At 65.5% G+C, this 57671-nt stretch carries 43 protein-coding genes (1 of these 43 running past the window's edge); 13 read left to right on the forward strand and 30 right to left on the reverse strand.

Going from position 1 to position 57671, the window contains the following annotated elements; all coding sequences use genetic code 11:
- Nucleotides 1–249: 249 nt before the first annotated feature.
- The 4 genes from AB0O44_RS00005 (at nucleotide 250) to AB0O44_RS00020 (ending at nucleotide 4729) form a co-directional block, all read left to right on the forward strand.
- On the forward strand, nucleotides 250–1296 hold the full coding sequence (locus tag AB0O44_RS00005; protein WP_364134607.1) for a glycosyltransferase family 1 protein: 1047 nt from the start codon (nucleotides 250–252) through the stop codon (nucleotides 1294–1296).
- A gap of 71 nt (nucleotides 1297–1367) precedes the next feature.
- Complete coding sequence (locus AB0O44_RS00010; RefSeq protein ID WP_290255659.1) at nucleotides 1368–2351, forward strand: GDP-mannose 4,6-dehydratase; 984 nt, start codon at nucleotides 1368–1370, stop codon at nucleotides 2349–2351.
- Nucleotides 2348–3373 (forward strand): GDP-mannose 4,6-dehydratase, encoded by a 1026-nt coding sequence (locus AB0O44_RS00015; protein ID WP_290255660.1) that lies wholly within the window; start codon nucleotides 2348–2350, stop codon nucleotides 3371–3373. Before AB0O44_RS00010 ends, AB0O44_RS00015 begins: the two co-directional genes overlap by 4 nt.
- 54 nt (nucleotides 3374–3427) lie before the next feature.
- On the forward strand, nucleotides 3428–4729 hold the full coding sequence (locus tag AB0O44_RS00020; RefSeq protein WP_364132821.1) for a hypothetical protein: 1302 nt from the start codon (nucleotides 3428–3430) through the stop codon (nucleotides 4727–4729).
- A gap of 195 nt (nucleotides 4730–4924) precedes the next feature.
- Here the strand turns inward: AB0O44_RS00020 and AB0O44_RS00025 are convergent, their stop codons facing one another.
- Complete coding sequence (locus tag AB0O44_RS00025) at nucleotides 4925–6160, reverse strand: glycosyltransferase family 4 protein (RefSeq protein WP_364132824.1); 1236 nt, start codon at nucleotides 6158–6160, stop codon at nucleotides 4925–4927.
- A 2-nt stretch (nucleotides 6161–6162) separates the two neighbouring features.
- Nucleotides 6163–7188, reverse strand: coding sequence for a polysaccharide biosynthesis protein (locus tag AB0O44_RS00030; RefSeq protein ID WP_290255663.1), 1026 nt, complete (start codon nucleotides 7186–7188; stop codon nucleotides 6163–6165).
- 153 nt (nucleotides 7189–7341) lie between these two features.
- Here AB0O44_RS00030 and AB0O44_RS00035 point away from each other — a divergent pair, with 153 nt between their 5' ends.
- The 3 genes from AB0O44_RS00035 to AB0O44_RS00045 all read left to right on the forward strand — a co-directional run bounded on the left by AB0O44_RS00035 (nucleotide 7342) and on the right by AB0O44_RS00045 (nucleotide 10670).
- Nucleotides 7342–8082 (forward strand): glycosyltransferase family 2 protein, encoded by a 741-nt coding sequence (locus AB0O44_RS00035; RefSeq protein WP_364132826.1) that lies wholly within the window; start codon nucleotides 7342–7344, stop codon nucleotides 8080–8082.
- Nucleotides 8082–8501: a DUF2304 family protein gene (locus AB0O44_RS00040; RefSeq protein ID WP_290255665.1), complete on the forward strand. Its 420-nt coding sequence runs from the start codon at nucleotides 8082–8084 to the stop codon at nucleotides 8499–8501. The genes AB0O44_RS00035 and AB0O44_RS00040 overlap by 1 nt, the downstream gene beginning before the upstream one ends.
- 261 nt (nucleotides 8502–8762) lie before the next feature.
- Nucleotides 8763–10670, forward strand: coding sequence for a hypothetical protein (locus AB0O44_RS00045; protein WP_364132829.1), 1908 nt, complete (start codon nucleotides 8763–8765; stop codon nucleotides 10668–10670).
- Nucleotides 10671–10847: 177 nt separating this feature from the next.
- On the opposite strand, the gene wecB is transcribed toward AB0O44_RS00045, so the two are convergent.
- From wecB to glf, 7 genes are all read right to left on the reverse strand, one after another.
- Nucleotides 10848–12005, reverse strand: coding sequence for a UDP-N-acetylglucosamine 2-epimerase (non-hydrolyzing) (wecB, locus tag AB0O44_RS00050; protein WP_290255667.1), 1158 nt, complete (start codon nucleotides 12003–12005; stop codon nucleotides 10848–10850).
- Nucleotides 12002–13093: an NAD-dependent epimerase/dehydratase family protein gene (locus AB0O44_RS00055; RefSeq protein ID WP_364132831.1), complete on the reverse strand. Its 1092-nt coding sequence runs from the start codon at nucleotides 13091–13093 to the stop codon at nucleotides 12002–12004. The genes wecB and AB0O44_RS00055 overlap by 4 nt, the downstream gene beginning before the upstream one ends.
- 26 nt (nucleotides 13094–13119) lie before the next feature.
- On the reverse strand, nucleotides 13120–15102 hold the full coding sequence (locus AB0O44_RS00060; protein WP_364132834.1) for a DUF6541 family protein: 1983 nt from the start codon (nucleotides 15100–15102) through the stop codon (nucleotides 13120–13122).
- A 255-nt stretch (nucleotides 15103–15357) separates the two neighbouring features.
- Nucleotides 15358–16083, reverse strand: coding sequence for an ABC transporter ATP-binding protein (locus tag AB0O44_RS00065; RefSeq protein ID WP_364132836.1), 726 nt, complete (start codon nucleotides 16081–16083; stop codon nucleotides 15358–15360).
- Nucleotides 16084–16965 carry an ABC transporter permease gene (locus AB0O44_RS00070; RefSeq protein WP_290255670.1) on the reverse strand — a complete coding sequence of 294 codons (882 nt, stop codon included), beginning with the start codon at nucleotides 16963–16965 and terminating at the stop codon, nucleotides 16084–16086.
- The gene (locus tag AB0O44_RS00075) at nucleotides 16962–18983 is read right to left on the reverse strand and encodes a glycosyltransferase (RefSeq protein WP_364132840.1); all 2022 of its coding nucleotides are present in this window, start codon (nucleotides 18981–18983) and stop codon (nucleotides 16962–16964) included. Before AB0O44_RS00075 ends, AB0O44_RS00070 begins: the two co-directional genes overlap by 4 nt.
- Complete coding sequence (gene glf / locus AB0O44_RS00080) at nucleotides 18980–20167, reverse strand: UDP-galactopyranose mutase (RefSeq protein ID WP_290255672.1); 1188 nt, start codon at nucleotides 20165–20167, stop codon at nucleotides 18980–18982. The genes AB0O44_RS00075 and glf overlap by 4 nt, the downstream gene beginning before the upstream one ends.
- Nucleotides 20168–20378: 211 nt before the next feature.
- Here glf and AB0O44_RS00085 point away from each other — a divergent pair, with 211 nt between their 5' ends.
- On the forward strand, nucleotides 20379–24650 hold the full coding sequence (locus tag AB0O44_RS00085) for an FtsK/SpoIIIE domain-containing protein (RefSeq protein ID WP_364132843.1): 4272 nt from the start codon (nucleotides 20379–20381) through the stop codon (nucleotides 24648–24650).
- 55 nt (nucleotides 24651–24705) lie between these two features.
- Here the strand turns inward: AB0O44_RS00085 and AB0O44_RS00090 are convergent, their stop codons facing one another.
- Complete coding sequence (locus AB0O44_RS00090) at nucleotides 24706–25086, reverse strand: hypothetical protein (RefSeq protein ID WP_290256457.1); 381 nt, start codon at nucleotides 25084–25086, stop codon at nucleotides 24706–24708.
- Between the two features lie 341 nt (nucleotides 25087–25427).
- On the opposite strand from AB0O44_RS00090, the gene AB0O44_RS00095 reads away from it, so the two are divergent.
- The gene (locus AB0O44_RS00095; protein WP_003804966.1) at nucleotides 25428–25676 is read left to right on the forward strand and encodes a WhiB family transcriptional regulator; all 249 of its coding nucleotides are present in this window, start codon (nucleotides 25428–25430) and stop codon (nucleotides 25674–25676) included.
- 88 nt (nucleotides 25677–25764) lie between these two features.
- Here the strand turns inward: AB0O44_RS00095 and AB0O44_RS00100 are convergent, their stop codons facing one another.
- The 4 genes from AB0O44_RS00100 to AB0O44_RS00115 are packed head-to-tail and all read right to left on the reverse strand — an operon-like array spanning nucleotide 25765 to nucleotide 34150.
- Entirely contained in the window at nucleotides 25765–27234 is a 1470-nt protein-coding gene (locus AB0O44_RS00100; RefSeq protein ID WP_290255677.1) for a PAS domain-containing sensor histidine kinase, read from the reverse strand.
- 36 nt (nucleotides 27235–27270) lie between these two features.
- Entirely contained in the window at nucleotides 27271–32136 is a 4866-nt protein-coding gene (locus AB0O44_RS00105; RefSeq protein ID WP_364132847.1) for an NAD-glutamate dehydrogenase, read from the reverse strand.
- Nucleotides 32137–32195: 59 nt separating this feature from the next.
- On the reverse strand, nucleotides 32196–33512 hold the full coding sequence (locus AB0O44_RS00110; RefSeq protein ID WP_364132850.1) for a chromosome partitioning protein: 1317 nt from the start codon (nucleotides 33510–33512) through the stop codon (nucleotides 32196–32198).
- Nucleotides 33509–34150, reverse strand: a complete 642-nt coding sequence (locus AB0O44_RS00115) for a hypothetical protein (RefSeq protein WP_364132852.1) — start codon at nucleotides 34148–34150, stop codon at nucleotides 33509–33511. The genes AB0O44_RS00110 and AB0O44_RS00115 overlap by 4 nt, the downstream gene beginning before the upstream one ends.
- A gap of 148 nt (nucleotides 34151–34298) precedes the next feature.
- Here AB0O44_RS00115 and AB0O44_RS00120 point away from each other — a divergent pair, with 148 nt between their 5' ends.
- A complete protein-coding gene (locus AB0O44_RS00120) occupies nucleotides 34299–34514 on the forward strand; it encodes a helix-turn-helix domain-containing protein (RefSeq protein ID WP_290255681.1) in 216 nt (71 codons plus the stop codon).
- 10 nt (nucleotides 34515–34524) lie between these two features.
- On the opposite strand, the gene AB0O44_RS00125 is transcribed toward AB0O44_RS00120, so the two are convergent.
- Nucleotides 34525–35088: a hypothetical protein gene (locus tag AB0O44_RS00125; protein WP_364132855.1), complete on the reverse strand. Its 564-nt coding sequence runs from the start codon at nucleotides 35086–35088 to the stop codon at nucleotides 34525–34527.
- Between the two features lie 212 nt (nucleotides 35089–35300).
- Here AB0O44_RS00125 and AB0O44_RS00130 point away from each other — a divergent pair, with 212 nt between their 5' ends.
- A complete protein-coding gene (locus AB0O44_RS00130; protein WP_364132858.1) occupies nucleotides 35301–36113 on the forward strand; it encodes a LysM domain-containing protein in 813 nt (270 codons plus the stop codon).
- Nucleotides 36110–36529 carry an Rv3235 family protein gene (locus tag AB0O44_RS00135; RefSeq protein ID WP_364132860.1) on the forward strand — a complete coding sequence of 140 codons (420 nt, stop codon included), beginning with the start codon at nucleotides 36110–36112 and terminating at the stop codon, nucleotides 36527–36529. Before AB0O44_RS00130 ends, AB0O44_RS00135 begins: the two co-directional genes overlap by 4 nt.
- 89 nt (nucleotides 36530–36618) lie before the next feature.
- Here the strand turns inward: AB0O44_RS00135 and secA are convergent, their stop codons facing one another.
- The 7 genes from secA to mtrA form a co-directional block, all read right to left on the reverse strand.
- Complete coding sequence (gene secA, locus AB0O44_RS00140; RefSeq protein ID WP_364132863.1) at nucleotides 36619–39357, reverse strand: preprotein translocase subunit SecA; 2739 nt, start codon at nucleotides 39355–39357, stop codon at nucleotides 36619–36621.
- A gap of 84 nt (nucleotides 39358–39441) precedes the next feature.
- On the reverse strand, nucleotides 39442–40761 hold the full coding sequence (locus AB0O44_RS00145) for a crosslink repair DNA glycosylase YcaQ family protein (protein WP_364132865.1): 1320 nt from the start codon (nucleotides 40759–40761) through the stop codon (nucleotides 39442–39444).
- A gap of 27 nt (nucleotides 40762–40788) precedes the next feature.
- Nucleotides 40789–41508: a ribosome-associated translation inhibitor RaiA gene (gene raiA / locus AB0O44_RS00150; protein ID WP_290255687.1), complete on the reverse strand. Its 720-nt coding sequence runs from the start codon at nucleotides 41506–41508 to the stop codon at nucleotides 40789–40791.
- 129 nt (nucleotides 41509–41637) lie between these two features.
- The gene (locus AB0O44_RS00155; protein WP_364132869.1) at nucleotides 41638–42645 is read right to left on the reverse strand and encodes a phosphoribosyltransferase family protein; all 1008 of its coding nucleotides are present in this window, start codon (nucleotides 42643–42645) and stop codon (nucleotides 41638–41640) included.
- Between the two features lie 83 nt (nucleotides 42646–42728).
- Complete coding sequence (locus tag AB0O44_RS00160; protein WP_364132872.1) at nucleotides 42729–44471, reverse strand: LpqB family beta-propeller domain-containing protein; 1743 nt, start codon at nucleotides 44469–44471, stop codon at nucleotides 42729–42731.
- On the reverse strand, nucleotides 44468–46336 hold the full coding sequence (gene mtrB / locus AB0O44_RS00165) for an MtrAB system histidine kinase MtrB (RefSeq protein ID WP_364134610.1): 1869 nt from the start codon (nucleotides 46334–46336) through the stop codon (nucleotides 44468–44470). Before mtrB ends, AB0O44_RS00160 begins: the two co-directional genes overlap by 4 nt.
- 172 nt (nucleotides 46337–46508) lie before the next feature.
- On the reverse strand, nucleotides 46509–47183 hold the full coding sequence (mtrA, locus tag AB0O44_RS00170; RefSeq protein ID WP_290255690.1) for an MtrAB system response regulator MtrA: 675 nt from the start codon (nucleotides 47181–47183) through the stop codon (nucleotides 46509–46511).
- A 130-nt stretch (nucleotides 47184–47313) separates the two neighbouring features.
- On the opposite strand from mtrA, the gene AB0O44_RS00175 reads away from it, so the two are divergent.
- On the forward strand, nucleotides 47314–48024 hold the full coding sequence (locus AB0O44_RS00175; protein ID WP_364132876.1) for a DUF4166 domain-containing protein: 711 nt from the start codon (nucleotides 47314–47316) through the stop codon (nucleotides 48022–48024).
- An 18-nt stretch (nucleotides 48025–48042) separates the two neighbouring features.
- Here AB0O44_RS00175 and AB0O44_RS00180 read toward each other — a convergent pair whose 3' ends face one another.
- From AB0O44_RS00180 to AB0O44_RS00215, 8 genes are all read right to left on the reverse strand, one after another.
- The gene (locus tag AB0O44_RS00180) at nucleotides 48043–49083 is read right to left on the reverse strand and encodes a hypothetical protein (protein WP_364132879.1); all 1041 of its coding nucleotides are present in this window, start codon (nucleotides 49081–49083) and stop codon (nucleotides 48043–48045) included.
- On the reverse strand, nucleotides 49080–49493 hold the full coding sequence (locus AB0O44_RS00185) for a chorismate mutase (RefSeq protein ID WP_364132882.1): 414 nt from the start codon (nucleotides 49491–49493) through the stop codon (nucleotides 49080–49082). The genes AB0O44_RS00180 and AB0O44_RS00185 overlap by 4 nt, the downstream gene beginning before the upstream one ends.
- Before the next feature lie 110 nt (nucleotides 49494–49603).
- Nucleotides 49604–51316, reverse strand: coding sequence for an ABC transporter ATP-binding protein (locus tag AB0O44_RS00190; protein WP_364132885.1), 1713 nt, complete (start codon nucleotides 51314–51316; stop codon nucleotides 49604–49606).
- A complete protein-coding gene (locus AB0O44_RS00195; protein ID WP_364132888.1) occupies nucleotides 51313–52353 on the reverse strand; it encodes an ABC transporter permease in 1041 nt (346 codons plus the stop codon). The genes AB0O44_RS00190 and AB0O44_RS00195 overlap by 4 nt, the downstream gene beginning before the upstream one ends.
- Nucleotide 52354: 1 nt before the next feature.
- Nucleotides 52355–53446 (reverse strand): ABC transporter permease, encoded by a 1092-nt coding sequence (locus tag AB0O44_RS00200; RefSeq protein ID WP_290255696.1) that lies wholly within the window; start codon nucleotides 53444–53446, stop codon nucleotides 52355–52357.
- A 131-nt stretch (nucleotides 53447–53577) separates the two neighbouring features.
- On the reverse strand, nucleotides 53578–55212 hold the full coding sequence (locus AB0O44_RS00205) for an ABC transporter substrate-binding protein (protein ID WP_290255697.1): 1635 nt from the start codon (nucleotides 55210–55212) through the stop codon (nucleotides 53578–53580).
- A 215-nt stretch (nucleotides 55213–55427) separates the two neighbouring features.
- Nucleotides 55428–56552 carry a tRNA 2-thiouridine(34) synthase MnmA gene (gene mnmA, locus AB0O44_RS00210; RefSeq protein ID WP_364132892.1) on the reverse strand — a complete coding sequence of 375 codons (1125 nt, stop codon included), beginning with the start codon at nucleotides 56550–56552 and terminating at the stop codon, nucleotides 55428–55430.
- A 143-nt stretch (nucleotides 56553–56695) separates the two neighbouring features.
- Nucleotides 56696–57671: the 3' portion of a cysteine desulfurase family protein gene (locus AB0O44_RS00215; protein WP_364132895.1), read on the reverse strand. The gene runs 251 nt beyond the window's last position; only the last 976 of its 1227 coding nucleotides appear in the window; its start codon lies off the right edge, out of view; its stop codon occupies nucleotides 56696–56698.

The raw sequence follows: 57671 nt of genomic DNA on the forward strand, positions 1-57671 counted from the left end.
GCCGCATCGACTCGTCCCCCACCACCGGCACCAAAACCACCCTCACCCGATGACCCACCCACAACACAAATTCACGCCCCATCGCCGGCCCCAGCAAGTGCCGCTCCCAACGAACGTGCACTGCGGCGGGCCTCATACACCGCAGGCTAAGCTTGACTGATGCGCGAAGATCAAATGACCGACGGGCCCACTCCCACTAACCGACCTCTCCGAGTCGCAATCGCGATGTTGACGTTGGTCCCCGGGGCGATGGGTGGTGGCGAAACTTACGCTCGCGGGTTGCTCCGCGGGCTGGCCAGCACCAAGGGAGTCGCCGCGACGACCTTCGTTAGCGGAGTAGGGAAGGGTTTCTCCGGTGAGATACCCGAAGTGGTGTGCCCGGAAGTTTCGGGCGGGCCGTCGTCCACGGAGAGGATCAAGACACTCCTCCAGGGCTTCCTACATCGCAAAGGACTCGTGGCGAGAATGGAAGGCAACGACGTTTTCCACGTTCCTTTCGCCGTCAATCTTCCCTCTCCGCCGCGGTCCATGGCGACTGTGCAGTCTCTTTGCGACGTCCAGCACCGTGACCTTCCGCACCTCTTCAGCCGCGTGGAGCGGATCTACCGGAGTTTCTTCTATGAGCGCGCGGCGCGAAAGGCCGACGCCGTCGTGACCATCAGCGATTTCGCCAAACGCACGATCGTCGAACACCTGGGAATTGCACCCGAGAAGGTCTTCACCGCACACTTGGCCGTCGACTCGGAACAGTTCACCCCCAATATCGGCGAAAGAGAAAATTTCATCTTTTATCCGGCCCGGGGGTGGGCGCATAAGAACCACACGGTGCTCTTTGAAGCAATGAGACTCTTGATGACGGAGCGGCCGGAGCTCACGCTCGTGCTGACGGGAGGGGGCTTGGAAGGCCTCACCAATGTTCCCGCGAACGTCGACGTCAAGGGTCTGGTTCCGTTTCAGGAGCTTCTTGAGCTCTACCGAAAGGCTAAATGCCTCGTTTTTCCGAGCCTCTACGAAGGGTTCGGCCTTCCTCCTTTGGAAGCCATGGCATCCGGTTGCCCGGTGGCCTCATCCACTGCGGGTTCACTCCCGGAAGTGTGTGGCGACGCGGCCGTGATGTTCGATCCTCACTCGCCCCGGGCCATCGCCGACGCAATCGTCGAAGCCATTGGGCGGACCTCCGAGCTTCAAGCCAAGGGGTTTGAGCAAGTTCGGAGGTTTACGTGGGAAAAATGCGCCGAAGCTCACGAAGCGGCCTATCGCTACGCTGTGCAGCAGCGCGCTCTCACAAAGGTTTAACTCAACAGGTCTCCGGTGGTCACCCTATATAGTGGCTGTGCGTGACTCTTCGACTTAAAGGAAATTCCCCCATGCCTCGTGCGCTCATTACCGGCATCACCGGTCAGGACGGTCTCTATCTTGCGGAGCTCCTGCTCTCCAAGGGATACGAAGTTTTCGGCCTCATCCGGGGACAGAACAACCCGAAATACGAGCTCGTTAGCAAGACTGTTCCCGGCGTGAAGCTCCTGACCGGGGACCTCACCGACGTCTCCTCGCTGGTCCGCGTCCTAGGCATCGCCCAGCCCGACGAAATCTACAACCTGGGCGCCATTTCCTTCGTAGCGTACTCGTGGGAAAACGCGTCCATGACGTCGGACGTCACTGGAAAGGGCGTCCTGAACATTCTCGAGGCCACCCGCTTGTACGCTGGTGACGATGTGAGCAAGGTCCGGTTCTATCAGGCCTCCTCTTCGGAGATGTTCGGCAAGGTCCAGCAAGTTCCGCAGAAGGAGGAGACCCTCCTTTGGCCGCGCTCCCCTTACGGCGTTGCGAAGGTCTTCGGTCACTACATGACGATCAACTACCGCGAGTCCTACGGAATGCACGCATCCAGTGGCATCCTGTTCAACCACGAGTCTCCCCGGCGCGGCCCTGAGTTCGTTACCCGCAAAGTGTCCCAGGCTGTTGCGCGCATCAAACTCGGCCTGCAGGATGAGATCGTCCTGGGGAACTTGGATGCCAAGCGGGACTGGGGCTTCGCGGGCGACTATGTCGAGGCTATGTGGCTGATGCTGCAGCAGCCGGAAGCAGATGACTACGTCATCTCTACGGGCGAAACCCACTCCATTGAAGAGCTCCTCGAGGCCGCATTCGCTGCAGCGGGGCTGGAAGACTGGCGTCGTTACGTCCGCCAAGACCCCAGGTTCATGCGCCCTGCCGAAGTTGACCTGCTCATTGGCGATGCAACGAAAGCACAGCGCGTTCTGGGTTGGAAGCCAAAGGTTTCCTTCAATGAGCTGGTAACCATGATGGTCGAGAGCGACCTTGTGGAACAGCGGTTGCTCGCCAAATGACGCTGGAGTCATCCCGTGGCGGGTCCGGCCACCCCCAGAGAGCACTGGTGACTGGGATCTCGGGCCAGGACGGGTCCTACTTGGCCGAGCAGCTGGTCGAAGCCGGCTGGGACGTCCACGGGATGGTTCGAGCCGAGGATGCCAACCCTCGGCAGCACGAGGCCGGCGGCGTGACGCTCCACGAAGGAGATCTTTCGGACCCGTTACGCCTCGCCGAGCTAATTGGCGGCCTTGCCCCGGACACTATTTTCAACCTTGGTGGAATCAGTTCCGTGGCCGCGTCATGGGAACGACCCTATGAGACAGTTGTCAGCACCGGCGCCGCTGCAGTGGCAATGCTCGAAGCTGCTTGGCAACTTCAACAGCGCACGGGGCGCGAGATCAGGTTCCTTCAGGCATCGAGTGCCGAGATTTTCGGTCAAGCCAAAGAAGTGCCCCAAAATGAGGGCACCCCCCTGAGGCCGATCACGCCCTATGGTGCGGCCAAGGCGCTGGCCCATCATGCCGTGGGCACGTACCGGGCCCGGGGACTCTTCGCCAGTTCTGCCGTCCTTTATAACCACGAGTCACTTCGCCGGCCGTCGAGCTTCGTTACTCGTCGGATCACTCTAGGTGTGGCCGCCATCGCGCTTGGACTCAAGGAACGCCTGAGCCTTGGAAATCTTGACGCAGTCCGAGACTTCGGATGGGCCCCGGACTACGTCGACGCCATGGTTCGCATTGCTTCTGCCGAAGAGCCGGAGGACTTTGTGGTGGCCACGGGAGTCTCACGCAGCGTACGGGACTTTGCCGAGGCCGCGTTCCTCGCGGCAGGCGTTTCGGAGGGACTGTCTCTGATCGACGTAAACCCGAAATTCCGTCGTCCAGTGGATGCCCCCGAAATGCGGGGTGACGCCACAAAAATATCCGACACCCTGGGTTGGCGGGCGACCGCGACTTTTGAAGACATTGTGGCGGCTATGGTCCAGCACGACCTTGGCGTTGTTCGAGAACATGGTCTGTCGTCGCTACCCGGAGATTGACTGTTTAGCGTTGCCGGCAGCAGAACCGCTTCATAACTACGTGAAAGACCTGATTTGACGGATATTACCCAATCCTCCGAGTTCGTCCCGGATGACTCCCCCGGCGATGGTGGAAGAATTTCGGCCAAATCCGCAGCCCGCGTAGGAGCGGCATCAATTACGGCGGCCGCGGCCGGAATAGTTATCCTGTTTCTCACAAGCCACGCTTTATCGCCCGCCGATAACGCGGAATTCCTCTCCTTTTGGGCGGCGTTGTTCTTCGTCTGCGGTGTCCTGGGTGGTGTCCAGGCCGAGACAACGAGAGCTGTTGGGGCGGCACGGCTCAAGACTGACTCTGCGACCGCCAAGGGCGCGAGGGTCTTCACGTCCGGGTTGATCGTTGGCCTCGCTGCGGCAGTTGTGATCGCGGCGCTATCGCCGCTGCTAACCACCTTCGTGTTCCATCAAGACGCCGCCCTGGTTGTTGCGGCCCTTGTCCTGACAGCCGTTCTTTTTTCCTGCCACGCCACATTGGCAGGTGCCGCCCAAGGTAGCGATCAATGGACGCTGTTTGCCGGTCTGGTGTCCCTTGAAGCACTCTTGCGCCTGGGCGCCATCGCCTTGGCAGCCGTGGCCGCTACCTCCCTTGTTGGCATCGAAATGGCCTGTCTAGCCGCGCTTGCTGCGTGGTTGCTGGTCTTGCTGGTCTCACCCGGCGCCCGGAGCGCTCTAGCGGCCAAAGGCGACGTCGCCCTCCCCCGGTTGCTACAAAACACCGGCCATGCCCTACTGTCGGCGGCATCCTCCGCCGCCCTTATCGTTGCCTTTCCAATTTTGTTGAAGCTGACGACTTCCCCGGCCGACTACGCCCTCTCCGCACCCATACTTTTGGCCATCTCGCTCACAAGGGCACCCATCATGGTCCCTTTGCAGGCGTTTCAAGGCGTGGCATTATCCGAAGTTGTGAAGAACCCACACAACGGATGGAGGACCCTCCGGAAGCCGCTGGGTATCCTCCTTGCGATGGGAGTCGTAGGAGCCATCGCTGCTTGGCTCGTGGGGCCGCGGTTGATGCTCATTTTCGGCCCCAGCTACGCGGTGGCAGGATGGGCGCTGGCGGCACTGACGCTTGCAGCAGTACTGATGGCAGTCCTTACCCTTCTCGGCACGATCGTGATCGGTTTGGGTCAACACCGCGCGTACTCCGCAGGTTGGCTGACGGCCACTGTGGTTGCAGTTGTAATCTTGTTGCTCCCAGCCGGGGTGGAGGTCAGGAGTATCTTCAGCCTGTCGCTCGGGCCTATCGCCGGGATTCTGGTCCACTCCCTGGCCATTGCCCGGATGATTCGCGCCAGAAGAACCGAGTCGGCGTCCTGAAACGTCGCCGAGGTGCCAATAACGTTCGGCACATCTGCGGCATAGGACCGTCCAGCGCACTTCCCCGCCAATAGAACCGAACCCGCCGAAAGCCCGCAGGAGAACCGAGCCGAGCCACAGCCGTGAAAGGCGGGCCCGCAGGAACACTGCTGAGACCGGCGCTGCGGCATGCTGAAAAGCTGCCAGTGCAACTAATCAAGCCGGTGAGAGGAGAAATTTCTTCAGCCGGCCCAGGACAATGCTCCGCTCTAGGTTGGCAAAGTGGTAGGCTTTACCACTTTCGCCAAGACGCCGACGGTCCTCGGCTGACAGTTCGTAAAGCCGTCGGATATTGTCCGCCAAAGCTTCGCTGTCGCCGGCCGGTCCAACGAGGCCGCATTGAGCCTGGTCTTCCACGAGAGAGCGAACTTCGCCATCCATGGCGAGAGCGAGCGGCCGTCCGGACGCAATGTATGACATGACCTTTGCCGGTATGGTCGCCTCCAGCAGGTCGCTCTTCACCAGGCAACCAACCAGGACGTCCGCGAGTGTGGTGTACTTGGGAACATCGGTGACGGGGTGATGACCCTCAAACCGAAAAACGTCCTCGAGACCGCGATCCTTGACCTGTTGCTCGACGTCGTTTCGGCTCATGCCGTCCCCGACGATGATCCAAGAGATACCGGTGAGGCCTTCCCTTTTGAGAAGTGCAGCCGCCTCGATCATGGTTTCGAATGACTGAGCCGGGCTGATGTTCCCCGTAAAGACAACTTTGAACCCGTCGCCGAGTCGTGAGGCCAAATCCTCGTCAATGATTTCCCGTTCGTACAGGCTTTCGCATGCCTGCGGAACGACCGCCAGACGATCGTCCGGCAGACCGCTAATACTCTGAATCTTTGCTCGCATCTGTTCAGACAAGACAATGATTTTGTCGGGCTGGCGGTAGTGCCAGTGGGAGACTCGCTCGACCAGGCGGCGCAAGAAACGGTTCTTAATGTCCAGAACAGAGAAAAGATTTTCCGGCCAAAGGTCGAGCACATACATTGTCGACTCGATACCGCGAAGCTTCGACAAAAGTATACCCGTGATTGACATCATTACCGGCGAAAGCTGATAAAGGAAGATCTTGTCGTATCTTCCGAAGAGCAACCGTGGCAGATGCAAAAGGCTGCCCAGCGGAAAGGATACGTAATTCAAGAAAATACGCAGGCTGGAATTATCGCCCCGCGGAATTTCCGGGGCCCGGTAAATCTTGAGGCCCTTGTGATTCTCTTTGTAGGGTCCCCGCCACGTGTAGCCTGGGAAGAGCGATCCCTGCGGATAGTTAGGCAATCCGCAGAGTACCTCCACATCCACATCTGACTCGACCAGAAAATCGCAAATATCATTGATGCGAAAACCTTCAGGCCAGAAGTGCTGCCCGACTACAAGTACCTTGGGGCGAGATGTCATTCTTAGGGGACAGGAGTGATGGACGGCAGGAGTTCCTGTACATAATCCGTCGTCTTGATCTTTTCGATGATTTCATCGACGGTCAACTGCTGCGTGTTGTGTGAGGTGTATTCCTCGAGTTCTTCGTTGACAATGTCACCAGAATCCACAAACTTCTCGTAATTGAGATCCCTGGTGTCGGCGGGAACGCGGAAGTAGCCGCCAAGGTCCTCGGATTTAGCCCGCTCTTCGCGCGTCAGCAGGGTCTCGTGGGCCTTCTCGCCGTGGCGGGTGCCAATGACGTTGATGTCGACGTCGGAGTTAAAGAGACGCTTCATGGCCGTCGCCAAGTCACCGACGGATGAGGCATCCGCCTTCTGAACGAAGAGATCACCTTGGTTGGCATTTTCAAACGCAAAAAGAACGAGCTCAACGGCTTCATCGAGATTCATCAGGAAGCGCGTCATGTGTGGATCCGTTACGGTCAGGGGCTTCCCTGCTCGTATCTGATCCGCGAACAACGGGATCACCGAGCCGCGTGAAGCCATGACGTTGCCGTAGCGCGTACAGGAGATGAGGGTGTCCGCCGGATCCACGTTGCGCGACTTCGCGATGACAACCTTCTCCATCATCGCCTTGGACGTACCCATAGCGTTGATCGGGTAGGCGGCCTTGTCGGTGGACAGGCAGACAACCTTCTTGACGCCGGCGTCGATGGCGGCGGTGAGCACGTTGTCGGTCCCCAGGACATTGGTGCGAACGGCTTCCATCGGGAAGAACTCGCACGATGGAACCTGCTTCAGAGCTGCCGCATGAAAAATGAAGTCGACGCCGCGGACTGCTTCGCGGACACTCTCGATGTTCCGCACATCCCCGATGTAAAACTTCAATTTGTCGTTGTTGTAAGCCTTCCGCATATCGTCTTGCTTCTTCTCGTCCCGCGAGAAGATCCTGATCTCGCCGATATCGGTGTGCAGGAAGTGCTTCAGTACAGTGTTCCCAAACGAGCCAGTGCCCCCGGTAATCAAAAGTGTCTTGTTCTTGAACAACTTGTCTCCTTGGTCTGCAGGGTGGCTGCGGCAACGAACATGGGCTGCAACCGTTAGATAATACCAGCGCCCCGGGGATGGGGGCGGCCGGAAAGCCCTCCGGAGGCGGGACACGAATTCGGCGCAGATACGTTTCAGCGTAGAATCTGCATCATGCTTAGCCCAGACGCCCGCCATGTGTTAGTGATCATGCCAGCTTGGAACGAAGGCGAAACCGTTGGAAACACGGTCGCCGAAGTGATCAATCTGAACGAAGGCTACGACGTTCTGGTTGTTGATGATGGCTCAACGGACCGAACGGCCGATGTGGCAGCGGCCGCCGGCGCGACCGTCCTCCGCCTCCCCTTCAACATGGGTGTGGGAGGCGCGATGCGCGCCGGGTTCAAGTATGCGGACCGCCACAACTACGACGCCGTCATCCAGGTGGATGCCGACGGTCAACACGATCCGCGGGAGATCTCCTCCGTCTTGGAGGGGCTGGAGTCGGCAGACATCGCCATCGGCGCCCGCTTCGCCTCCAAGGGCGACTATAAAGTTTCCGGTCCCCGGAAGTGGGCGATGGTGTTTTTGGCGGCTGTGATCTCGCGTCTTGCTCGGACGAAGCTTACCGACGTCACGTCGGGGTTCCGTGCCGGGAATAAGAGAGCCATCGCACAGTACTTGGATCACTATCCGGCCGAGTATCTTGGCGACACCATTGATTCGTTGGTAGTTGCGATCAAATCGGGGTGCAGGGTGACCCAGATCCCCGTGGCCATGCGGCCGCGCCAGGGCGGGACGCCCAGCCATAATCCGGCAAAATCTGCCATCTACCTGCTTAGGTCCGTATTTGCCTTACTTTTTGCAATGACACGCAGCCGATCACAGATAGCCGTAGGGGAAAGCAACGCCTGATGGGAAACACACTGCCTCCATTCATCTTCGCCCTCGTCATGGTTGCGATCGTTCTTGAACTGGTCCGCCGCAAGGTGTTCCGTGAAAAATACGCCGCGCTGTGGCTTATCATCGGAGCCAGTGCCCTGGTCCTGGCCGGTTGGCCCGACCTCCTCACTGGCGTCAGCAAGATTGTCGGTATCCAAGTCGCATCGAACTTGCTCTTTGCCCTGTGCATTGTTCTGCTGCTGGGCGTCTGTCTGCATCTTTCGTGGGAACTCTCCGTCGTGGAGGACGAGAACCGCACCCTTGCGGAGGAAGTCGCCATCATGCGCACCGCGGTAGAGCGGCTGGAGCACGATTTCCACGCGTTTTCTACCGCAGGTCCGCAGGGCGAAACGCCGCGACTGGAGACTGGTCCGCAATCACCCAAGGACTAGGGCCTCGCACCACGTAAGGACGCCCATCGCGAACGACGTAGACTCATAGGTGTCTACTCTGTACCTTTTCCGCGCCTTTCGAGGTGCCCTGAATTAACGAAGGTCGTGACATCGGGGGAAATGCCGGCTGACCACGACCGCTAAGGAATCATGCTCAGCCCGGATCTGCACTCAGTTTCATCAGCACCAACCCGGAGTGCGCGCCCGCGCAACCGGCCCACCGGCGGACCAAAAATCTCACTTTCCCAGATACTGCTGCTCTTGGTCATTTCTTTTCTCGCGTTTCTTGCCGTTGTAGCCGTGCGAAACTCTGGAGCACTGACGGGTTGGCGCTTTGGAATTCTCCTGGGTTTCGTCCTGCTCCTCATTCCGACGTCGCGGAGCTTCTCCCAGCGCATTCTTGTTGCCAGTGTCGGCATCGCTGGCTTGGCACCGATTATCTGGTGGTACTCCGGTCCAGTGCCGGGGCTTGACCGCGGCTCCTTCGTTCTGGCGTTAGCGGCTGCCGGTCTTACGGCGTCAGCAGCTTTCTGGATCGTGACACGGCGGCCTCTCCGATCGTTTTTGCCGTATGCAAACGTTGTTGACATTCTGCCTGTCGTAGCGGCCCTCGCTTCTCTTTGGGTGGTTCAGGGATTCATTTCGGTCCGCTCCCCTGAGGAAGCACTTCTGCTTCTCACCAGGTCTTGGGACTTTGCACCCCACTTCAACATGTACGACATGATTCGAAACCATGGGGCGGTCCTGGCCGTCCTCCCGGCCTCCGCGGACGGCAGCCCCTGGTCCGCCGCAACCTACCCTCAAGGGTTCCACTCGCTGTTAGCGACATTGGCGGAAGTTGTCGCCGGTAGCAGACCAGGCGATCCGGGCGAGGAGCTTGTGCTCTTTTGCCGGCTGATCGGGGCGGTTACGATTCTCGGCACAGTGATGGTCATCGCTGGATTGACTTCGCTCCCGGTACTACGGCGGAATTTCCTCGTCACACTGCCGCTTGTCACGATCGTCGCAACGGCCTGGATTGTGGGTCCCGGGTCGATTCCGGTGTTCGGTGCGTTCCCCAACTTCGGGCTGGGTGTGGCTCTCTGCGTGGCGTGCATCGCCATAGTTCAACTGAGGCGGGTCATCCCGCCGTCGCTCGCTTCAGCTGCCCTTACGATGGCTCTGGTGGGAGTGGCCCACGGCTGGATTCTCCTCCTCGTCCTCTGCCTCCCCAGCGTCGCCGTTTACGGATGGCACTTGATTCGACACCGTACGCAGCTAAGGAGTTGGGACGTCACCGTACAGTCCGCCATAGCGGTCGTCGGCGTGGCTGCACTGGGCGCTGCTGTCTGGCAGCTCCACGCGCTCTCCGCTGGCGACGTGCTCACGACGAACGGCGGTATCGCTTTGGCTGACACCGGCGTCGCTGTCCTCTGCGTCATCGCTAACGCTTTTGTTGCCCTCGCCTTCTTCTCGCGGCGCAAGGCCGGAAGCGAGGAGCACAGACACGGGACGCTCACTTCTTTACATGTCCTGGCTACACCGCTCTTCGGGGCGGCCCTCCTGCTGGCGCTTGGCATCTTCCAACTTGTGCAGTCGGGATCTGTGACCTACTACTTCCACAAGTCGTCCCTGGCAGTGGAAATTGTCGCCATCGTCTGCACCGTGATTGGTTTTGCGGAACTCTGGTCGCCGATCCTTCTCAAGAAAAGCGGCCGTAAGACCTTCGTGGCAGCGTCGTTACTGACGACCCTGGGGGCGACTCAGTTTTTTGGACTGCCCTTTACCGGAATGAGCGAGCAAGGGCTCAAGCCCACCGCAAGTGGCGCCACCGCACTCCTTCAGCAAACGACCGCACTTTCGGGACCAATGCCGCCCCTGATTCCCAAGCTTCTCGCCATATCCCGGGTCAAGCAGGAACGAACCTTCATCTACGCCGGCTTCAACGATTTCTTTGACCCCCTCCTAGCGGCGCAGTGGTCCCTGACGCTTCAAGGCAAGTGGACGAACAAGGTCGAACCTGCCATTCCCCTGGTAAGCCCGCTATATAAAGGTCCTTCCAAGGTGCCCAACGCAATGATTGCCATATTGGAGAAAATGCCGGAACTCGATGTCATGGTCGATCCAGAGCTCCTGCCCGAACTGCGGGCTGCATTCCCGGAATATGCCTCCCGGATCATAACTTACTAAAGAGCGCGGGGACCGAAGTAACCTACTAGTCTCCAACAGCCGGGTCCGCCCCGTCCCAATAACAGCAAACGCCCCGCCGGATTATCCAGCGGGGCGTCTGTGTTCGCGACGAAAGTCTTCGACGAGCCGATCAGACTGCGGCTTGGCGAACCATGACGCAGTCGTCCTCAGCGATGGTCAGCGGTTCCTGTCAATGTTGACGAAAATTCCCGTCCGCTGGTGGTGCGTGTGGGCAGTCGACCGAATGAAGTTCACCGTCCGGCGCGACGTATCGCTGATCTGGTAATCAGCGGGAACGACCGGCGGTCCATCGTTCTGGAACTGATCCAAGACAATCTCAATTGCGTCCACGATCGCATCAGCGGTGACACCCGTCGTGATGATGGCCGCAGTGTCGAGCGATTCAGGCCGCTCAATAGCGTCCCTCAGCGTGACGGCGGGGAAGCCGAGCAGTGAGGATTCTTCGCTGATGGTCCCGCTGTCGGAGAGGACCAGCTTTGCTTCCTGCTGGAGCTTCACGTAGTCGTTGAAGCCGAACGGGGGGTGGAAGCGCAGTCCCTCCTTCAGCTCTTCCGGCTGGCTTTCGAGCCTTTTGCGAGTACGCGGGTGGGTCGACACCAGGACCGGAACTTCGTACCGGCGGCTGAGCGTCTGGAGGGCTTTAAGGATCTCTGCCAGACGTTCCGGGCTGTCCACATTCTCTTCGCGGTGAACGCTCACCATGAAGTAGCCGCCTGAGGTGAGGTTCTGCTTCTCAAGAACGTCGCTGCTGGAAATGGCGTCGGCATTACCCTGCAGCACCTCCTTCATCGGAGAACCTGTCAGGAGGATCCTTGAGGGGTGGAGCCCTTCCGCCAGGAGATTGCGGCGGGCGTGTTCGGTGTAGACGAGGTTGTAATCTGCTACGTGATCGACCAGGCGGCGGTTGGTCTCCTCCGGCACGTTCTCATCGAAGCAACGGTTCCCTGCTTCCATGTGGTAGACGGGGATTCTCATACGCTTGGCCATGAGGGCAGAGATGCAACTGTTGGTGTCACCCAAAACAACCATGGCGTCAGGTTTTTCGGCCAGCAGCACTTCCTCGGTCTTGGCCAGTATCGAACCCAATACCGCGCCGAGGGACGACGTGTCGGCTTCAAGGAAGTGGTCGGGCTTCCTCAGCCCGAGGTCCTCGAAAAAAACCTCATTGAGTTCATAATCGTAATTCTGCCCCGTGTGGACCAGCACATGGTCGGTGCTGCGATCAAGCCGTCGGATCGTAGCCGCCAAGCGGATGATCTCGGGTCGTGTTCCTACTATGGTCAGTACTTTTAGCCTGCGGCCAGCGTCGGTCATACTTCCTCCGGGAAGGTGTCGGGAGAGGCTGGGTCAAATATTTCATTGATCCAGAACATGGTATAAAGCTTATCCGATCCAACATTGGTGATGTTATGGGACCACATTGTCGGCATATCGATAGCAACTGGATTTTCACCGGTCACAGGGAACGTCAGAACCTCATTAGAGAACATTTTTCGCATGGCGATTTCGGCGGTACCTGAAAGAACGGTAAATCGCTCGATTTTACGCCGGTGGTAGTGCTGCCCCCGCGTCACGCCTGGCTCCGTGGTAGAGAAAGAGGCCTGCCCCTCCCCGCCAGCGCTGCGGATGACTTCAAAAAAGGCACCTCGGGCGTCTTCCTTCCGATTCAGCATGATGGGAAGCCGCTCGCCGACCAAAAATGACCTATAGGTATTAAACAGATCACGTTCAAATGTATTTGCAATATCCGGAATAGTGCCGTCCGTGTACGAATGGGCCATGGACCCTATCAGTTCCGCAACTTCGCTCACTTTCCTGACTGTTGCCAAATTGTGGGCATCGTCGGGCGCATGAATTCCGAGCAGAACTTCTGCAGCCGTTTGCACGTGCAAAAGCCGCAGTTCTTTATCGTCCTTCACCTCCAGAGGCTTGCCTTCCGAAGCGAGCTGGCAGAAGGTTGCGACGACCGAGTTGTAGAAGGGCTTCCCGTGCTCACCGAAGAGATTCGGAAGCTTTACGTCGACGAAAGTCGCGCCGGCATCTTCGGCTGCCTTCCTAAGAATCCGGCCGGCTTCTTGCTTTCCCTGACCGTAGGGACTCTGGTTGCCAGCCTGGATGGAGTTGGCGTAGACCACCGTGGCTGGAACCGATGTCGCCTCGCCCAGTGCCTTGGCGAGTTGCTGGGCGAATCTCGCGTTGCCCTCTCGGACTGCGTCGTCGTCACCGCGGTTGACGCCTGCTATGTGGACAAGGGTTGTAGCCCTCTCCATGAGCCCTGTAGCCGAGCCGATGTCGAACTTGTCTCCGAGAGGCAGAGGCTCCGTCGTCCTGTCCAGGCTATGCGCAAGGACACGGGTGTGCCATCCGAGGAAGCCGTTGCTTCCGGTTAGGGCGATTGTCATGCCGACACTCCTACCACGTTGATGTGTCACTGCCCGCAGGCAGTCAACTTATAGATTTTTGCTTGACCTTGGGAGTCAACAAGACTCGCTACTCCGGAGGCCACCAGGTTATCCAGCCCACGGAACCCGTTGTCTCCCCCGTGGACCTCTTGATGGCCGAAGTCGAGTACGTAGCCAACGTGCAACTTCTGAACGATTGGACAGATCGTCGGATCTGTTTTTGCCGTGTTGAGGCGCGTGAATAGCTCCACGGCTCCCGAGGGAAGTTCGCTTAGCATGTGGAGTTGAACCAGTTTCCTCCCGGTGAATGCATAAGCCAGAGCGCTGCCATTCCAAGGGTTACCTACCAGGACGGCGTCTTGGGGTACCTCGGCGGGTAGTCGATTCATGAGGGTCATTTCGTCCGAAGAGACAAGCGGAGAATCGTTGGCCAGTCGGTAACCGGCCGCTGCCGAGTTCGTTGCTTCACGGACGTTGGCCTGCTGAGTTGCGAGCGTCAACAGACAGATGACCGCCACTGCACCCACGGCCGCTAGAGGCTTAGAGGCCGCCAGCGGAGTCTTACGGCGGCTCCTAGAGGCCAGCCCACGAAGCTGGGGCTCCAGCCAACGGTCCCACCCTCGCACCGCGCCAACGACAGCGAAGGGCAGGAGCACCATCGGCAACAGCGAGGCCAACCGGGGAGGGTCGTTGTACCAGACGCCAGTGAAAAATGTCCGAAGGCTACCGAACGGAAATGACGCCACGATCACGAACAACGACGCGATCACCACGAACATGCCAATGAGCCAGTACTGCTGGCGTCGTCGAATTACTGAGATAAGCCCCGCAACCGCCAGCAACGCCACCGCCCATGACACTGACCGACCGATAGCCGAACTTGTCAGCACCTCGCCGATCGCGCGTCCGGTAGTTTCAATGGGGGGCCAAAAGGCGGCAACCTCAGGAGGTCGTATGGCCTTCCAGAGGACAACGACGGCGCCCAGGCCGAGCAGCAGCAGTAGTGCCATTCCACCAAGGCGGAGAGCTACATGCTGCGAGCGGCGTCGAATAGCGACAACTCCCCTGAACCATAAGATCAGGAGAGGGGGCAGCAACATGGCCAGGAGTGCCATCGTGCTGCTCGGGTGGGCCAAGGTGAGGCCGGGAAGCACCGCGGCGAAGAGGAGCCATGAGACGGCCGCCGACCCAGAACGCGACCAGCCCAGTCCCAGGGCTTGAATTCCCAATGCTACGGCTATCGGTAGAAGGGCGTTCCCTAGGAAGTTCGGGTAAAGGACCCCGAAGTCCAAGAGCAGGAGCGGAAAAGCGCCGAAAGCTGCAGAGAGAATTCCCGCCGCGACGCTAACGGCTACGCGTTCACCGAGGACCTTGTGCGCGAGGAGAATGCACCCGAGAGGCCAAACGATTGAACCGACAATCAAATTGATGACGTTCACTGAAACAGGGATCGATGCACCTGTGGTGACGGCAATCAAAGCTACGAGATCGTGCCAGGCCGCGGGGTAGAAGCCTCCGCCGGTCATGCCGCTAACGGTGATCGATGAACCGGAGCCTGTATCAAGGATGTAACGCACGGCGTTGAGGTGGAAGACATTGTCGAAGGTCTGCGAAAAAGCTTCCGGGCGACCGAAGGCGACGACGAGACGACGTGATATGAGGAATGCCGCTGCAACCAAGGCCAGCGTGTGTCCCCCCACATTCAGCCACTTGATCGGGGTTTGGGTTCGGGGACGTTCAGCCGCCCCAGCTGGAGAGAGCAGTTTCGTAGCCACCCACGCGATAGCGGCAACTATCAGTGCGAATATCCCAACCGGGACAATCGACCACCGCATGTTGATCAAGGGAGCGATCAACGCAGCTACCGCAACAATTGAGACTGTAATGGCCGGCGCGACAGCCAGCAGTGCGATCCCCCGTAGCCTACTGACCCAGCCCACGCAGAGTCCCGGTACAAACAGCACCCCGATCCCCAGGCAAAGATGCGGGACTATCGACCACCATGACACGAAATTCCTCCATAAATTGTCTGGCGCGGGCGAGAAATGGATCGCCGTCGCACCTCCCGAATACTACGTGACTGAGTCCGAACGGTTTCCGCTCCGCCCTGGCAGAGGCCAAAGCGTTTTTGAGGTGACTGTCACCATGCAGGAAGTCGTTCTCAGTCTGGTCAAGCCTCTCCCCTGTCCAAGGGCGGCGGCCGGCAAAGCACACGTCCTGACAACGTCGCACTTCGTCCCCTCAGGTCCCTGAGGTCTTAGCAACTACGAACGCAGCAGGGCCACGGCCTCTTCGATTGGACCGTCGAACATGAGCTTCCCATGCTCGAGGACGACTCCACGCTCACAAATTCGGGAGACCAGATCGAGATCGTGACTAACGACAACCAGGGTTTTTCCGTCGCGGGCGAGTTCCTGGATTTTGCCGATGCACTTTCGCTGAAAAGGTTCATCGCCGACGGCGAGAATCTCATCGATAAGGAAGACCTCGGGATCGGTATGTACAGCCACGGAGAAGGCGAGGCGCAGGTACATGCCGGACGAGTAGAACTTGACCTCGGTATCGATGAACTGGCCGATCTCAGAGAATTCGACGATGTCGTCGAACCGGTCCTTGACCTGCTCCTCGGTCATGCCGAGGATAGCCCCGTTGAGGAAGACGTTGTCCCTGCCCGACAGATCGGGGTGGAAGCCGGCGCCAACCTCAATCAGGCCAGCAACGCGCCCCCGGGTCTTGACCGTGCCCGAGTCGGGCAGCATGACTCCCGAGATGTGCTTCAACAGGGTCGACTTTCCCGAGCCGTTCAGACCCAGCAACGCCACTGTTTCGCCCGCCTGGACTTCCACGGACACGTTCTTCAACGCATGGAACTTTTCGGAAAGGTCGCCTTTCCGCCCCTTCGCCAACCACACCACCGCCTCCTTCAGAGACCTCGTGTGGCGTAGTACGAACTGTTTGCTGATGTTAGATACTTCGATCGCCGTGACCACTCAAAGCTCCTGTGCGAAACGGCCCTCAAGGCGCCGAAAGGTGAATTGACCCAACGCAACGATGACTACCGCAACGACGAGGCCAACCGGCAGCCACAGGCCGAAAAGATTCGGGGGCATCGCTGCCGAACCGTCCGTCGTCGGAAACCAGAACGCGTAGTGGAAAAGCTCCACCCCTATGGTGATTGGGTTCGCTTGATAGATGGCGAAAGCGGTGCTTCCAAGCTTTTGCTCGACCATGGACCACGCGTACATGACCGGGGACGCCCAGGTTGCAACCATCAGTAGCATGTCGACGAGGTTCTCTGAGTCGCGGAAGTAAACATTGGCCGCACCGAAAAGCAGACCCAGCCCAGTCGCCAGCATTCCCACAATGATGAACCCGGCCAGCGCAGCAAGAAGCTGGATCAGATTCGGGTGCCATCCCGCAAAGACGCACCCCACTACGAGGACTACGAGTTGAGGGAAGAAGTGAACTGCCGAGACCCACACGGATGCCACCGGGAACAGCTCGCGTGGAAGGTAGATTTTCTTGATCAAATTGCCATTCATCACGATGGACCGTGCTGCGTTGCCCAGCGCTTCTGAGAAGAAGTTGATTAGTACGATGCCGGAAAACAGGTAGACGGCGTAGTTGGCCAATCCCTCCGGATTTCTGGCACTCCGCTCCAATCCGAGGAAGATACCCAAGGCTACATAAAATACGACGAACTGGACGCCCGGCTTCACATAAGACCAGAGGAGGCCTAGGACAGAGCCTCGGTACCGAACCTTGAGTTCTTTCCGCACCAACAGCTTGAGCAGGAAGCCGGACTGCTTGATATCACGCAGTCCGCCGCCTAATCCTGGGGTCGTCAACTCCCCGGTAGAAATTACGCTCACTTGATCTCATTCTGGGTGTGCTGCTCGAACGTTTTCCGCCACGACTCGATCGACGTCAGCTCATTCATGGAGGCCTTGTACTTCTGGCTCAGGGCCCCCCATTCCCGGAGCAGGGCCGCGTGAAGACGACCGCTCTCGGTGAGCATCGTGCGCAGCTGCTTGGGGTCGCGGCGGTACCAGGAGGCACCAGTTCCCTCTGCATTGGTCACGACCGCACTGTCATACTGGGCCATGCGCCACCAGCGGTTGTCTTGGTGGGCTATCGTCGTCTGCGGACGTTCGGAACTGGTACCCGTGACGGGCTTCACCAGCTGCCGGGCGATTGTTTTGGCGGCCCAGGGCAAGAGGGTGATCCGGGAGGGCTGCGAGGGGCCGTGGCCGCGCCGCGGCGGCTTGTCCATCTTCGGTGCCGGGAAGTCCTCGGGATTGGGGCGGAAGACGGCGTCAGAGTGACCGGACATCATGGAGCGGATCTCGGGAAGCTTGGTGGACAGCAGGTCCGGCAAGGCATCCGGGCCCTTCAATACGTCCTGGAGCGCCCACTGCCTACCTTGTGCGGTCGCGTACTGCATCGACACCATGTGCTTTACGTCGCCGAACTGCGACGCCCGGACGACGTCGCCACCGAACTCGTAGGGGCTATGAAGCAGCGCCGCAACGACCCGGTTCCGTGCGTGGAAGTACGCCTGCCAGCCAACGAGGTCATCCTTGTCGATCCAGGACACGTGCCAAACTGCAGAGCCTGGGAGCGAAACCGTGGGGTATCCGTGCGCCTTCGCCCGCAGCCCGTATTCGGCGTCATCCCACTTGATAAACAGGGGAAGTGAGAGCCCGATTTCCTTGATGACCTGCGTGGGAATCAGGCACATCCACCACCCGTTGTAGTCGACGTCGCAACGGCGGTGTAGCCAGGACGTCTGGCGCAGGTTCGACGAGAGGAAGTCATGACCCAGGATCATGTCCTCGCTGGGGAGGGCCGGCTGGAACCGGTAAGGATTCACGACCTCACCGAACGTATGCAGAACCGTCCGGTTGTACAGGTCGAACATGTGCCCGCCAACGAGCGTCGGCGTCTTGCACCGGTCGGCGAAGGTCAGGAGCCGGACAATGCTTTCGGGTTCGACAACGACGTCGTCGTCCATAAGCAGAACATAGTCACTGCCATTTTCGACGGCCTCAAACATCCCTCGGGCAAATCCGCCGGAGCCGCCCAGGTTGGACTGGTTAATGATGCGGAGCTTGCCGCCCAGGGACTCCTTGATGGCTTCGAAACCCTGCGCATCCGAGAGTTTCTGCGTACCCTGATCGACAATCAGGATTTCCTGCACGTGTGCGAGGGCCTCGGAACTGTCGGCCAACAGACGCAGGTTGTTCAGGCAGAAATCCGTCTTGTTCAGGGTGGTGATCTGCAGCGTTACCGAACCGGGCGTCTTCTCGACCCGGGTGCCTTGCCATTCTGCATCGATCATCACGAGGGGCTCGGTTCCAGCCAGCAGATCGAACCAGTACCATCCACCGTCTCCGAAAGGAGCCAGTGACAGTTCAAAGTGGCTCTCCGAGTTTCCCTCTACACGGCGGGTATCCACGCGCTGGAGAGAACCTCTAGCGTTCGACTTATAAACGATGACAGAACCAGTCCCCTGGGTCCGAACCTGCAGGCGCACCTTTTCGACGGTGGTCCACCGACGCCAGTAACTGGCCGGGAAAGCGTTGAAGTACGTGCCGAAGGAGACTCGCTCACCCGAGCGGACGGAAGTGGAATGCCGGGAAAGGAAGTCTTCGACGTGAGCTTCCTTTGTGGGGCTGCTGATGGTTCGCGGCTTGGCCGCCTTGCCGTCTCCATCGCCGATCGTCGGGAGCTGGATTCCGGTGGCAGTGCCCATGTCCATGTACAGGGGCGCTGTGTCCATCTGGCTTGCGCTGGGCAAAATGACGCGCTGGAGAACGCTCCACTGCGCGGCCACGTCCTCCGTTACCGCGTTGGCCTCTTCCTTGTGGTTCGCCGTAGACATGCTCATGCGTCTACTCCTCCGCTTTCAATCGTGGCGCCGGCTTCGAAGTGCGGGCGGATCTTGTTCTCGAACATCGTCAGGGCCGAACCGATGGCCATGTGCATGTCCAGGTACTTGTAGGTGCCAAGGCGCCCACCGAAGAGGACGTCCTTCTCGGCGGCGGCGAGGTCGCGGTACCTCAACAGCCGTTCGCGGTCGGTGGGGGTGTTGATCGGGTAGTACGGCTCGTCGCCCTTCTCGGCCGCACGGGAGAACTCGCGCATGACGACGGTCTTTTCCGTCTGGTAGTCGCGTTCCGGGTGGAAGTGGCGCGGCTCAATGATGCGGGTGTAGGGGACGTCGTCGTCGTTGTAGTTGACTACAGAGGTGCCCTGGAAGTCGCCGACGTCGAGGACCTCTTCCTCGAAGTCGATGGTGCGCCAGGAGAGATCGCCTTCGGCGTAGTCGAAGTAACGGTCCACCGGGCCGGTGTAGACGACCGGAATGTTCCCGACGACCTTGTTCTTGGAGTATTCGTGCGATTCGTCGAAGAAGTCCGTGTTCAGCCGGACTTCTATGTTCGGGTGCTCTGCCATCTTCTCGATCCATGCGGTGTACCCGTTGGTCGGAAGGCCCTCGTACTTGTCATTGAAGTACCGGTTGTCGTAGTTGTACCGCACCGGAAGCCGGGAAATGATGCCCGCGGGCAGGTCCTTGGGGTCCGTCTGCCACTGCTTGCCTGTGTAGTGCTTGATGAACGCCTCGTACAGCGGGCGGCCGATCAGCTGGATCCCCTTGTCGTTGAGGTTCTGCGGATCGGTGCCCGCGAGCTCGCCGGCCTGTTCCTTGATCAGATCCTGGGCCTGGCCCGGGGTCATGTTTGCACGGAAGAACTGGTTGATCGTCGCCAGGTTAATCGGCAGGGAGTAAACCTCGCCCTTGTGGACGCCGTAGACCTTGTGCACGTAATTAGTGAACGTCGTGAACCGGTTCACGTACTCCCACACACGATCGTTGGAGGTGTGGAAGAGGTGGGCACCGTAGCGGTGAACTTCGATTCCGGTCTGCTCCTCCTTTTCGCTGTAGGCATTGCCGCCGATGTGATGGCGGCGGTCGATGACGACGACCTTCAAGCCCAGCTCAGAGGCGGCCTGTTCTGCGATTGTCAGGCCGAAAAAGCCCGACCCTACGATGACGAGGTCAGCGGTCACAAAATCTCCTGGTTTGAATGCGGGCAGCACAGCGTTAGGCAATGTCTGCTGCTCTAGCGTACCCGAGTCAGGCCCTGAAACTGCGTCCGAGCACCGCGACGGGGGCCTCCGCAGTGACCCTGGGTTGTCCACATTCCGCTTGTTCGCCCGCCCCGCGCTGTCGACAAACCCTACTCTGGATCGCGGAGGAAGGAGCGAAAGAATCCTTGCGATGATCTTGCAGTGCACCCTGGCGGGCGGGCCGCGGTCGGCGATCCTTTCGCCGGTTGAACTGACCGTCGAACTGCCCGATGGCTGTGCGGGCAGCCGGCTCGAAGAGGCCCTCAGGAGGAAGTTCGCGACGTCGCTCCTGCGGGTGGCCGGGGTGCCCTTATCCGACTTGTCGGCGGGAACTCCCCCGCTGGTCAACGGCGCGGTGTTTGTCGACGGACTGATGCCTTCGGCTGAAAACTCGCTTCCCGCCAGCGCCGAGCCGACGCTGACACTGGCCGTCCTCGGCGGCCCTCTAGCGGGAACGCTCCTGCCCCTGCGACGCGGCAGCTATCGTCTGGGAAGAAGCGGCGTCGACCTCGTCATTCCGGATCCGGGGCTCTCCCGCGAGCACGCGAGGCTTGAGATCACGCCTGCGTCCGCCACTCTTGAGGATCTTGGAAGCGCTAACGGTACGTGGGTAGACGGCCGGAGAATATCGAAGGTTCCGCTCATCACAGGCGCGGAGATCCGGTGCGGTAACTCGGTTTTGGGCCTGTTCGGCGGCACACCCGGCGATCAGCCTGTTGTAAACGACGAAGCCGGCGCAGATACCTCCGCGCCCCTTCCGCTCCCGGCTCCGCCCTCCACGGGTCACATCCCCACGCTCCTCATAACGTCGTTACTCCCCCTGCTCGCCGGAATTATCCTGACCCTCGTCACCGGGACCTGGATGTTCCTTGCCTTCACCGCCTTCTCCGCCCTGCCGGTGCTGGTCTCGGTCTTCGGCGGACGACGGCGCCGCCGGCAGTGGCGCTCCGAAGTCGCCGCCGCGGCACTGGCGGATGCTGACCGACGACGCCGGGCCGCGCCGTCAGTTGCCGCCCTGGTGACCGCCTCCGCAGCTGCGCGCCACGGCGTTCCCTGGGAACCGGCCGGCGATAGCATCCATGTAGCAGGGGGTCTTCCCGATCGCGCGGCTGCTGTAACTCCGGTGTGGCTGCGGCTTGGAGTGGCCGAGCAACCGGCTAACGTGCGGCCGACGTGGGACACCGGCAGTTTCCGTCCTCCCGACAACGGAAGGTTGCCTGTCACCCTCGATCCCGGCATCGAGACCGTACTGTCGGGGCCAACTCAGGCCATAGAAGGCTTGCTGCGCTCCTTCGTCATTCAACTCGCCTCCTATCCCCGCGCCGCTCTAACTTCGGTATACCTCATCGGCCCACCCGGGAAGCTTCTTCTCAGCGCGCGGTTCCTGCCGAGGATCTTCGCGACCGCCGCGGAAGGCGACGCCGTCGCCGCACTAAGACGGACTCTTTCATCGGCTGCCGGTCCTCCCGGTGTCGTCATATGCCTGCCCGGCTACCCCGCCTCGGAGGCGTTGCGGGTGGAGACTCAGCGGTTGGGCTGGCAACTCATCTCCTGGTGCCAGGACGGTCCCACCGGGGCACGGACGGGACAAGCGGTGAGCCTCAGGGCCACGGGCGGCCGACTGACCACGGCCTCGGGGTTGACAGAGTTCGTGCCCGACCTCGTCCCGGATACTGTCTTCGATAGTTTCTGTCGTCGCCGGGGTGGTCAGCCGGGCGTGCCCCCAGCGTCGGGCGGCATCCCTGCACGGTGGGAGCTGCAGGAGACGCTGACGCTCACCAGGGATTCGGTGAAGGCTCGTTGGGCCGCCACGTCACTGCCTACGCCGCCACGGATGCGGCTTTCCGTGCCGGTGGGCCGAGGTGCCACCGGTGCAGTGTTCATTGATTTACAGCGTGATGGGCCACATCTGCTCGTTGCCGGGACGACTGGATCCGGTAAGTCGGAGTTCCTCCGGACACTCGTGCTCGCTCTGTCAGCCTCGCACTCGCCGAGCGAGGTCACCTTCCTCCTCATCGACTTCAAGGGAGGCTCGGGATTAGGCCCACTGGCCGAGCTGCCTCATTGTGTCGGTGTCCTGACCGATCTGGACGGCCACGAAATTGACCGCGCACTTGTCTCGCTCCGTGCGGAGGTACGTCGCCGCGAACAACTTCTAGCCCGGGCGGACGTTCCCGATCTCGCCAGCTACAGGCTCGGCGGAGACAGGCCGACAACACTCCCCCGTCTCATTCTCGTGGTCGACGAATTCCGAGTGCTGGTCGATGAAGCACCGGCCGCGCTCTCCGAACTCATGCGCCTGGCCGCCATCGGGCGTTCCCTGGGCATCCACCTCGTCATGGCCACCCAGCGTCCCCAGGGAGCGCTCAACGCGGACATCCGCGCCAACGTCACCAGTTCTGTCGTCCTGCGGGTCCAGTCGGAGGCCGAGTCGCTGGACGTCATGAATGCGAAGCTGGCCGCCGCTATCCCCACCGACAGTCCCGGCCGGGCCTACCTCATTCGGGGCAACGCGGCGCCCGAAGAGTTCCAGACAGCCACCCTCGCCGGAACGGAGCGCGATAGCGGGGCGGGGCACGTCACCGTGATGACCGCCGAAGAGTTCCTTACCAATCCCCCGCTGCCCGCAGCACGTGGCAGCGAAGCACTGATCGATTCGGCGGACGCTGCAGCATCTTTCATCGAACTGGCGCGCACATTGTGGCTGGACGACGGCGGCGAACTTCCGCACCGGCCCATCGCGCCACCCCTACCGACAAACGTCCCCTTCCCGGGTCCGGCGTCCCCCATTCGCTCCTCTGGTGATCCGGGCCCGGTACGGCGGCCCGGCTTCCGTTTGGGAATCGTCGACCTGCCGGAGCACCAGAGTCAGAGCACCGTGGGATGGTCGCCTCCTGATGACGGGCATCTGGCCTTGCTTGGCGGACCTACCCACGGGCGGGGCACGCTCTCCGCAGGCCTGAAGCTGCTGCTTGCCCAGTGGGCTGCGGATGCAATCATGCCCGCATACATCCTCGACGCCGACGGAACTCTGGCGAGCGCGGCCAGCCACCCGCTGGCGGGAGCAGTCGTGGGACCCGGGGAATCGCGGCGCGCCGCGCGGCTCCTGGCCAGGTTGAGCGAGGAGATGGCACGCCGGCTCGCTGCATCGTCCGCTCCGACCGCGGCGTTGTTGCTGGTCGTCCACGGCTGGGGAACCTGGGTTTCTGCGTTTCGTTCCGGCCCTTATGCCTGGGCCGAGGACCTGTTTCAGGACCTGATCCGGGGCGGTCCCGGAGCAGGGATCACCGTCATCGTCACAGGGGACCGGGAACTGGTGACAGCGAGGTTCTTCGCGTCTCTGCCCAACCGGATCTACTTCCCTGCCACCGCGACCCTGGAGAGCCGCCTCATGTGGCCGGCCGTGCCGAAGGTTCGGGCTATCGCTGGCCGGGTCATCGCGTCCGGGCCATTCGCGGCGGGCTGCCGTCCCGACGCCGGCCGGAGCTCCCCAGTCGTCCCGCCATCGAAGGATCGAGACGACGGGGTTGGGATGGGACAGACGCGCTACCCGGGATCGACCGGAAGCGAATACGACGACGGTCCGGACAACGAAGCCTCAGACGCCGACACGTTCCGGGTGGCGCAACTCTTCGAGCCGCCGCCGTGGGCCGGGCCGGCGATGACCGGTGACCTCGTCGGCACAGAAGCACGGCTGGCCCTTTCCTTTCGGGTGGAGGCACTCCCAGACCGGGTCACGGTGCGGGATGTGGCTTCCCGCCTCCTCGCGAGCGCGGCAGACGGAGGCCGGGCGGGGAGAAAAGGCCGGGACGATGGCCGATTCTGGATCGGCCTCGCAGGCGACGAACCCGGGCCCTCGGGCATCGAACTCCCGGCCTCAGGTGTCGCCGCCGTGTTGGGAGCACCTGGGACAGGCAAGAGCACGCTCCTGGAATCCCTCGTCGCCCTGAACCCCTTGATGAGCTGGTTGAAGCCGGATAAGGAAACACCCCAGGAGTACTGGACGGAGATCCATCGGAGAGCCGACGCGGGAACATTAGACCGGAATGCAGTGGCGCTCGCCGACGACCTCGACCTCTCCACCTCGGAGGTCAACAACGCACTGCGCGACCTTAACGGCCGGGGTTGGCGGGTGATCTTCACCGCAGGCTACGGCCCCCTTGTGCAGCAGCGGGTGCCACTGGCAATGCAGGCTCGCCTTTACGGCAAGGGCGTCCTGCTTCGGCCCCGCAGCCTGATGGACGGCGACCTCTTCGGGGTACGGTTCGACCCCGAGTCGCATCAGCCCGCCGGACGGGCGGTCCTCATCGGCGATGGTACGGCGACGTGGGTTCAGCTCGCCGTTCCGGAGCCATCAGCGCTGTCCAGGAAAGATGCCAAAGGAAATGCCCCCGAGGTAACGCCGGAGGAGAGGCAGGGATGAAGCCCGGATCAGGCGAACGGGGATGACGCCCCCGCGACGAACCCCGGAGTGGTGCCTACAGCGCCGGCGGGGACCCAGCAACCCGAGAGGCATAGGCGATGACGCGCTTGTCGAACAACAGCACGATCGCGACGGCGGCCGGCACCAGCATCGCAAGCCCGGCCAGCGGGTACCCGCCCGTCAGCGTGGGGAACCCGATCGTGAGCGCAAACAGCTGGGCCACCAGCGCGCCCGCGCGCGGCCAACGGTAGCCGCGGAACAGGAAGTGGCCCACCGCGAACAGCCAGGCCGAGAAGGCCAGCAACAAGCCGAGGGTGAAGACCGCACCCCAGAAGGAAAGCACCGGCGCTCCGGTCAGCAACTGCAGCGCATACCAGCCGGCCGCCACCAAGAGGGCCACTGCCTCGAGGGCAGCAACGGCCGAAATCACGGCGATGCCGGCGGGACGGGAAGGCCGGGCCGGGTCCGGTGCGCCGGCGGGCGAACCGCCAGTGTTGTCGGGCTCAACCGGCTCCTGGGGATTCTCTGCGGGTCTTGACACACTGGCACCATACCCGACATAGTCAAAACCACTTGGGGGACCGCCGATGCATGTGATGCATCGCTCACGAATCGGCGGCATATGGACCGCTAAAACCCCTTGTTTACGCAGCGTTAACATGACACGCTTAATCCAGATGACCGAGGGGGCCCACTGGGCCCCTTTCTTATGAAGCCTCTAGTGAATAATTTCACAAGACGCCGAACGAATTCCCAGGAATGGAGTTACTGATCAGCATGGATTGGCGTAACCGCGCAGCGTGCCTCGACAAGGACCCGGAGCTGTTCTTCCCGGTAGGAAACACCGGACCTGCCCTCCTGCAGATTGAGGAAGCCAAGAGCGTCTGCCGCCGCTGCCCGGTCGTGGACACCTGCCTGCAGTGGGCCTTGGAGTCCGGCCAGGACGCCGGCGTCTGGGGCGGCATGAGCGAGGACGAGCGCCGGGCCCTCAAGCGCCGCGCCGCCCGCGCCCGCCGCGCCTCCTAGCTTGCCGGCCGGGCTCCCCCGGCACACAAAAGCACAACGGAAGCCCCGGACCATTCGGTCCGGGGCTTCCGTCGTTGTCAGCTGAGAATCACCGCGAAGCCAGGCTTAGGACCACCTGCACGGCGGTGCCCCCGCCCTCGCGCGGTTTCCACTGGATGCTGCCGCCCAGCTCGGACGTCACGAGGGTACGGACAATCTGCAGTCCCAGCCCCTCGGTGTAGGACCCGGCAGGCAGCCCGACGCCGTCGTCCGCCACCGTCACGGTCAGCAGCTCATCGCCGTCCTCGCTCTCCGAGCGGTCCGCGAGCAGCCACACCGTGCCGGCCCGGCCCTCGAGCCCGTGCTCGACGGCGTTGGTGACCAGTTCGTTGATGACCAGGGCCAGCGGGGTCGCGAAGTCGCTCGGCAGCTCGCCGAACATGCCGGAGCGCTGGGTGCTCACCTGCTGGGACGGCGATGCGACCTCGGCCGATAGACGGAACTGCCGGCCGATGAGCTCGTCGAAGTCCACGCTCTGGGTCAGGCCCTGCGACAGCGTCTCATGCACCAGGGCGATCGTGGCCACCCGTCGCATCGCCTGTTCCAGGCCCTGCTTGGCCTCGTCACTGACCATTCGGCGCGACTGCATCCGCAGCAGCGCCGCCACGGTCTGAAGGTTGTTCTTCACCCGGTGGTGGATCTCGCGGATGGTGGCGTCCTTGGTGACGAGCTCCATCTCCCGCCGGCGAAGCTCTGAGACGTCGCGGCAGAGCACCAAGGCGCCGAACCGCTGCTGCTCATCCCGCAGCGGGATCGCACGCAGGGACAGGCTGACACCCCGGGATTCGATCTCGCTCCGCCACGGCATCCGGCCGGTGACCACGAGCGGTAGCGTCTCGTCCACCATCCGACGATCTTTGAGCAGCCCGGCGGTGACCTCGGCCAGGGAACGTCCCTCCAGGGATTCCCCGTCGCCGAGCCGGCGGAACGCCGAGACCCCGTTGGGGCTGGCGTACTGCACGATCCCCTCGGCATCCAGCCGGATCAGGCCGTCGCCGACTCGCGGCGCACCGCGCCGGGATCCGGTTGGCGAGGCGAAGTCCGGCCAGAGGCCGAGCGTGCCCATCCGCAGCAGGTCGTAGGCGCACTGCCGGTAGGTCAACTCAAGCCGGGACGGCATCCGCGAGCTGGACAAGTCCATGTGCGAGGTGACCACCGCGAGCGTCCGGCCGTTGCGCACCATCGGCACGGCCTCCACCCGCATCGCCATGTCGCTGCTCCAGTTGGTCTCATTGGAACGCTCAATGACGCGGCTTTCCCAGGCCTTGTCGACCAGGCGTTTCAGGTCCGAGCGGATGCCCTCCCCCACGAAGTCGGTATGGAACACCGTGTGCGAGGTGGAGGGCCGCACGTGCGCCAGCGCCACGTACCCCAGTTCGGGGTGTGGGAACCACAGCGCCAGGTCGGCGAAGGCCAGGTCGGCGACCATCTGCCAGTCCCCCACGAGCAGATGAAGCCACTCGGCGTCCCCCGGCCCGAAATCAGCGTGTTCCCTGATGGGGTCGGTAAAGATTGCCACAGCACCTCCATTTGCGACGCGGGGACCGGCAGGATCCTAGCGTCGAACGATTGACCTCAAGAGCCTCAATGCTACCGACAGCGACGCCATGTCATCGGCCTCGAGCGCGTTGACCTCGTCAAACATGCTCTTGGCCCGCTCGAGTTGCTCGACGTTCTTGCTCTCCCACGCCACCAGGCGTTCCTCAGCCGGCATCTCGGCCGGCGTCGCCTCAAGGACAGCGGTCGTCATGTCCGACACCGTCGAGTAGAGGTCGTCGCGGAGGGCCGCACGGGCCAGCGCCTGCCACCGGTCCCTGCGCGGGAGCTTGGTGATCCGCTCGAGCAGGGAGTCCGCGTGGAACCGGTCGAAGACCGTGTAGTACACATGCGCGATGTTCTCCACCGGTTCCGGGCTGGCGTGAACGATCTTGGCGATGTCCAGCAGCACAAAGCTCTCGAACAGCTCCGCCCAGCGGTGGGCCAGGTCCTCCGGAAGCTCCCAGCCGCGGGCCTTCTCCAGCCACTGCTGCACCCGCTCGCGGTCACCGCCGCGCAGGTACTCCAGCAGCCGGGCACGCATCGGATCCAGCAGCGGCTTGAAGTCGGCGACGATCTCCTCGATCGGCCGCGCAGCATTGCCCTGGCTGAGGACCCAGCGCACGGCCCGGTCCAGGAGCCGGCGGATGTCCAGGTGAACGGTGCTCCAGTGTTCGGTCGGGAACGACGCCGGCAGTTCGTTAAGCTCGCCGACCATGACGTCGAGTTCGTAGACCTCGCGCAGTGCGACGAAGGCCTTGGCGACCGCTGCTTCCGTGGCCGAGGTTTCCTCCATGGCCCGGAACGCAAAGGTGATGCCGCCCATGTTGATCATGTCATTGGCGACGACGGTCGCGATGATCTCCCGGCGCAGCGGGTGGGTGTCCAGCTCGGCGTCGAACCGTTCGCGCAGCTGCTTCGGGAAGTAGGAACGCAGCGTCCGGCGGAACCACGGGTCCTCGGCGAGGTTGCTCTCCCGCAGTGCCGTGGCGAGCTCGATCTTGGCGTAGGCGGCCAGCACGGAAAGTTCCGGGGAGGTCAGGCCCTGGCCCTGGTCCAGGCGTTCGCGGAGCGTGGCGGTGGTGGGCAGGGCCTCCAGGTCACGCTTCAGGTCCGCCGACTTCTCCAGCCAGTCCATCAGCCGCTCGTAGCTGGGGCTCCATTCGGCCACGCGCATCCGGTCGTTGAGCAGCAGGATGTTCTGGTCGATGTTGTCCTCGAGCACCAGGCGGCCGACCTCGTCGGTCATCGAGCCGAGGAACTCGGCCCGCTCTTCCGGGTCGAGCTTGCCCGCGGCCACCATCCGGTCGACGAAGATCTTGATGTTGACCTCGTGGTCGGAGCAGTCAACGCCTGCGGAGTTGTCGATCGCATCGGTGTTCAGGATGACGCCCTGCAGGGCCGCCTCGATCCGGCCGCGCTGGGTCATGCCCAGGTTGCCGCCCTCGCCGACCACCTTCACGCGCAGCTCTCGGCCGTCGACCCGGATGGAGTCGTTGGCCTTGTCGCCGACTTCGGCGTTGGTTTCGGTGCTGGCCTTGACGTAGGTGCCGATGCCGCCGTTGTAGAGCAGGTCGGCGGGCGCCAGCAGGATGGCCCGGAGCAGTTCCGGCGGGCTGAGCCGGGTGGTGCCCTCCGGCAACCCCAGGGCCGCGCGGACCTGCGGGGAGACGGGGATGGACTTGGCCTGGCGCGGGTAGACCCCGCCGCCCTCGCTGATCAGCGACTTGTTGTAGTCGTCCCACGAGGAGCGGGGCAGGTCGAAGAGCCGCTGCCGTTCCTCGAAGGATGATGTCTCGTTGGGGTTCGGGTCGAGGAAGATGTGCCGGTGGTCGAACGCGGCGAGCAGCCGAATATGCTTGGAGAGCAGCATGCCGTTGCCGAAGACGTCGCCGGACATGTCGCCGACGCCGACGACGGTGAACGGCTCGGACTGGGTGTCGAGGTCCAGCTCGCTGAAGTGGCGCTTGACCGATTCCCAGGCGCCGCGGGCGGTGATGCCCATGGCCTTGTGGTCGTAGCCCACCGAGCCGCCGGAGGCGAAGGCGTCGCCGAGCCAGAAGCCGTACTCGGCGGCGAGGCCGTTGGCGATGTCGGAGAAGGACGCGGTGCCCTTGTCCGCCGCGACGACAAGGTAGGAGTCGTCGCCGTCGTGCCGGACGACGTCGGCCGGCGGCACGAGGGCCTCTCCCTCGGGGGTGGTCAAGACGTTGTCGGTGATGTCGAGCAGGCCGCGGATGAACGTCTTGTAGCTCTCGATCCCCTCGGCCATCCAGGCGCCACGGTCGGCGGCCGGATCCGGGAGCTGCTTGGCGTAGAAGCCGCCCTTGGCGCCGGTGGGCACGATGACGGCGTTCTTGACCGTCTGCGCCTTGACCAGGCCCAGGATCTCGGTGCGGAAGTCCTCGCGGCGGTCGGACCAGCGCAGGCCGCCGCGGGCGACCTTGCCGAACCGCAGGTGGACGCCTTCGACGCGGGGTGAGTACACCCAGATCTCGAACATCGGGCGCGGGAACGGCAGTCCGTCGATCCCGGCCGGGTCGAGCTTGAAGCTGACGTGGGTCTTGTTTTGGTAGAAGTTGGTCCGCAGCGTGGCCTGGATCAGGTTGGTGAAGGTGCGGAGCACGCGGTCGGCGTCGAGGGTGGCGACCTGTTCGATCGCCGTGTCGAGCGCAGCGCGGACCTCGGCCTGCCGGGCCTCGCGGTCGCCGTCGTTTACGGCCGGATCGAACCTGGCGGCGAAGAGGGCGTTCAGGCCGCGGGCGACCTCCGGGTTGGCCAGGAGGGTGTCGGCCATGAACTCGAAGGAGTTGGTGTTGCCCATCTGGCGCATGTACTTGGCGTAGGCGCGCAGCACCACGACCTGGCGGGGGTGCATTCCCTCGCGGAGCACCAGCCGGTCGAAGCTGTCCGATTCGACGGCGCCGGAGACGGCGGCGCCGAAGGATTCCGCGAGCAGGGTGCCGGTCGTCACGGGGTCGACACCGGCCGGGTACTTCAGGCCGAGGTCGTAGAGGAAGAAGTCGCGGTGGTCCGCGGTCTCGATTTCGAAGGGGCGTTCGTCCAGGACCTCGAGGCCGAGGTTGTGGAAGAACGGCAGGATCTGGCTGAGGCTCTTGGGCTCGAGCATGTACAGCTTGACGCGGGCGTCCTCCTCCAGGATTGCTCCGGCGCCCTCGGGCAGGTACACGTGGACGCCGGGCTGCTCAGCGGCGTGGCCGCCCTCGCGTTCGGCGGCGGCACCGTACTTCTCGAACCGGGCGATGTCCTCGAGCGCGTCCTCGACCTCGTAGTCGACCCGGTAACTGGCCGGGAAGGCCTCGGCCCAGACCGTGGCGAGTTCCTTGGAACCGTTGTCGCCGTCGGCCTCTGCCCGGGCGCGGAGGACCTCGGAGATACCTTCGCTCCAGGACCGTGCTGCGAGCACCAGCCGCTTCTCCAGTTCCTCGGTGTTCACGTTGGCGGTGTCGGCGTCCTTGGGGAGCCGGATCCGGAAGAACAACCGCGCCAGTGCCGACTCGGTCATCCGGGCCTCGTAGTCGATGGAGACGGCGTCGAAGGTTTCGCGCAGTTCCTTCTCGATCCGCAGGCGGACGTTGGTGGTGTAGCGGTCGCGGGGCAGGTAGACCAGCGCCGACATGAAGCGGCCGTACACGTCCGGGCGGAGGAACAACCGCGTCCGGCGGCGTTCCTGCAGCCGCTGGATGCCGGTGGCGATGGCGGCGAGGTCCGGGATCTCGATCTGGAACAGCTCGTCACGCGGGTAGGTCTCGAGGATGCCGAGCAGATCCTTGCCGGAGTGCGAGTCCGGCGGGAAGCCGGCGTCGCGCAGGACGGCGTCGACCTTTTCCCGCACCACCGGGATGTCGCGGACGGAGCCTGCGTAGGCGGTGGTGGCGAACAAGCCGATGAAGCGGCGTTCGCCGTCGACGTTGCCGGCGGCGTCGAAGCTCTTGACGCCGATGTAGTCCAGGTAGGCCGACCGGTGCACGGTGGAGCGGGAGTTCGCCTTGGTGATGACCAGGGCGCTCTTCTCGCGGGCCTTTTTGCGGCCGGTTTCGGTCAGGTGCTGGATCTGGTGGCGGGTGTCGCTGCTGTCGCGCAGCAGCCCGAGGCCGCTCTCCTCGCGCAGTTCGAGGACGTCCTCGCCGGATTCGTTCCGCAGGTCGTATTCGCGGTAGCCCAGGAAGGTGAAGTTGCCGTCGTCGAGCCAGCGCAGGAGTTCCTGCGCCTGCCGCAAGCCGGCCACGTCGGCGGCGTTGGTGACCTTTTCGAGGCCGTCGGAGACCTCGTGGGCCTTGTTGCGCATCTTCGGCCAGTCCTCGACGGCGGCGCGCACGTCGCCGAGCACCCGGTTCAGGCCCTCAATCAGTTCCGCCCGGCGGGCGTCGTCGACGCGGTCGATTTCGACGGCGATCCAGGATTCCATGTGGGAGGCGTTGTCGCCCTGGGCGATGAGGTGCGAGAGGTTGGGCATCGCAGCCGTGTCGCCGCTGGAGATGCCGAGGTGGGAGGGGACCCGTGCCACCTTGACCAGCCGGCCGGTTTCCCGGTTGCGGGTGACGACGAAGAGCGGGTGCATCACCAGGTGGATCGGGGACTTCTGCCGGACCAGTTCGGCGTTGACCGAGTCGACGAGGAAGGGCATGTCGTCGGTGACGATGTAGACGACGCTGGCATCCGCCTCATCGATGATCTCGATGTTGGCGTGGCCGGGCTGCCGGGCGCCGGCGGTCCGCAGGTGGGCCTGCGCGCGGGCCGAGAGCGTTTCCTGGCCGTAGCCCTTGGCATCCTCCTCGGCGAGGTGCTCGTAGTAGTCCGCGAAGAACCTCTCATCGGCTCCGATCGAAACGGGTTGATCCTCCACGCTGGACCCTGACGACATCGACAAACGCCTCCATTAAGAAAGTTCGCGGCCGCACCGTTGCAGCCCTCATCAGGAGCCTAGTCTTTAGCCCACCGGCTTGCTGTGGAAGAAAAGACAGAGCTTTTCGATTTTCGCTGGGCAGGTGCACAAACCAAGTGCGCGATGGCCCTGCGGAGAGGCGAGTCGGGGGCCGTCTCATGCAGCAGCGAGCCGGCCAGCAGCGCTGAGTCACAGGCCGCGGCGTCGGATGGCAGGAAGGCGCTGATCGGCGCCGCCGGCCCGTAGCGGGCCCACGCCTCCTTCAGTTGCCGCTCCGGCGCCCGCCCGACGGCGGCGGGGCGGACCTTGTTGAGGATGACCCGCGGCAGCGCCTCGGGTACGGCGGCCGAGAGCTCCGCCAGGCCGCGGACCAGCCTCGGAACACCGACGGGGTCTGCGGAGCCGACGGCGTAGACGGTGTCGGCCAGCTGCAGGCTGCGCAGGGTGGCGGCGTTGCGGCGCGGTGCCATCGAGTCGAAGCTCAGCTCCTCGTCGGCCTCGAGGCAGAACCCGGTGTCGATGACGGTGACATCGGCGATCTCGCGCACGCGGCTGTACACCAGGGCCAGGGCCGCGGCGCGGAGTTCGGTCCAGCGGTCCGCGCGGGTGATCCCGGTGAGGACCCGGAAGTTTCCCGCCTTCGTGGCCACCGGCAGGGCCAGACGGTGGAGGGCATCCGCATCGAGGGAACCCTGGTCCGCGAGACGGCACGCCTGGGCGAGGCCGGCCGCCTCGTCGAGCAGGCCCAGCGCCGCGGCGACGCTGGCCCCGTAGCTGTCTGCGTCGACCAGCAGGACCGACCGGCCGGCCGCCGCCAGTTCGCCCGCCATGTTGACCGCGAGCGTGGTCCTCCCGGGTGCCCCCGCCGGCCCCCAGACTGCGATGATCTCTCCGGTGCCCGGCTGCGTCCAGGAGGGCTCCCCGCCGTCGGAACCTGCCACGTGCCCCGGAGTACGCGGCGCGGCGGCGACGGTAAAGGCGTCACTGCCGGCCTCCGGCGCGGCCGCGGAGAGTCCGGCCACCGCGGCGGCAATGACCGCCGCGAGTTCTTCGGCCGCCACATCGATGGGGCGCGCCGTCACTCCGATGCCGCGCAGCCGCGCCGCCTCGTCCGGGCTGTCGGTCAGGGCGACGACGGCCACCCCGACGGCGGAGAGCCGGTCCACCAGCGAGGCTGTGAGCTCCCCCGCCTCCCCGGCGACGACGGCGGCCCGGGCGAGGCCGCTCTGGCAGGCGGCGAGGAGTTCGGCCAGTTCCTCGCAGCGCCGGACCACCGAGACGGGGCCATGGAGTCGCTCCAGGCTGCCGACCAGGGGCTCGGTGCCGTGCCCGACCGTGACGACGGGAATGCTCATTGGCCGGTTCCGCCCGGATTCCACACCACCGAGATCCTGGCCTTGTTGGCCTGGGCGCCCAGCAGCTTGGGCATCTGGCCGTCAGGGACCAGCACCATCACGACGGTGGAGCGCTGCGCGCCGAGGGCGTTGCTGCCCGGGGTCAGTTGCGCGATCTCGGCCCCACGCAGCAGCAGGGCGGGCTCGCTGAAGCCGTTGCGGTTGTCCGGCAGGGCGACCCACACGTCGACGCGGGAGCCGGCCACGGCCTGCGGCGGCAGGGCCTCGTCCACGGTGACGGCCACGGGTTTGCGGGCCAGCGCATCGGGCTGGCCGAAGCTCTCCCGCGGCAACAGCTGGTCCTTGCCGATCCGCTGGATGGCGACCAGGCCCTCGGCGAGTCCCGCCTCGGGGGTCAGGTAGTTCCCCTCGACGTCTCCGAGGCGGACGTTGACCCGGCGCAGCTTCTCCGGCGTCAGCTTCTCCCCGACGGCGATCGGCTCACTGGCCGCGAAGGCCTCGGTGGTCCGATCCGCGGCAGCGACCAACGACACGACCCCGGCCGTTGACGCCAGCACGAGCAGGACGCCGACCAGCAGCCTCGGGTCTTTCCACGACGGCTTCTTCAGCCTGGCCCCGCCGCCCTCTGTCACCGCCATGCGCAGTTCCCCCATCTGTGCGTCCGCGCCGCCGGCGCCGGTTTCCCCATTGTCACGAATTGTGGGCCCTGCGGGAAGACCGGGAACCCGGGAACTGCAAAGTGTGGATAACCGCATCAATGTCGACGCCCGGTGGCAAAATGGGAGCATGCCCCGATTCCTCACCCTCGCGGATGTCGCCGAACAGCTGCAGATCAACTCCCCCGCCGCCTATGCGCTGGTGCGGAGCGGTCAGCTCAAGGCCATCCAGGTCGGCGGCCGCGGGCAGTGGCGGGTGGAGGAAGCCATGCTGGAGCAATACATCCAGGAGCGGTACGCCGAGGCCAGCCGCATGATCGAGGAAGCCAAGGCCAAAGGCTCCTGATCCCGTCGACTTAGGTCCCTCCGCGCCCCGACCGGATGGAGCCGAGGGCGCCGAACGGCACCGTTGACACGGACCGAACGTTGGCGGCGCGGCGCTCTTCACCGGGTTCCGTCTCCGCCAGGTCCAAAAAATCCCTTCCCACCCGGTCGATAACCCCATGCAAGGCCGGGCAGCCCGCCGCTCCGATCAGCTGAAGAGTCAGCCGCGATCGATCCCTGGCCAGTTCCCGCAGTGCACTCGCCAGCCCAAGGCGGCCCGACGGCGGCCCCGCCGGAACCGCCTGGAGCGCCAACCCGGTGTAGCTGATGGCGGCAGCGTGCGGAATCAGCACCTGCTGCCGGCCCGACGCCAGCACCAGCCAGCCCAGGCCCACATGCTCGAGCCGCCCTTCGCAGATGTCACCCGTTGTGAGGTGGACCACGATATCCTGACCCACCGTGCCGCGAAGCCGGTCGGCCAGTTCCACGCCGGTGGCGTCGACCCGGGCGCGTTCGTCCACCTCGGCATCTAAATCGAGCCGTCGTTCGGCGGCGAGTTGCGCTTCGAGGTCCGAGAAGAGGGAGTCCCACCGCATGCGGGCCAGCGTAGGCGCGTCCGCCGGACTCGGTCAATGGGGTGTCCTTGCAGGCTTTCGCCCGCCTCCGGGCGGCATCGGCAGGTTATGCACAACCCGTCGCTTGCTCTAGACACCCGATCGCACACGGGTTCACACTATGAAAAGTGCATCAAACACTATCAAAGTGCATCAAATGATAGGTCATTCACTTAGAACCCTAGGAGGCCGGGATGACGATTCGGCAGCATCCAACAGCCGGCACCTCCACCAGCCGCTCCGGCGATGCGGTGGTGGCGGCGCTCATCCTGCTCTCAGGCGGACTGCTCACGGGGTTGGGAATGATCCTGGCCGCCCACCTGCGGACCGCCGCCGTGCGCAGGCAGGCCGTGGGTTTCGACACCAGCCTGGGCGTCACGGCCACCACCGCCGGGCTGATCGTGGTCGTCTGGTGGGCGCTCTCGTTCCTCCTCGCCTTTTGCTCGGCGTTGCTGGAGCGCGGCGGCCGTGCCCGGGCTGCCGCCGCCACCGGGAAGTTCAGTCCGGCGTTCATGCGCCGGCTGGCCCTGGCCGCCATCGGTCTTCAGCTGGTCACCGCTCCCCTGGCCCGGGCGGCCACCGTCCCCGACGTCGGGGGCTCCGGCACGTCCCTGCCGGCGGCCGTGGCGGCCGCCTGGGCGCCGCAAGGAAACCCCGCAACGGTGGGCCCACGTGCCCCGTCGCCACCCCGGCCGGACCCACGGTGGCTGCCCTCCCCCGTCCCGGCCCCGCCGGGCGCCCTGTTCCAGCCCCAACTCAGACCGGAGCACCCGGACGCCGGCGGACGGCAGGTGACGGTCAGAGCCGGGGACTCGCTCTGGAGTCTCTGCGCCGCGCAGCTCGGGCCCCTAGCCTCCGACGTCGACATCGCGACCGCATGGCCGGAGCTTTACCGGACCAACCGATCCGTCATCGGCCCCGACCCAGGGCTGCTTCGGCCGGGCCAGGTCCTGGTCATCCCGCCCGCCCTTTCATCCAGCCCCCCGTCCGACGAAGGAACCCCATGAGCCCGCTCGCTGAACCCCGTCCCGGCTACGCCGCCCCGCAGTCCCCCGCCGCACTCCGCCCGGTCGACCCGGACCGCGACATCGAAGCGCTCTGCCGCTCCACGGTGCAGGCGGCCATCGAAGTCCTGGCCGGCACCCGGCCGGCGCAGCAGCTCGCCCGGCGGCTGGACGAACGGTGCCTGACCGCCCTCCAGCACCGCGCCGCCCTGACCCGCCGGGTCTCCTCCGGCACGTCGCCGACGGCGGGTCGCCTGCACCGCAACCCGTGCGTGCGGTCGGTCCACGCCTGCCGGATCTCCGAGGATGTGTACGAGGCCAGCGCCGTGGTGTCCGACGAACTCCGGGTCCGGGCCGTGGCCCTGCGGCTGGAGCGGAGCCGGCTCGTCTGGCGGGTCACCGTACTCGAAATCGGCTGAACCCGGAGCCCAGGCTGACGGCACAAAAAACACCGCGGGTCCGGAACATTGCGTTCCGGACCCGCGGTGCAGGTGGCTGGACCCTTTGCCTAGCGGCGCTTCTTCTTGCTGGCGCGGCGCGGGGACTCCTGGGCCGCGGCCTTCGCCGGGTTGCCGGAGCGCCCGGAGGACTTGGCCTCGACGCGGGTCTGAGCCGTGCCGTCCTCGCTCGGAGCCGTGTACTGCAGCTGCGCCGGCTTCTCCGGAGCCTCCAGACCGGCGGCGTGGATGTGCGGTTCCTGGTGTTCGGTGTGCTGGCCCGACTCGTCGGCGACCACCACGTCCTGGGCCGGGGTGACCTCGACCTCAAGGTTGTAGAGGAAGCCGACGCTCTCCTCGCGGATGGCCTCCATCATGGCCTGGAACATGGTGAAGCCCTCGCGCTGGTACTCCACGAGCGGGTCGCGCTGGGCCATGGCCCGCAGGCCGATGCCCTCCTTGAGGTAGTCCATCTCGTAGAGGTGTTCCTGCCACTTGCGGCCGATCACCGAGAGGACCACGCGGCGCTCGAGTTCGCGCATGCTCTCGGAACCGATCTGCTCCTCGCGGGCCTGGTAGACCAGGCGCGCGTCGGAGAGTATCTCCTCCTTGAGGAATTCGACCGTGATCCGGGACTTCCCGCCGGCCTCGTCGATGACGTCGCGGGGCGTGAAGCTGACCGGGTACAGGGTCTTGAGGTTGGACCAGAGCAGGTTGAAGTCCCAGTCGTCGCCGGTGCCCTCTGCCGTGGCGGCGTCGATGAACGCGTTGATCGTGTCCTCGATGAAGTACTGGACCTTCTCGTGCAGGTCATCGCCCTCAAGGATGCGGCGGCGGTCGCCGTAGATGGCCTCGCGCTGGCGGTTCAGGACATCGTCGTACTTGAGGACGTTCTTGCGCTGCTCGGCGTTGCGGCCTTCCACCTGGCCCTGGGCCGAGGCGATGGCGCGGGAGACGAGCTTCGATTCGAGGGCGACGTCGTCAGGGACGGAGCTGCTCATCAGGCGCTCGGCGGCGCCGGAGTTGAAGAGCCGCATCAGGTCATCGGTCAGCGACAGGTAGAAGCGGGACTCGCCCGGGTCGCCCTGGCGGCCGGAGCGGCCGCGGAGCTGGTTGTCGATGCGGCGGGATTCGTGCCGCTCGGTGCCGAGCACGTAGAGGCCGCCCAGGTTCAGGACCTCCTCGTGCTCGTCCTTGACGGACTGCTTGGCGGCCTCGAGGGCGGCGGGCCAGGCGGCCTCGTACTCCTCCGAGTTCTCCTGCGGGTCCAGTCCGAGCTTGGCCAGCTCGGCGACGGCGGTGAATTCGGCGTTGCCGCCGAGCATGATGTCGGTGCCGCGGCCGGCCATGTTGGTGGCCACGGTGACGGCGCCCTTGCGGCCGGCCTGCGCGACGATCGACGCCTCACGGGCGTGGTTCTTGGCGTTGAGGACCTCGTGCCGGACACCCTCCTTGGCCAGGAGGCGGGAGAGGTACTCGCTCTTCTCGACGCTGGTGGTGCCGACCAGGACCGGCTGGCCCTTCTCGTGCCGCTCGGCGATGTCCTTGACGACGGCGTCGAACTTCACGGTCTCGTTCTTGTAGACGAGGTCCGGCTGGTCGATGCGCTGCATGTCCCGGTTGGTGGGGATGGCGACGACGCCGAGCTTGTAGGTGCTCATGAACTCGGCGGCTTCGGTCTCGGCGGTGCCGGTCATGCCCGCGAGCTTGTCGTACATGCGGAAGTAGTTCTGCAGCGTGACCGTGGCGAGAGTCTGGTTCTCGGCCTTGATCTCGACGCCTTCCTTGGCCTCGATCGCCTGGTGCATGCCCTCGTTGTAGCGGCGGCCGGCGAGGATGCGGCCGGTGTGCTCGTCGACGATGAGCACCTCGCCGTCGAGGATGACGTAGTCCTTGTCACGCTTGAAGAGTTCCTTGGCCTTGATGGCGTTGTTCAGGAAGCCGATCAGCGGGGTGTTGGCGGACTCGTAGAGGTTGTGGATGCCGAGGTAATCCTCAACCTTTTCGATGCCGGCCTCAAGGACACCGACGGTGCGCTTCTTCTCGTCGACCTCGTAGTCGGTGTCGGGCTGGAGGCGCAGGACAACCTTGGCGAACTCGCTGTACCAGCGGTTCGTGTCGCCCTGGGCGGGGCCGGAGATGATCAGCGGGGTACGGGCCTCGTCGATGAGGATGGAGTCCACCTCATCGACGATCGCGAAGTTGTGGCCGCGCTGGACCAGCTCGGATTTGTCCCAGGCCATGTTGTCGCGCAGGTAGTCGAAGCCGAATTCGTTGTTCGTGCCGTAGGTGATGTCCGCGGCGTACTGCTCCCGCCGGTGGGCGGGGTCCTGGTTGGCCAGGATGCAGCCGCTGGTCAGGCCGAGGAAGCGGTACACGCGGCCCATCAGGTCGGACTGGTACTCGGCGAGGTAGTCGTTGACCGTGACCACGTGGACGCCCTTGCCGGCGAGGGCGTTCAGGTAGGCCGGAGCGGTGGCCACCAGGGTCTTGCCTTCACCGGTCTTCATTTCGGCGATGTTGCCCAGGTGCAGGGCGGCGCCGCCCATCAGCTGGACGTCGAAGTGGCGCATGCCGAGGGTGCGTGAGGAGGCCTCGCGGACGGCGGCGAAGGCCTCGGGCAGCAGGTCGTCGAGCTTCTCGCCGTCGGCGTGCCGGGCACGGAGCCGGTCGGTCTCTTCGCGCAGCTCGGCGTCGGTGAAGGTCTGGAAGGAGCTTTCCAGGGCATTGATGGAGTCGGCGTAGTTCCGAAGTTGCCGCAGGGTCTTTTTGTCACCCGTGCGGAGAAGTTTTTCGATCAGTGATGCCACGTGAAATTGCTCCCAGTCTCAAGCTGCCGAATTCCGGCGTGTTTAGTCTACGGGAGGGACACAGCGCGGACCGCGCCTGTTCCCTCAAAGCGGATGCAGGCCAGCCACCGCCTGTGCGAGCGCCGGCGCCAGATCGCCCACGGGGGCCACGATAATCCGGTCCAGCTCCAACCACTCTGCCATGAGCTGCAGTTCTGCCGCGAGTTCGACGGCGGTGTCCCCCGGCGCGTCCGGTTCCGCGAAACTGCCGCGGACCAGCAGGCTGCCGGCGGCACGGTCCGCTTTGAGGTCGACGCGGGCGACGATGCCGTCGCGGAGCAGGAAGGGCAGGACGTAGTAGCCGAAGCGGCGCTTGGCCTCCGGCGTATAAATCTCCAGCCGGTAGTGGAAGCCGAAGAGTTCCTCAAGCCGCCGCCGTTCGAAAACCAGGGAGTCGAACGGGCTCAGCAGGGCCCGGCCGGCCGCGGTGCGGGGCAGCCGCGCCTCCATGTGCCGGTATACGGGCCGGTCCCAGCCGGCGACGGTCACCGGTTCCAGCCGTCCGGCGTCGACGAGTTCGGCGAGCGCCTCCGCGGCGGCCCGCTGCGGGGTGCGGAAGTAGTCGGCGAAGCAGCGCAGGGTGCCGATCCCGTGGGCCTGCGCCGCGGCGTCGATCAGCCGGAGCATGGCCGCACCGGCGTCGGGTCGGCCGCCGCCCTGCTCCCCGCTTTCCGGTCCCTTGCTTTCCGGTTGCGTGCTGACCGGCTCCCCGCTTTCCGGTCCGGTGCTTTCCGGTCTCCCGGATGCGGCCGCGGCCACTGCGGTGGACGGCAGGACCCTGGAGGTGAGGGTGTAGCGGCGTTCGAAGCTGCCCGTCCGCGAGGCCGCCGTCACCGTCCCCTCCTCAAAGAGGTGCTCGAGGACCCGTTTGACGGTGTTCCAGTTCCAGCCCCAGTTGTCCGTGCTTCGGGTTTCCACGTGACCCAGCCGGGCGGTGAGTTCGGCGGCGGTCAGCGGCGGCCCCGCAGCCAGCTCGGACAGGATCCGGCCGGCAACGTCGCCGCGTTCCTCCGGGTCCATGGCATGGGCGCCGACCCACTTCCGGTTCTGCCACAGCCTCAGGTCCTCGAAGTGCTCTGGGCGGATGAAGCTGGCCTCGTGCGCCCAGTACTCCATCATCCGGCGCGGGTGCACCCCGGAGAGGCGTTCCAGGATGCTCCGGTCGTAGTTCCCGAGCCGGGAGAAGAACGGCAGGTAGTGGCTGCGTGCCAGCACGTTGACCGAATCGATCTGGACCAGCTGCAGGCGGGCAAAGGTCCGGCCCACCGCCCGTGAACTTACCGGGGCGGCGGGCCGGACCTTGTCCAATCCCTGGGCTGCCAGTGCGATCCGCCGTGCCTGCTTCAGGCTCAGCGTCGCGGGCACATCTTTCCCTTCGTCGGTTGTCCCCGCCTATGCGGTGGCGGGCTCTCCTTCAGAACGATAGGCGATGATCTTTTCCTCCAGGGGAGCCTCGCCCGGGGCGCAGGTCTGGTCGAGGCTGATCACGCCGTAGGTCCAGCCTTCGCGGCGGTACACGACGGAGGGAGCCTTCGTTTCCTTGTCAACGAACAGGTAGAAATCGTGGCCGACCAGTTCCATGTTGTCGACGGCTTCGTCGAGCGTGAGGGAGGCCGCGGGGAAGACCTTGCGGCGGATGAGGACCGGCGAGTCCCCGGCGGGGAGATCGTTCTCCACCTCGTAGGGTGATTTCTCCTCCGGCTTCGCCTCGGACCAGTGGGCCGCCTCCTCGTAGATCGGTTCGCGGGTGCTCGCCGGTTCCAGGGAGGCCGTCGCCTCGGTCACGGATTTGGGGGTGTGCCGCCCGTGATGGACCTTCTTGCGGTCCTTGGCCCGGCGCAGCCGCTCCAGAAGCTTGTTGTAGGCCAGATCGAAGGCGGCGAATTTGTCCGCCGCGCTGGCTTCGGCACGGATCACTGGGCCGCGGCCCAGGACTGTCAGCTCAACCGTGAGCAGCTCTGCAATCTGCCGTACTTTGGTTTCCTTGGTGACCTTTGCATCCACCCTCTGGACCTTGTCGCCGAGGGAATTGATCTTCGAGATCTTCTCCTCGGCGTACTCGCGGAACCGGTCGGAGACCGTCAAATTGCGACCGCTGATCATGAACTCCATGGTGCCCTCCAAATGACTTCGGTGACACGACGGCGGCACTTCGGGGGCTCATCTGACGGACAGTCGAGCCCCTTTCCGAGCCGCTATCGACAGGTACATCTGTTCTTGGTACCCATGTTCGACGTTAGTTCATCGCCACCTGTTCTTCACCCTTTTGTGGTTTATTTTTTTCCATTGCGACCCGTCCGGCGTCCTGCCGCGGGTCTCGGGTTCCGACACACGGGAGGCGGGCGGGCGTGTCGCGGCGAGCACGACCGCTCCCCTGACGTCGGCTCCCGCGAAGCGGAGAACCCGGGCCGCTTCCGCCAGGGTGGCGCCGGTGGTGAGGACGTCATCGATGAGGATGCAGGGGCGTCCGGCCAGCACCGGCCTGGTCATCCCGCGGCGGATCCGCATCGACCCGCGCAGCCTCCGGGTGCGCCCGGCGCGGTCCAAACCCTTCTGAGAAGTCCCGCACTTCCGAGACGTCCCGCCTTTCTGAGCAGTCCCGCTCTGCCGGTTGGCCCCGTTCCATGCAACCGCCAGGCTTCGGGTCTTGCGCAGGATGACGGCGGTTTCCGTCCCGGGCGGCAGGCGCCCGCGGGCCCGGGCACGGGAGAGAACCAGGTGCACCGGGCTGAATCCCCGACGTCGGAAGGCAGCGGACGTCGTGGGCACCGGGACGAGCAGGGTTCCCGGGGGCGGTCCGGCGGCCACGAGCGCGGCGCCCAGACACCGGGCGAGGTCCTCGGCCACCGCCCGCTGGCCGTGTTTCTTGAACGACAGCAGGGCCTGGGCGAGCTCGGCGCGGTAGACCCCGGCCGCGACCACCGGCAGCAGGACCGAACCGTCCATGTCCATCAGGGCGGGGGCGCGCGACTCGGCCCGGAACGGCCTGCGGGTCAGCTGCCGGAGCCTCCGGCCGCAGGCCGCGCACAGGACCCGGTCCTCCGCCCCGCAACAGGCACACTCCGCCGGTAGGACCAGCGTAAGCAGTTCGGCTACGGCGCCCGCCACGGAGTCGGCCAGGCGGGCCGCCCACGATCGGTAGCCGCCGCGGTGCCGGGCAGCCTCGGGAGCAGGGAGGAGGTCCGGGTCCGTGCCCCGCGCCGGGCGGCGGCGCGGCGGCTGCGGGTGCGCGGTGGGAGGCTGGGTCATGGCTCCAGCCTGCACCGTCTCCGTGGCCGCGCCCGGGTCAGGATACGGCTATGTGGACAACCGGCCGGGACTGCCCACGGGCCCTACCCCGGGAAGGCCGGGTCGATGGCGCCCTTGAGCTGCAGGGACCAGCCGTTGCCGAGCCGCTGGAAGATGCCGTCCGCCGACTGGCCGTAGATCTCCGCCGTGCCGTTGCCGGCGCTCAGCCCGGTGAGGCCGGCCCACGGGGCCAGCTCCTGCGGGGCGCTGCCGGTCATCGACAGCAGCTCCGGGGTGACGTTTTCCGTCGCGGCCCCCTTCATCACGGCCACCGTCAGGTCGTTGACCCACACCCCCTGGTCCGGGTCATGAGCGGTCAGCAGCGTCACCGGGGCGGTGAGGTCCTTGGGCGTGCCGTCCGCGTTGCGGATGATGCCGGTGAGCTGCACGCGGGTCTTGCCGTTCAGCGACGAAATCACCATCGCCCGCGTCCCGTCCCGGGCCACCCGGAACTCCTTCACAATGGCTCCGGCGAGCCAGGCGCCGGTGAGCGTCACCGTCGGCACGGTGGCGCCCCCGGCCACCCCGGTGGGGCGGTAGGCGGCGACCTCGGTGGCACCGTTCGCCCCGGGACCGGCGCTCCAGACCCAGTCGAAACGGTCGAACGAGGGCCGGGACAGCGTGCCCCGGGTCGCCAGGGCCCGGGCGGGCTGCCCTGGAATGATCGAGTACAGCGTGGTGCGGCCCGCGTTCAGGAACGCGGCGGCCTGGCTGGCCGGCGACTCGGCGGGGAACCGCGGGCCCAGGGCGCTGACCGACGCGATGTCCGGTAGCGGTCCGATCTTGTTGTTCTCCACCCGGACCAGATCGTTGTTGCTGACGGCGATCTGCCGCGCCGGCACGTCCTTGTCGCGAATCGGGGGCAGGACGGAGCCGTTGTCGTCCACCCGGACCAGGTCCTGGTTGGCGCGCAGCTCGACGTTGATCACGTCGGGCTGACTGCGGAAGGTCAGGGCCAGCTGGGTCTGCATCCTGAGCCGGTCCTCGTTGGAGGCGTCGGTGAGGTCCTTGGCCGTCAGGTCCACCTGGGCGGCGCCGGAGACCACGGGCACGGACTCGCGGGCCAGTTTGATGCCGGCCGGGAAGGCGCTGACCGCCGCGCCCTTCAGGTATGGGGCGGGGCCGCCCAGCAGGGCGCTCGTCATGGCCTTGACGGTCTTCTTCTTGATGAACCAGCGCACGTCCGGGACCGCGTACGTGAATGTCGGGTCGTAGAAGTAGATCGGGTACGCGCCGTAGATGACCTTGAAGGTCTCCTCCGGGATGGCGGTGCCGTCGGGGATGTCCGCGATCCGCCACTCGCCGTCGACCTTGGTCAGCGTCGCGGGGACGTTCTCGGTGGTGCCCTCCGGCAACTGGGTCGCGATCCCGTCGGCGTCGACCGTGTACGCCAGGTCCAGCCGGTAGTTGTAGACGTTCTCGACGGCGGTGGGCACCACCTGCGCCGAGCGGTAGACGAGGACCCGCTGGTCCGGTTTCCACTTCACCGAGGACGCCTGGGTGAGGTACTGCCGCGCCACCGCGTAGTCGTCCTCGTAGCCGCTGCCGGCCAGGTAGAAGTCCTCGATGACGGATTCGGGTCCGGCGCCGGGGCGAGGCGCAACCGGGAAGAACACCGGGGCGTTGTTCGGCTTGCCGGCGCTCTCGTCGCTGCTCTTGCCCACCGGCCCGGAGCGCGGAATCTGCGCGCAGGCGCCCAGCAGCAGCACCATTGCCAGCAGGGCCGCGGCGAAGCGGACCAGCCTCCCGCCGCGCTTTCCGGCCGTGCGTCCCGTAGTGGTCCTCATGCTTGGTCCTCCCCTGCGGCGGGGCTGTTCGCCGGGCCGCCTGATGACGCGTCCGCGCCCGTGCCGGGGCCCGCACCACTGCCCGTGCCCGGGACAGGGACCGAGCCGGGTACCGTGCCGGGGACGGCGCCCGGGGCGGAGTGGTTCAGCAGCACCATCTGGTTGCCGGCGCCGCCGTCGAGTCCGACGTCGGCCGGCTCGAGCTGCAGCGGCGACCGCCCGATGCTCTCGCCCTGGCGCAGCGGGAGAGTGAGCCGGAAGTTGGAGCCGCTGCCCTTCTTGCCCCAGGCCTGCAGCCAGCCGTTGTGCAGCTTGGTGTCCTCGGTGGCGATCGACAGGCCCAGGCCGCTGCCGCCGGTGGTGCGGGCCCGAGCGGGGTCGGCACGCCAGAACCGGTCGAAGACGCGGGCTGCCTCTGCCTGGGTCATGCCGATGCCGTGGTCCCGGACGGCGACGGCGACGGCGGTGTCGTTCGCGGCGACGGAGACGTTGACGGGCCGGCCTTCGCCGTGTTCGAGCGCGTTGAGGATGAGGTTGCGCAGGATCCGGTCGATCCGCCGGTCGTCCATCTCGACGATGATGCTGCCTTCGGGCGCGTGCAGGGTCACCTCGGAGCCGTATTCGGCGGCCACCGGGGCAACGCCCTCGAGGACGTGGTCCACCAGCTGCAGGATGTCCGTGGGTTCGGCGTCGAGCATGGCCACGCCGGCGTCGAAGCGGGAGATCTCCAGCAGGTCCGCCAACAGCGACTGGAAGCGTTCCACCTGGTGGTAGAGCAGCTCGGCGGACCGCTTGTTGATCGGGTCGAAGTCCTCGCGGGCGTCGTAGAGGACCTCGGCGGCCATCCGGACGGTGGTCAGCGGGGTCCGAAGCTCGTGCGAGACGTCCGAAACGAAGCGCTGCTGCATCTGGGACAGGGTAGCCAGCTGGGTGATCTGTTCCTGGAGGCTGGCGGCCATGTGGTTGAAGGAGGCGCCCAGGCGGGCCACCTCGTCCTCGCCCTTGACCACCATGCGCTCCTGCAGCTGGCCGGCGGCGAGCTTTTCGGAGACGACGGCGGCGTGGCTGACCGGGCTGACGACGTTGCGCGTGACGTACCAGGCGACGGCGCCGATGAGCAGCACCAGCACGGCCGCGCCGACCAGCAGGACGTTCTGGATCTCGTCCAGGGTCTTCTGCGCCGTGTTCAGGTCGTAGATGAGGTAGAGCTCGTACACGGTGCCGTTGAAGGTCACCTTGTTGCCGACGGCGATGCCGGGCCTGTCCTCGGTGCCCACCGGGAACTCGGTGGAGGCCCAGAACTGGTCCTTGCCCGACTGCTGCACGGCCTTGCGCAGGTCCGGCGGGATCACGGCGATGGTGAGCTGGTCCGAGGCGCGGGATTCCACCCAGCGGTTGCGGGGCTTGGTCTGTTCCGGCATCGCCTCGAAAACGTACCGGCGCTGGATGACCGAGCCGCGGCCCTCGACGGCGTTCAGGGTGTCATAGACCAGGGTGATGACGCTGGACTGGTCCGTGACCTGGGCGCCGTCGAAGGTGTCCTGGACCTGCTTGACGTTGTAGCGGGTCTCCGATTCGGCCTGCGCCAGCCGCTCCTGGAAAAGGTTGTTGGCGATCTGGTTGGAGAGGTAGGCGCCTACGACGGCGAAGGACCCGATGGCCAGCAGCAGGGTGGTCAGCACGGTCCGGAACTGCAGCGACCGGCGCCAGCGGCGCTGCAGGGCGCGCAGCAGGTAGCGGGTGGCGGGCAGGGTGCGGGAGGCGCCGATGAGCACCAGGCGGAGCACGCGGACGGCGACGATCCGGGCGCGGCGGGCCCAGATCCCGGCGCGGAACAGCACGGTCCGGCCGCGGCGGGTGGTCAGGGCTTCATCCTCCGGCCGCTCCGGGGTGGACCCGGAGGTCACCGGCGACGGGGTCACCGGCGCCGTGGTCACCGGCGAGGGAGCCTCCCGTCCGGAAGACTCTGGCCCGGTACTCTCCGGCCCGGGAGTGGCCGGTGCGGGATCGGCCGGTGCGGGGGTGCCGCTGCCGGGCTCAGGACCCTGCTTTGTAGCCGACACCACGGACCGTCAAGACAACTTCGGGGGCTTCGGGGTCGCGTTCGATCTTCGAGCGCAGCCGCTGGACGTGGACGTTCACCAGGCGGGTGTCCGCCGCGTGGCGGTAACCCCAGACCTGCTCCAGCAGCAGTTCCCGGGTGAAGACCTGCCACGGCTTGCGGGCCAGGGCCACCAGCAGGTCGAATTCCAGCGGAGTCAGCGAGATCCGCTCGCTGTTGCGGCTGACCACGTGGCCGGCGACGTCGATCGTGACGTCGGCGATGCGGAGGGTCTCGGGTGCCTTCTGGTCGCCCGGGCGGAGGCGGGCGCGGACGCGGGCCACGAGCTCGGCGGGCTTGAACGGCTTGGGGACGTAGTCGTCGGCGCCGGATTCCAGGCCCCGGACCACGTCCGAGGTGTCCGCCTTCGCGGTGAGCATCACGATCGGCACGTCGGATTCGGCGCGGATCTGGCGGCAGACCTCGATCCCGTCGATCCCCGGCAGCATCAGGTCCAGCAGGACCAGATCCGGCTTGGCGGAGCGGAAGACCTCGAGGGCCTGCCCGCCGTCCGCGCAGAAGACGGGGTCGAAGCCGTCGTTGCGCAGCACAATGCCGATCATCTCGGCCAGGGCCTCGTCGTCGTCCACTACCAAAATCCGTGCCTTCATACGTTATATATTCCCTTATTGAAATGGCTTTGTCGTATTCGTGCGGCTCCCGGCATGGCGCGGACCGCCGGCCGGGGCAGGTAGATTCGTCCCAGGGCCGGCGGGCGGCCCGCAGTCCGAGGAGGATGCCGTGAACCGTGTGGACCCCATCTACCGGCTGGGCCTGGGCGGGGACTTCGCCCGGCTGCAGCCCGAACTCCAGGACTACTTCTCCCTCGTCCAGGGCTCCGGCCACTACGGGGTGGGCGAGGGCGTGTTCGACGTCGTGGGCTGCCGGCAGCGCTGGCTGCGCCCCTTCATGCGGGCCGTCACCGGGGAGCAGGCGTTCTTCCCCGAGTACGGCGAGGGCATCCGGTTCCGGATCGAAAACCACGCCCACCTGGACCCCTTCGGCCGGCCCAGCCTGACGGCACGGCGCGAGATCTTCTTCCCCGGCGTCACCCGGGTCTTCTCCGACACCACCAGCTGGGACACGACCGGCGGCCGGCACCGGCTGGTGGACTACGTGGGCCGGTACCGCCGGCTGGCCACGGACCTGAACCTCAGTGTCACCCCGGAGGGCCGGCTCCGCGGCGTCTCGGAGGCATCCCGGTTGCTGCTGGGTCCGCTGCGGCTGCCGCTGCCGGGCCCACTGGACGCCAAGGCCTACGCCGAACAGTGGTGGGACGTCGCGGAGGGCAAGCACCGGATCCAGGTCAAGGCCATCCAGCCGCAGGTCGGCCTGGTGCTTGTCTATGCCGGCCGCTTCGACTACCGGCTGGAGCCGTACCCGGACGGCACCGGGGCCGCCGGCTACCTGCCCGCGTACGCCCGGCCCGACCGCTGGGAATCCCGGGTCTGAAGCGACGGCTCCGGGGCGCTAGCCCAGGGCGATCTGGTTCAGCGCATCGGCCGCGTGGGTCAGCCGTGCCAGCACCCTGGTGGCCGACGACGGCGAGTGGCCGGCCAGTCCCCCGGCGGGGGTGAGCCGGACCGCGCCGAGCGAGGAGCCCGGCAACCCGAGCTGGCGCCAGGGCCGCCACAGCGCCTCGGCCAGGGTCCGGGCGGACGGCGGTTCCGCCGCGGGGTCCTCCACCGGCAGCACCCCGGCCCAGATCTTTCGCCCGGACTCCACCGCGCCGGCGAGGTGTTCCCACTGGCGGGAGGTCAGGGCACGCAGCGGCACGGCGATGCCATCGGCGCCGGCGCCGAGGATCCTCTCGATGGGTGCTTCCACCTCGGGGACCGCGATGACGACCTCCTCCGCGCCGGCGGCGTGCAGGGCGTCCACCACCAGGCGCCAGGATTCGGTGACCTCGGAGCCGGCCACGGCCCGCAGGGTCCGGTAGCCGCTGGCGGTGGGAATCGTCCCGGCCAGGACGGCGGCGGCGTCGGGTTCCTCCAGCTGGACAACCAGCCGGGCGCCCGGCACGGCGGCGGCCACGGCCCGCAGGTGGGCGCCGACGCCGGCGGCGAGGGACTCGGCGAGGTCCCGCCGCGCGCCGTGGTCCAGCAGTGCCCGTTCCCCGCTGTGCAGGTGCAGGCCGGCGGCGAGGCTGAGCGGCCCTTGGAGCTGGATTTTCAGGGCGTCGGCGGACACCGACTCGGTGCCGGCGACGTCCGCGAGGACGTTGATGTCGGTGGCCAGTGCGGACCGGGCGCGGCGGGCGTCCCGGCCGGGGCGGTCCACCAGGCGCCAGCCGTGCGGCTGCACATCGACGGCGAGGCCCTCCAGGAGAGCGGCGGTCCGGCCCAAGGCGTCCGAGCCGACGCCGCGGACGGGCAGTTCGGCCAGGAAGGGCAGGTGCGGGGCGCCGAGTTCACCGCGGATGATACGGGCGGCTTCCAGCGGGTCCGTCCCCGGCCAGGGCCCGTGGGCGGTGGCGGTGACCTGGGCGGCCCCGGTGTCGGCGCCGCTCACGCCTGGGCGGAGACGGCGGTCCCGGCGGCGTCCGCCCGGCCCGCGGCCTGGTGGTCCTCGGCGATGGCCTCGTGGTGGCGGATGACCTCGCCGATGATGAAGTTCAGGAACTTTTCCGCGAAGGCCGGATCAAGGTGCGCCTCGGCGGCGAGCCGGCGGAGCCGGGCGATCTGGGCGGTTTCGCGGCCCGGATCCCCCGCCGGCAACTGGTGCTTGGCCTTGAGGTGGCCCACCTTCTGCGTGGCCTTGAACCGTTCGGCCAGGAGGTAGACCAGGGTCGCGTCGATGTTGTCGATGCTGGAACGGATGGAGAGCAGCTCCGCCATCACCGCGGGATCGACCTGGCCGACCAGGGAACTGGCGGCGGGGTCGTAGTCGTCATCGGCGTCGTGGTGGAGGCTGTGGCTCATTGCTCCAGTCTAGGGGCTGGGCGCCCGATGAAGCGGGTGTTAAGCGGACCTGCCCGCCGTCCGGTGCGGACGGCGGGCAGCGCTGCGGTGGCGGGTGCCGGCGTTGGGCGTCAGCTGCCCAGGACGGCGCGGAACTGCTCCCGGCGCCGGGCCTGCTCCTCCGGGTCGGGGACCGGGAGGGAGGCGATGAGCTTCTTCGTGTAGTCGTGCTGCGGGTTGCCCATGACCTGGCTGCCCAGCCCCTGCTCGACCATCCGGCCCTTGTAGAGGACGCCCACCCAGTGCGAGAGGATGTCCACCACGGCGAGGTCGTGGCTGATGAACAGGCAGGCGAAGCCGAACTCGGCCTGGATGTCCTTGAACAGCTCCAGGACCTTGGCCTGCACCGACACGTCCAGCGCCGACGTCGGTTCGTCGGCGATCAGCAGCTTCGGGTTCAGGATCAGGGCCCGGGCCAGGGAGGCGCGCTGCCGCTGGCCGCCGGAGAGTTCGTGCGGGTACCGGTCCGCGTAGGCCGCGGGCAGCTGCACGGACTCCAACAGCTCGCGGGTCCGCTGCCGGGCCTGCGCCGGTGTCGGCTTGCCGTGGATGACCAGGGGTTCGGCGATGCACTCCCCGATGGTCAGCTGCGGGTTGAACGACGCCGCCGGGTCCTGGAACACGAAGCCGATCTGCTTGCGCAGCGGCTTGAAGCTGCGCTCCTTGAGGTTGAGCATCTCGTAGTCGAGAACCTTGAGGCTGCCGCCGGTGGTCTTGTTCAGGCCCGCGATGGCCCGGCCGATGGTGGTCTTGCCGGAGCCGGACTCGCCCACCAGGCCAAAGACCTCGCCCTCCGAGAGGGTGAAATTCACCCGGTCGACGGCCTTGAACGCCGGGCTGCCGAGGCGGCCCGGGTATTCGATGGTGAGGTCCCTGGCCTCGACCAGCACCTTCCCGCCCTGGTGGGCGCGTTCGGTCATCCCCGCCGACGCGGAGTTGCGGCCCAGGTGCGGGACGGCGGCGAGGAGCTTCTTCGTGTAGTCCTGCTTCGGCTCCGCGAAGAGCACCCGGGAGGTGGCCTCCTCGACGACGTCGCCCTGGTACATCACGACGACGCGGTCGGCGAGGTCGGCGACGACGCCCATGTTGTGGGTTATCAGCACGATCGAGGTGCCGTACTGGTCCCGGAGGTCGCGGAGCAGTTCGAGGATCTCCGCCTGCACGGTCACGTCCAGGGCGGTGGTCGGCTCGTCCGCGACGATCAGTCCCGGGTTCAGGGCCAGCGCGGCGGCGATGACGACGCGCTGCTTCTGGCCGCCGGAGAACTGGTGCGGGTAGTAGTTGACCCGCGTCTCCGGGTCCGGGATGCCCACCTTGCGGAGGGCTTCGACGGCGCGGGCCTTGGCGTCCTTGGCGCTGACCTTGCCGCCGTTGCGGCCGGCGTGGGCGCGGATGCCTTCGGCGATCTGCCAGCCCACGGTGAACACCGGGTTCAGTGCGGTGGAGGGTTCCTGGAAAACCATGGCGACGTCCCGGCCGCGGATTTCCCGCAGCTTGGAGGCGCTGACGCTGATGACGTTGTTGCCGTTGATCAGCACCGCCCCGGAGCTGATGGCCGTCTCCGGCAGCAGGCCCAGGATGGTCTTGGCGGTGACGGTCTTGCCGGAGCCGGATTCGCCGACGATCGCGACGACCTCCCCCGGGTTGACCTCCAGGCTGACGTCCTTCACGGCGTAGACGTCCCCGGCGTCCGTGGCGAAGGTGACCTTGAGGTGGTCGATGTCCAGCACGGGGCCGGCGCCGCGGCCGTGCTGGTCGGCTGCGTGGCCGATATTGGTGGTCATGACGTGCTCACTTCTGCTGTTGGTGCTGCCGTGGCCGGGCCGGGGCCGGCGGCATTGGATCCGGCAATGTTGGTTCCGGCCTTGCCGGAAGCCTTCTTGCGGCCGCGCAGCCGGGGGTCGTTGAGGTCGTTGATGCTCTCGCCCACCAGGGTCAGGCCGACGACGGTCAGGACGATGGCCAGGCCGGGGAAGACGCCGGTCCACCAGATCCCGGAGGTGGTGTCGGAGAGGGCCTTGTTCAGGTCGAAGCCCCACTCGGCGGCCGACGTCGGTTCGATGCCGAAGCCCAGGAAGCCCAGGCCCGCGAGGGTCAGGATGGCCTCCGAGGCGTTCAGCGTGAAGATCAGCGGCAGGGTCCGGGTGGCGTTGCGGTAGATGTGCCGGGTCATGATGCGCACGTTGGAGGCGCCCACCACCTTGGCCGACTCGACGAACGGTTCGGCCTTGAGCCGGATGGTCTCGGCGCGGATGACCCGGAAGTACTGCGGGATGAAGACCACGGTGATGGAGATCGCCGCGGCGAGGATGCCGCCCCAGAGGCTGGACCGGCCGCCGCTGATCACGATCGCCATGACGATGGCCACCAGCAGGGACGGGAAGGCGTAGACGGCGTCGGCGATGACCACCAGGATCCGGTCCAGCCAGCCGCCGATGTAGCCGCTGACCAGGCCGAGGATCACGCCGATGAAGATCGACATGATGACGGCGACGACGATCACCATGGCGGCGGTCTGGGCGCCCCAGACGACGCGGGAGAACACGTCGTAGCCGCCCACTGTGGTGCCGAGCAGGTGCTTGCCGCCCGGCGCCTGCTGGGCGGGGAACCCGCCGTCGGCGTCGGAGATCTGGGCGAAGCCGTAGGGCGCGATCAGCGGGGCGAAAACGGCGGTGAGGAGGAAGATGGCGGTCAGGATGAGGCCCGTGACCAGCATGCCGCGCTGCAGGCCGACGCTCTTGTTGAAGTGGGACACGACCGGCAGGCGCCGGAACCACGGTTCCCTGCGGTTTTCCGCGGCGATAGTGGATTCAGTGCTCATGTCAGTACCTCACGCGGGGGTCGATCAGCGCGGCGACGATGTCCACGATGAAGTTGGTTACGGCCACGATTACGGCCAGCAGCACCACGATGCCCTGGACGGCCACAAAGTCGCGGGCCGTCAGGTAGGTAGCGAGCTGGAAGCCCAGGCCTTTCCATTCGAAGGTGGTCTCGGTCAGCACGGCACCGCCGAGCATGACGGCGATCTGCAGGCCCATGACCGTGATGATCGGGATCAGCGCGGGCTTGTAGGCGTGCTTGGTCACCAGGCGGTATTCGCTGACGCCGCGGGAACGCCCGGCCTCGACGTAGTCCTTGCCGAGGGTGCCGATGACGTTGGTGCGCACCAGGCGCAGGAAGATGCCGGCGGTGAGCAGGCCGAGGGCGACGGCGGGCAGCACCGCGTGCGCGGTGACGTCGCCGAGCGCGGCCATGTTGCCGCTGCGCAGCGAGTCCAGCCAGTAGATCCCGGTCGGCGCGGACAGCGCGGTGAGGGCCAGTTCGGTGGAGGTCTTCGCCCGTCCGGCGACCGGCAGCCAGCCCAGCCACACGGAGAAGGTCAGCTTCAGCAGCATGCCGGCGAAGAACACCGGGGTGGCGTAGCAGAGGATCGCGAAGATGCGCAGCACGGCGTCGGGGGCCTTGTCGCGGCGGTGCGCGGCCACCATGCCCAGCGGGATGCCTACCACCAGGGCCACGAGAAGGGCGTTGATGGACAACTCGAGGGTCGCGGCGCCGTAGGTGGTGAGCATCTCGGAGACCTGGCGGTTGTCCGAGAGCGTGGTGCCGAAGTTGCCGGTGATCAGCTGGCCCAGGTACTCGAAGTACTGGACGAAGATGGGCCGGTCATAGCCGGCGGAGTGGATCCGCTCGGCGAGCTGCTCGGGAGGGAGCCGGCCGCCGAGGGCCGCAGTGATCGGATCGCCCGTAATCCGCATCAGGAAGAACACGAGCGTCACGAGGATCAGGATGGTCGGAAAGATCAGCAGGAACCTGATCAGGATGTATTGGCCCAGTCCCCCGCCGGACGACTTCTTCTTGGTCGGCATCAGGCCGTCGGCATCGCTGGGCGGTGCCTCGATAAGTGTTGTCATTGGTACCTAAATGTGTGTTTCCGTCGGCTTCGTGGGCCTTGGGAATCGGTTGTCCTGCCCTCAGCACGGAGGCGGGACGCCGCGCGGGCGCCCCGCCTCTGTGGCTGGTCAGGACCGGATGGGGATGGGACCTACTTGGAAATTACGCCAAGCCGGGTCTTGAAGGATGCGTCGAGGGTCTTGTCGACGCCCTGGACGTCCTTGCCGGCAACCATGAGCTGGGCGCCCTGGAGCAGCGGCAGGGAGGGCAGGTCCTTGGCGACGGCCGTCTGGGCGTCACCGAGGACCTTTTCGCGCTCACCCTTGTCAACGGTGGTGAGCTGCTTCTTGATCAGGTCCGTCACGGCCGGGTTCTCGTAGTGGTTCTTGAGGAAGTTGCCCGGGATGAAGAACGGGGTCAGGTAGTTGTCGGCGTCGGAGTAGTCCGGGAACCAGCCGAGCTGGTAGACGGGGTAGACGTCCTTGGTGCGGTCCTTGGAGTAGGTGACCCACTCGGTGGACTGCAGGTCGACCTTGAAGAGGCCGGACTTCTCCAGCTGCTCCTTGATCATGGCGTACTCGTCGCCGGAGGACTTGCCGTAGTGGTCCGGGTTGTACTGCAGCTTCAGCGTGACCGGGCCGGTGACGCCGGCGTCGCTGAAGGCCTGCTTGGCCTTGTCCAGGCTGGGCTTGCCACTGCCGTCGCCGTACATGTCTTTCATCGGCTTGATGGCGCCGACGAAGCCGTCCGGAACGACGGAGTATGCGGGCAGGTAGGTGCCCTTGTAGACCTGGGTGGCGATCGCGTCGCGGTCGACAATGTCGGCCATGGCCTGACGGACGGCCAGGGCCTTCTTCGGGTCGGCCTCGGGGGTCTTGGCGCCGAAGGGCATGGTGTCGAAGTTGAAGACGATGTAGCGCAGCTCGCCGCCCGGGCCCTTGTGGACCTTGACCTTGGAGTCCTTCTCGAGGTCGGCGGCGTCGGTCGCGGTCAGGCTGCGGCCGGCGACGTCGATGTTGCCCTGCTGGACATCGAGCTTGAGGTTGTTGGAGTCGGCGTAGTACTTGATGGTGGCGCTGTCGTTCGCCGGCTTGCCCAGGAGGCCCTTGTAGTCGGGGTTGGCCTTGAGGCTGATCAGTTCGTTCTTCTTGTAGCTCTCGATCGTGTACTGGCCGGCGAAGGGCTTGGCCTTGACGATGTCGTCGTCGCTCATCAGTTTGTCGGCCGGGAAGACTTCTTCGTCCACGATCGGGCCGGCGTTGGCGGCGAGCACGCCCGGGAAGACCTGGTCGTTGCCTTCCTTGAGCTTGAAGACGACGGTGGTGTCGTCCTTGGCGGTGACCGAGTCCAGGTTGCCCAGCAGCGATGCGGGGCCGTTGTCATCGTTGATCTTCACGACGCGGTCGATCGAGAACTTCACGTCCGAGGAGGTCAGGGCGTGGCCGTTGGCGAACTTGAGCCCGGACTTGAGCTTGACAGTGTACTCGGTGGGGGTGGTGAAGGAGGCAGACTCGGCAATGTCCGGGCTGGAGTCGGCCGTGCCCGGCTTGGAGTTGAGCAGGAACGGGTAGATCTGGTTCATCACCATGAACGAACCGGCGTCATAGGAGCCTGCCGGGTCGAGCGTGACCACCTTGTCGGTGGTGCCGTACGTAATGGCGCCACCGGAGGCCGAGCCACCGGAGGACGTTCCGCCGCCGGAGGGGCCGGTGCAGGCCGTCAATGCAAAGGCGGAAACCCCGGCCAGCGCGATGGCGCTCTGCAGGGCCTTTTTGTTCATTGCCATCTGTGAACTTTCTGTTCGATGAGTGCTCGTGGGCCGCCGAAAAGCTCGACTCGGGGCGGCGCACGGTCCTGATTTTCTGATTCAACCAGAACACCGCAGGGTGTACCGCTAAATCTTGTGAGTTGAGACACAAAATTTACACCACGCGGGGCTTCTCATCGTTTCCTTCAGGTTTCGGGCCGGTTTCCGGCCCTCCGGAAGGAAGGCAGCAGCGGTTAGAGGGCCGCCCTCTGCAGGGAGCGGGCGGCGTCGATTGTCGCCTGCCCGAGGACCCGGCTGCCCTGGTAGAGCACCACGGTCTGGCCCGGGGCAACTCCGCGCAGCGGCTCGGCGAGGGTGACCACCAGCTCGCCGGAACCGGCGTCGTGCTCCATCCGGGCCGACGCGGGCACGGGGTCGCCGTGGGCGCGGACCTGGGCGTAGCAGTCGAAGTCGGCGCCGGTGGCGATCTCGGCGATCGGCAGGCCGGCCCAGGAAACCTTGATGCCGCGGATCTCATCGATGGCCAGGAGCGCCTCGGGGCCCACCACCACCTTGTTCTCCTTCGGGCGGATCTCCAGGACGAAGCGGGGCTTGCCGTCGGCGGCGGGCGTGCCGAGCTTGAGGCCCCGCCGCTGGCCGACTGTGAATGCGTTCGCACCGGGGTGTTCGCCTACCTTGGCGCCGGTCTCGTCCACGATGTCGCCGCCGGTCATCTCGATTTTCTCGGCGAGCCAGCCGGCGGTGTCGCCGTCGGGGATGAAGCAGATGTCGTGGCTGTCGGGCTTGTTCGCCACGGACAGGCCGCGGCGTTCGGCCTCGGCGCGGACCTCGGCCTTGGAGGGGGTGTCCGCGAGCGGGAACATCGAGTGCTTGAGCTGTTCGTGGGTGAGCACGCCCAGGACGTAGCTCTGGTCCTTGGCCCAGTCAGCGGCACGGTGCAGCTCGGGGTTGCCATCGGCGTCGGTGATGACCTTGGCGTAGTGGCCGGTGCAGACGGCGTCGAAGCCGAGGGCGATCGCCTTCTCCAGCAGCGCCGCGAACTTGATCCGCTCGTTGCAGCGCATGCACGGGTTGGGCGTGCGGCCGGCGGCGTATTCGTCGATGAAGTCCTGGACCACGTCCTCCTTGAACCGCTCGGAGAAGTCCCAGACGTAGTACGGGATGCCCAGCACGTCGCAGGCCCGCCACGCGTCCCGGGAGTCCTCGATGGTGCAGCAGCCGCGGCTGCCGGTGCGCAGCGTTCCCGGCATGCGGGAGAGCGCCAGGTGGACCCCGACGACGTCGTGCCCGGCTTCGACGGCGCGGGCTGCTGCGACGGCCGAATCGACGCCGCCGCTCATGGCTGCAAGAACTCGCATACTGGCTTTCTCTGGGGAGTGGGAGAAGGGCGCCGGAATAACACACCGCCCAGCCCCGATTCTACCGCCGCGCCGGAGGCTGCCCCAAAAACCGCCCCGGAGCGCCGTCGGCGGCGGCCCGGCCGGCGGCGCCGTCGGGAGGCCTAGCCCAGGGCGTTGCGGCGGGCCACGGTGCCCGCGGTCTGGATGCTGGATTCGTGCCCGGCCATGCCGGCCTGCCGGGCCCGGGCGTACGCGCCGGGCAGCGCGGCCAGCAGCGCGTCGACGTCGGCGTCGGTGGAGGCGTGGCCCAGGCTGAACCGCTGCGCGCCGCGGGCGGTGTCCTCGTCCAGCCCCATGGCCAGCAGCACGTGGGAGGGACGCGGGACCCCGGCGGTGCAGGCGGAGCCGGTGGAGGACTCCACCCCGGCGAGGTCCAGGAGGAACAGCAGCGAGTCGCCCTCGCAGCCGGGGAAGGTGAAGTGGGCGTTGCCGGGCAACCGGCCCTCCCCCGGGGCGCCGCGCAGCACCGCCTCCGGCACGGCGGCGCGGACGCCGTCGATCAGCCGGTCCCGGAGCGCCGTGATCCGGGCGGTCTCCTCCCGCAGCCGGGCCGTGGCCGCCTCCGCGGCGGCGGCGAAGGCCGCGATCGAGGCCGTGTCCAGCGTGCCGGAGCGCACGTCACGCTCCTGCCCGCCGCCGTGCTGGACCGGGGTGAGGGTGACGGCGCGGCCCAGGACCAGGGCCCCGACCCCCACCGGGCCGCCGATCTTGTGGCCGGAGATGGACATGGCGTCCAGGCCGCTGGCGCGGAAGTCCACCAGCAGGGATCCGAAGGCCTGCACGGCGTCCGAGTGGACGGGCACGCCGGCGGCGTGGGCCAGCCGCACGGCCTCGGCTACGGGCTGGATGCTGCCGACCTCGTTGTTGGCCCACATGAGCGTGAGCAGGGCGATCGACTCCGGGTCATGCTCAAGTTCGGCCGCGAGCGCGGCCAGGTCCAGCACGCCGTCGGAGTCCACGGGCAGCCAGGCCACCTCGGCGCCCTCGTGCCGTTCCAGCCACTCGACGGTGTCCAGCACGGCGTGGTGTTCAATCGTGGAGCACAGGATCCGGGTACGGCGGGAATCCTGGGCTCGG

The organism is Arthrobacter sp. NPDC080082 (assembly GCF_040686595.1).
GTDB lineage: Bacteria > Actinomycetota > Actinomycetes > Actinomycetales > Micrococcaceae > Arthrobacter.

What these genes read in the sequence shown, in the direction of transcription:
- AB0O44_RS00110 (WP_364132850.1), bottom strand. Translation starts at nt 33,512, where the DNA reads ATGAGCATTCCCGTCGTCACGGTCGGGCACGGCACCGAGCCCCTGGTC.
- AB0O44_RS00155 (WP_364132869.1), bottom strand. Translation starts at nt 42,645, where the DNA reads ATGACCCAGCCTCCCACCGCGCACCCGCAGCCGCCGCGCCGCCGCCCG.
- AB0O44_RS00005 (WP_364134607.1), top strand. Translation starts at nt 250, where the DNA reads ATGGGTGGTGGCGAAACTTACGCTCGCGGGTTGCTCCGCGGGCTGGCC.
- AB0O44_RS00075 (WP_364132840.1), bottom strand. Translation starts at nt 18,983, where the DNA reads ATGAGCATGTCTACGGCGAACCACAAGGAAGAGGCCAACGCGGTAACG.
- AB0O44_RS00025 (WP_364132824.1), bottom strand. Translation starts at nt 6,160, where the DNA reads ATGACATCTCGCCCCAAGGTACTTGTAGTCGGGCAGCACTTCTGGCCT.
- AB0O44_RS00130 (WP_364132858.1), top strand. Translation starts at nt 35,301, where the DNA reads ATGACGATTCGGCAGCATCCAACAGCCGGCACCTCCACCAGCCGCTCC.
- raiA (WP_290255687.1), bottom strand. Translation starts at nt 41,508, where the DNA reads ATGGAGTTCATGATCAGCGGTCGCAATTTGACGGTCTCCGACCGGTTC.
- AB0O44_RS00185 (WP_364132882.1), bottom strand. Translation starts at nt 49,493, where the DNA reads ATGAGCCACAGCCTCCACCACGACGCCGATGACGACTACGACCCCGCC.
- AB0O44_RS00015 (WP_290255660.1), top strand. Translation starts at nt 2,348, where the DNA reads ATGACGCTGGAGTCATCCCGTGGCGGGTCCGGCCACCCCCAGAGAGCA.
- AB0O44_RS00135 (WP_364132860.1), top strand. Translation starts at nt 36,110, where the DNA reads ATGAGCCCGCTCGCTGAACCCCGTCCCGGCTACGCCGCCCCGCAGTCC.
- AB0O44_RS00125 (WP_364132855.1), bottom strand. Translation starts at nt 35,088, where the DNA reads ATGCGGTGGGACTCCCTCTTCTCGGACCTCGAAGCGCAACTCGCCGCC.
- AB0O44_RS00160 (WP_364132872.1), bottom strand. Translation starts at nt 44,471, where the DNA reads ATGAGGACCACTACGGGACGCACGGCCGGAAAGCGCGGCGGGAGGCTG.
- AB0O44_RS00120 (WP_290255681.1), top strand. Translation starts at nt 34,299, where the DNA reads ATGCCCCGATTCCTCACCCTCGCGGATGTCGCCGAACAGCTGCAGATC.
- wecB (WP_290255667.1), bottom strand. Translation starts at nt 12,005, where the DNA reads ATGACCGACGCTGGCCGCAGGCTAAAAGTACTGACCATAGTAGGAACA.
- AB0O44_RS00040 (WP_290255665.1), top strand. Translation starts at nt 8,082, where the DNA reads ATGGGAAACACACTGCCTCCATTCATCTTCGCCCTCGTCATGGTTGCG.
- AB0O44_RS00205 (WP_290255697.1), bottom strand. Translation starts at nt 55,212, where the DNA reads ATGGCAATGAACAAAAAGGCCCTGCAGAGCGCCATCGCGCTGGCCGGG.
- AB0O44_RS00095 (WP_003804966.1), top strand. Translation starts at nt 25,428, where the DNA reads ATGGATTGGCGTAACCGCGCAGCGTGCCTCGACAAGGACCCGGAGCTG.
- AB0O44_RS00195 (WP_364132888.1), bottom strand. Translation starts at nt 52,353, where the DNA reads ATGAGCACTGAATCCACTATCGCCGCGGAAAACCGCAGGGAACCGTGG.
- AB0O44_RS00200 (WP_290255696.1), bottom strand. Translation starts at nt 53,446, where the DNA reads ATGACAACACTTATCGAGGCACCGCCCAGCGATGCCGACGGCCTGATG.
- AB0O44_RS00085 (WP_364132843.1), top strand. Translation starts at nt 20,379, where the DNA reads ATGATCTTGCAGTGCACCCTGGCGGGCGGGCCGCGGTCGGCGATCCTT.
- AB0O44_RS00035 (WP_364132826.1), top strand. Translation starts at nt 7,342, where the DNA reads ATGCTTAGCCCAGACGCCCGCCATGTGTTAGTGATCATGCCAGCTTGG.
- AB0O44_RS00105 (WP_364132847.1), bottom strand. Translation starts at nt 32,136, where the DNA reads ATGTCGTCAGGGTCCAGCGTGGAGGATCAACCCGTTTCGATCGGAGCC.
- mtrA (WP_290255690.1), bottom strand. Translation starts at nt 47,183, where the DNA reads ATGAAGGCACGGATTTTGGTAGTGGACGACGACGAGGCCCTGGCCGAG.
- AB0O44_RS00115 (WP_364132852.1), bottom strand. Translation starts at nt 34,150, where the DNA reads ATGGCGGTGACAGAGGGCGGCGGGGCCAGGCTGAAGAAGCCGTCGTGG.
- AB0O44_RS00010 (WP_290255659.1), top strand. Translation starts at nt 1,368, where the DNA reads ATGCCTCGTGCGCTCATTACCGGCATCACCGGTCAGGACGGTCTCTAT.
- mnmA (WP_364132892.1), bottom strand. Translation starts at nt 56,552, where the DNA reads ATGCGAGTTCTTGCAGCCATGAGCGGCGGCGTCGATTCGGCCGTCGCA.
- AB0O44_RS00190 (WP_364132885.1), bottom strand. Translation starts at nt 51,316, where the DNA reads ATGACCACCAATATCGGCCACGCAGCCGACCAGCACGGCCGCGGCGCC.
- AB0O44_RS00055 (WP_364132831.1), bottom strand. Translation starts at nt 13,093, where the DNA reads ATGACAATCGCCCTAACCGGAAGCAACGGCTTCCTCGGATGGCACACC.